The sequence below is a fragment of the Litorilituus sediminis genome, from assembly GCF_004295665.1.
GTDB lineage: Bacteria > Pseudomonadota > Gammaproteobacteria > Enterobacterales > Alteromonadaceae > Colwellia > Colwellia sediminis.
This window is the reverse complement of record NZ_CP034759.1, coordinates 2,595,216-2,652,886: the sequence shown is the minus strand read 5'-3', so window position 1 is coordinate 2,652,886 and position 57,671 is coordinate 2,595,216. Positions and strand designations below refer to the sequence as shown.

Annotated in this window: 44 protein-coding genes and 1 tRNA gene (2 of these 45 cut by a window edge); 17 read left to right on the top strand and 28 right to left on the bottom strand. The window is 39.0% G+C overall.

What is annotated here, in order from left to right; genetic code table 11:
* Window positions 1-856: the beginning of an EAL domain-containing protein gene (locus tag EMK97_RS11840; RefSeq protein WP_246028774.1), read on the bottom strand. 3,716 nt of this gene lie to the left of the window's left edge; 856 of the gene's 4,572 nt are visible here — the first part of the coding sequence; the start codon lies at window positions 854-856; its stop codon lies beyond the left edge, outside the window.
* A 254-nt stretch (window positions 857-1,110) separates the two neighbouring features.
* Between EMK97_RS11840 and prlC the strand changes: the two genes are divergently transcribed.
* From prlC to EMK97_RS11820, 4 genes are all read left to right on the top strand, one after another.
* Window positions 1,111-3,168: an oligopeptidase A gene (prlC, locus tag EMK97_RS11835; RefSeq protein WP_130602428.1), complete on the top strand. Its 2,058-nt coding sequence runs from the start codon at window positions 1,111-1,113 to the stop codon at window positions 3,166-3,168.
* Between the two features lie 11 nt (window positions 3,169-3,179).
* On the top strand, window positions 3,180-3,884 hold the full coding sequence (locus tag EMK97_RS11830) for a DNA-3-methyladenine glycosylase I (protein WP_130602426.1): 705 nt from the start codon (window positions 3,180-3,182) through the stop codon (window positions 3,882-3,884).
* A gap of 76 nt (window positions 3,885-3,960) precedes the next feature.
* On the top strand, window positions 3,961-5,523 hold the full coding sequence (locus EMK97_RS11825) for an MBOAT family O-acyltransferase (RefSeq protein ID WP_130602424.1): 1,563 nt from the start codon (window positions 3,961-3,963) through the stop codon (window positions 5,521-5,523).
* 8 nt (window positions 5,524-5,531) lie between these two features.
* Complete coding sequence (locus EMK97_RS11820) at window positions 5,532-6,746, top strand: hypothetical protein (RefSeq protein ID WP_130602422.1); 1,215 nt, start codon at window positions 5,532-5,534, stop codon at window positions 6,744-6,746.
* A 32-nt stretch (window positions 6,747-6,778) separates the two neighbouring features.
* On the opposite strand, the gene EMK97_RS11815 is transcribed toward EMK97_RS11820, so the two are convergent.
* Window positions 6,779-7,774 (bottom strand): acyltransferase family protein, encoded by a 996-nt coding sequence (locus EMK97_RS11815; RefSeq protein ID WP_170176754.1) that lies wholly within the window; start codon window positions 7,772-7,774, stop codon window positions 6,779-6,781.
* Between the two features lie 50 nt (window positions 7,775-7,824).
* On the bottom strand, window positions 7,825-9,240 hold the full coding sequence (locus EMK97_RS11810; RefSeq protein ID WP_130602418.1) for a mannose-1-phosphate guanylyltransferase/mannose-6-phosphate isomerase: 1,416 nt from the start codon (window positions 9,238-9,240) through the stop codon (window positions 7,825-7,827).
* A gap of 163 nt (window positions 9,241-9,403) precedes the next feature.
* Here EMK97_RS11810 and EMK97_RS11805 point away from each other — a divergent pair, with 163 nt between their 5' ends.
* The 7 genes from EMK97_RS11805 to EMK97_RS11775 all read left to right on the top strand — a co-directional run bounded on the left by EMK97_RS11805 (window position 9,404) and on the right by EMK97_RS11775 (window position 18,798).
* A complete protein-coding gene (locus EMK97_RS11805; protein WP_170176753.1) occupies window positions 9,404-10,429 on the top strand; it encodes a polysaccharide deacetylase family protein in 1,026 nt (341 codons plus the stop codon).
* A 100-nt stretch (window positions 10,430-10,529) separates the two neighbouring features.
* The gene (locus tag EMK97_RS11800; protein ID WP_170176752.1) at window positions 10,530-11,369 is read left to right on the top strand and encodes a GNAT family N-acetyltransferase; all 840 of its coding nucleotides are present in this window, start codon (window positions 10,530-10,532) and stop codon (window positions 11,367-11,369) included.
* A 70-nt stretch (window positions 11,370-11,439) separates the two neighbouring features.
* Window positions 11,440-12,507 carry an ATP-grasp domain-containing protein gene (locus tag EMK97_RS11795; RefSeq protein WP_130602412.1) on the top strand — a complete coding sequence of 356 codons (1,068 nt, stop codon included), beginning with the start codon at window positions 11,440-11,442 and terminating at the stop codon, window positions 12,505-12,507.
* A 55-nt stretch (window positions 12,508-12,562) separates the two neighbouring features.
* Window positions 12,563-13,621: a sugar-transfer associated ATP-grasp domain-containing protein gene (locus EMK97_RS11790; RefSeq protein ID WP_130602410.1), complete on the top strand. Its 1,059-nt coding sequence runs from the start codon at window positions 12,563-12,565 to the stop codon at window positions 13,619-13,621.
* Between the two features lie 8 nt (window positions 13,622-13,629).
* Window positions 13,630-14,154 (top strand): GNAT family N-acetyltransferase, encoded by a 525-nt coding sequence (locus EMK97_RS11785; RefSeq protein WP_130602408.1) that lies wholly within the window; start codon window positions 13,630-13,632, stop codon window positions 14,152-14,154.
* Between the two features lie 147 nt (window positions 14,155-14,301).
* A complete protein-coding gene (locus tag EMK97_RS11780) occupies window positions 14,302-17,508 on the top strand; it encodes an InlB B-repeat-containing protein (protein WP_130602406.1) in 3,207 nt (1,068 codons plus the stop codon).
* A 66-nt stretch (window positions 17,509-17,574) separates the two neighbouring features.
* Complete coding sequence (locus EMK97_RS11775) at window positions 17,575-18,798, top strand: polysaccharide lyase domain-containing protein (RefSeq protein WP_170176751.1); 1,224 nt, start codon at window positions 17,575-17,577, stop codon at window positions 18,796-18,798.
* A gap of 70 nt (window positions 18,799-18,868) precedes the next feature.
* Here EMK97_RS11775 and EMK97_RS11770 read toward each other — a convergent pair whose 3' ends face one another.
* The 15 genes from EMK97_RS11770 to EMK97_RS11700 all read right to left on the bottom strand — a co-directional run bounded on the left by EMK97_RS11770 (window position 18,869) and on the right by EMK97_RS11700 (window position 37,754).
* Window positions 18,869-20,302 carry a lipopolysaccharide biosynthesis protein gene (locus EMK97_RS11770; protein WP_130602402.1) on the bottom strand — a complete coding sequence of 478 codons (1,434 nt, stop codon included), beginning with the start codon at window positions 20,300-20,302 and terminating at the stop codon, window positions 18,869-18,871.
* A gap of 37 nt (window positions 20,303-20,339) precedes the next feature.
* Window positions 20,340-21,326, bottom strand: a complete 987-nt coding sequence (locus EMK97_RS11765; protein ID WP_130602400.1) for a hypothetical protein — start codon at window positions 21,324-21,326, stop codon at window positions 20,340-20,342.
* A 13-nt stretch (window positions 21,327-21,339) separates the two neighbouring features.
* Entirely contained in the window at window positions 21,340-22,572 is a 1,233-nt protein-coding gene (locus tag EMK97_RS11760; RefSeq protein ID WP_130602398.1) for a glycosyltransferase family protein, read from the bottom strand.
* Window positions 22,573-22,578: 6 nt separating this feature from the next.
* Window positions 22,579-23,538: a polysaccharide deacetylase family protein gene (locus tag EMK97_RS11755; RefSeq protein WP_170176750.1), complete on the bottom strand. Its 960-nt coding sequence runs from the start codon at window positions 23,536-23,538 to the stop codon at window positions 22,579-22,581.
* A gap of 11 nt (window positions 23,539-23,549) precedes the next feature.
* The gene (locus EMK97_RS11750) at window positions 23,550-24,893 is read right to left on the bottom strand and encodes a putative O-glycosylation ligase, exosortase A system-associated (RefSeq protein WP_130602394.1); all 1,344 of its coding nucleotides are present in this window, start codon (window positions 24,891-24,893) and stop codon (window positions 23,550-23,552) included.
* Between the two features lie 111 nt (window positions 24,894-25,004).
* A complete protein-coding gene (locus EMK97_RS11745; RefSeq protein ID WP_130602392.1) occupies window positions 25,005-26,357 on the bottom strand; it encodes a phenylacetate--CoA ligase family protein in 1,353 nt (450 codons plus the stop codon).
* Between the two features lie 9 nt (window positions 26,358-26,366).
* Entirely contained in the window at window positions 26,367-27,470 is a 1,104-nt protein-coding gene (locus EMK97_RS11740; RefSeq protein ID WP_130602390.1) for a glycosyltransferase, read from the bottom strand.
* 6 nt (window positions 27,471-27,476) lie between these two features.
* Window positions 27,477-28,682 carry a TIGR04063 family PEP-CTERM/XrtA system glycosyltransferase gene (locus tag EMK97_RS11735; protein WP_130602388.1) on the bottom strand — a complete coding sequence of 402 codons (1,206 nt, stop codon included), beginning with the start codon at window positions 28,680-28,682 and terminating at the stop codon, window positions 27,477-27,479.
* A 3-nt stretch (window positions 28,683-28,685) separates the two neighbouring features.
* A complete protein-coding gene (locus tag EMK97_RS11730) occupies window positions 28,686-30,587 on the bottom strand; it encodes an XrtA/PEP-CTERM system amidotransferase (RefSeq protein ID WP_130602386.1) in 1,902 nt (633 codons plus the stop codon).
* A 14-nt stretch (window positions 30,588-30,601) separates the two neighbouring features.
* The gene (locus tag EMK97_RS11725) at window positions 30,602-31,747 is read right to left on the bottom strand and encodes a TIGR03088 family PEP-CTERM/XrtA system glycosyltransferase (RefSeq protein WP_130602384.1); all 1,146 of its coding nucleotides are present in this window, start codon (window positions 31,745-31,747) and stop codon (window positions 30,602-30,604) included.
* Window positions 31,737-33,182 carry an exosortase A gene (gene xrtA, locus EMK97_RS11720; RefSeq protein WP_130602382.1) on the bottom strand — a complete coding sequence of 482 codons (1,446 nt, stop codon included), beginning with the start codon at window positions 33,180-33,182 and terminating at the stop codon, window positions 31,737-31,739. Before xrtA ends, EMK97_RS11725 begins: the two co-directional genes overlap by 11 nt.
* Window positions 33,166-34,407: a TIGR03087 family PEP-CTERM/XrtA system glycosyltransferase gene (locus tag EMK97_RS11715; protein ID WP_130602380.1), complete on the bottom strand. Its 1,242-nt coding sequence runs from the start codon at window positions 34,405-34,407 to the stop codon at window positions 33,166-33,168. The genes xrtA and EMK97_RS11715 overlap by 17 nt, the downstream gene beginning before the upstream one ends.
* Window positions 34,408-34,411: 4 nt before the next feature.
* Window positions 34,412-35,461: a FemAB family XrtA/PEP-CTERM system-associated protein gene (locus EMK97_RS11710; protein ID WP_130602378.1), complete on the bottom strand. Its 1,050-nt coding sequence runs from the start codon at window positions 35,459-35,461 to the stop codon at window positions 34,412-34,414.
* A 37-nt stretch (window positions 35,462-35,498) separates the two neighbouring features.
* Window positions 35,499-36,347, bottom strand: coding sequence for an XrtA system polysaccharide deacetylase (locus tag EMK97_RS11705; RefSeq protein WP_130602376.1), 849 nt, complete (start codon window positions 36,345-36,347; stop codon window positions 35,499-35,501).
* Window positions 36,348-36,350: 3 nt separating this feature from the next.
* Window positions 36,351-37,754, bottom strand: coding sequence for a TIGR03013 family XrtA/PEP-CTERM system glycosyltransferase (locus EMK97_RS11700; protein ID WP_130602374.1), 1,404 nt, complete (start codon window positions 37,752-37,754; stop codon window positions 36,351-36,353).
* A 214-nt stretch (window positions 37,755-37,968) separates the two neighbouring features.
* Here EMK97_RS11700 and EMK97_RS11695 point away from each other — a divergent pair, with 214 nt between their 5' ends.
* From EMK97_RS11695 to EMK97_RS11675, 5 genes are all read left to right on the top strand, one after another.
* Window positions 37,969-38,607 (top strand): XrtA/PEP-CTERM system exopolysaccharide export protein, encoded by a 639-nt coding sequence (locus tag EMK97_RS11695; RefSeq protein ID WP_130602372.1) that lies wholly within the window; start codon window positions 37,969-37,971, stop codon window positions 38,605-38,607.
* A gap of 73 nt (window positions 38,608-38,680) precedes the next feature.
* The gene (locus EMK97_RS11690; protein WP_130602370.1) at window positions 38,681-40,273 is read left to right on the top strand and encodes an XrtA system polysaccharide chain length determinant; all 1,593 of its coding nucleotides are present in this window, start codon (window positions 38,681-38,683) and stop codon (window positions 40,271-40,273) included.
* Window positions 40,274-40,276: 3 nt separating this feature from the next.
* Window positions 40,277-41,149: an XrtA-associated tyrosine autokinase gene (locus tag EMK97_RS11685; RefSeq protein ID WP_130602368.1), complete on the top strand. Its 873-nt coding sequence runs from the start codon at window positions 40,277-40,279 to the stop codon at window positions 41,147-41,149.
* Window positions 41,109-42,722, top strand: a complete 1,614-nt coding sequence (locus EMK97_RS11680; protein ID WP_130602366.1) for a TIGR03016 family PEP-CTERM system-associated outer membrane protein — start codon at window positions 41,109-41,111, stop codon at window positions 42,720-42,722. The genes EMK97_RS11685 and EMK97_RS11680 overlap by 41 nt, the downstream gene beginning before the upstream one ends.
* A 1-nt stretch (window position 42,723) precedes the next feature.
* A complete protein-coding gene (locus EMK97_RS11675) occupies window positions 42,724-43,761 on the top strand; it encodes an XrtA/PEP-CTERM system-associated ATPase (protein WP_130602364.1) in 1,038 nt (345 codons plus the stop codon).
* A 79-nt stretch (window positions 43,762-43,840) separates the two neighbouring features.
* On the opposite strand, the gene prsR is transcribed toward EMK97_RS11675, so the two are convergent.
* The 4 genes from prsR to EMK97_RS11655 form a co-directional block, all read right to left on the bottom strand.
* The gene (prsR, locus tag EMK97_RS11670) at window positions 43,841-45,190 is read right to left on the bottom strand and encodes a PEP-CTERM-box response regulator transcription factor (RefSeq protein ID WP_130602362.1); all 1,350 of its coding nucleotides are present in this window, start codon (window positions 45,188-45,190) and stop codon (window positions 43,841-43,843) included.
* 25 nt (window positions 45,191-45,215) lie between these two features.
* A complete protein-coding gene (gene prsK / locus EMK97_RS11665) occupies window positions 45,216-47,243 on the bottom strand; it encodes an XrtA/PEP-CTERM system histidine kinase PrsK (protein ID WP_130602360.1) in 2,028 nt (675 codons plus the stop codon).
* 90 nt (window positions 47,244-47,333) lie between these two features.
* The gene (locus EMK97_RS11660; protein WP_130602358.1) at window positions 47,334-50,393 is read right to left on the bottom strand and encodes an efflux RND transporter permease subunit; all 3,060 of its coding nucleotides are present in this window, start codon (window positions 50,391-50,393) and stop codon (window positions 47,334-47,336) included.
* A 5-nt stretch (window positions 50,394-50,398) separates the two neighbouring features.
* Window positions 50,399-51,436 (bottom strand): efflux RND transporter periplasmic adaptor subunit, encoded by a 1,038-nt coding sequence (locus EMK97_RS11655; protein ID WP_130602356.1) that lies wholly within the window; start codon window positions 51,434-51,436, stop codon window positions 50,399-50,401.
* A gap of 209 nt (window positions 51,437-51,645) precedes the next feature.
* On the opposite strand from EMK97_RS11655, the gene EMK97_RS11650 reads away from it, so the two are divergent.
* A tRNA-Arg gene (locus EMK97_RS11650) sits at window positions 51,646-51,722 on the top strand.
* A 4-nt stretch (window positions 51,723-51,726) separates the two neighbouring features.
* Here EMK97_RS11650 and EMK97_RS11645 read toward each other — a convergent pair.
* The 6 genes from EMK97_RS11645 to EMK97_RS11620 form a co-directional block, all read right to left on the bottom strand.
* Window positions 51,727-52,821: a GGDEF domain-containing protein gene (locus EMK97_RS11645; protein ID WP_246028773.1), complete on the bottom strand. Its 1,095-nt coding sequence runs from the start codon at window positions 52,819-52,821 to the stop codon at window positions 51,727-51,729.
* A gap of 48 nt (window positions 52,822-52,869) precedes the next feature.
* Window positions 52,870-53,613, bottom strand: a complete 744-nt coding sequence (locus EMK97_RS11640) for a substrate-binding periplasmic protein (RefSeq protein ID WP_211342239.1) — start codon at window positions 53,611-53,613, stop codon at window positions 52,870-52,872.
* Window positions 53,614-53,740: 127 nt separating this feature from the next.
* The gene (locus tag EMK97_RS11635; protein ID WP_130602352.1) at window positions 53,741-54,886 is read right to left on the bottom strand and encodes an ABC transporter permease; all 1,146 of its coding nucleotides are present in this window, start codon (window positions 54,884-54,886) and stop codon (window positions 53,741-53,743) included.
* Complete coding sequence (locus EMK97_RS11630; protein ID WP_130602350.1) at window positions 54,883-55,809, bottom strand: ABC transporter ATP-binding protein; 927 nt, start codon at window positions 55,807-55,809, stop codon at window positions 54,883-54,885. Before EMK97_RS11630 ends, EMK97_RS11635 begins: the two co-directional genes overlap by 4 nt.
* Window positions 55,806-56,750, bottom strand: a complete 945-nt coding sequence (locus EMK97_RS11625) for an HlyD family secretion protein (RefSeq protein WP_130602348.1) — start codon at window positions 56,748-56,750, stop codon at window positions 55,806-55,808. The genes EMK97_RS11630 and EMK97_RS11625 overlap by 4 nt, the downstream gene beginning before the upstream one ends.
* An 8-nt stretch (window positions 56,751-56,758) precedes the next feature.
* Window positions 56,759-57,671, bottom strand: the 3' portion of a protein-coding gene (locus tag EMK97_RS11620) for a hypothetical protein (protein WP_130602346.1). Its footprint extends 374 nt past the window's final position; only the last 913 of its 1,287 coding nucleotides appear in the window; the start codon falls outside the window, past its right edge — the gene reads right to left on this strand; it ends in the stop codon at window positions 56,759-56,761.

Below are 57,671 nucleotides of genomic sequence, written 5' to 3'. Positions count from 1 at the left end.
GATATTGAAACAGCTGCCAAACCGACAAGCTTTCAATTAATAGCTCGTACTCTGGTAAGATTATATCTTGCTGAAAATATTCATCTATATCTCTAATATCTAAACTAAATAAGCCATCGTTAGTGCCGAAATACAGTACATCTTGATAAGTAGTGATAACATAAGTTTTACTTGCATTGCTAAAGTCCACAGCTTGAGCAGAGGTTAATGCTTCAGATACCAATGGCAAAGCTTTCCATTGCTCTTTTTTAATATGATAAGCAAACAGGCCAACGCGCGTAGCAAAATAGATGACGCCCTTATATAAGTTTATTTTATAGATGCTGTCGAGGTTTGTTAACTTGCCACTTAAATCAACAACCCGTTGATAATCTTTAGTTTTTTTATTAAATAATATCAAGCTCTTGGAGGTAGCAATCCATGCTTGATTATTTTCCCCCTCCAAAACATCAACAATAAAATGCTCACTGTTAAAGGGGTCTTTGGCAAAAATCAATTCATACTGATTACTGGTAACATCAAGCGTATAAAGCCCTTTGCCTACCACATTGAGCCACATTAGTCCTTGGCTATCTTGCTTGATCATAACGCCAGCAAAAGCGCTAAAATCACCATCAGGTCCAGCTAAATGCTTGACCTTATAACCATCGTAAATATCAATACCATTTTCAGTACCTAACCAAATATAGCCTTGCTGATCTTGAAATATGGTATTAATAGTGCCTTGAGATAAGCCATCAGTAACAGATAGCTTGCCCAACATCACTTGCTCAACTTTACCATAGGCATCAAATATCATGCTGCTAAACACTAGCAACAAATACATGACAACTTTTGATAAAACTTGATACGGCATCAAACTAAGCGAACAACTCGGGTCTGTTTAGATAAATTTCATTGTGTGCCAATTTAGCAGCTAGTGCAAATTAATATGCAATAAATAGCCATAATTATCAAAAGGCTAGCTAAATAAAAAGCCCTCTCGATTAATAATAATTATCACTTCTATTTACCACTTTTTTACAGATAAACTGTGAATATGAAAAAAGCCTTGAAAAATCAATAAACGATATTACATCTAAGCTATCACTTAGCAAAAAGATCCCTGTTATGAACCCATTACTTCCTGAAAATGTTTGCCAAAACCAATTACCTGTTTTTTCACAAATTAAACCTGAACATGTTAAACCTGCTGTTGAGCAAGCAATAGCGAAGTGCAAAGCGGTTATTGCTCAAGTACTTGAAGAAAATGAAACCTTTACTTGGGATAACTTGGTTATGCCAGTTGATGAAGCTGACGATATCTTAAGCAAGTTATGGTCGCCGGTTTCACATATGAATTCAGTGGTAAGTAATGATGAATTAAGAGAGGCCTATGAGTCTTGCCTGCCTTTGCTTTCAGAGTACGGCACTTTTGTTGGCCAACACCAACGGCTTTATCAAGCCTATCAGAGCTTAAAAGACAGCGATGAGTTTGCCACCTTAGATACTGCTCAACAAAAAGTGATCACCAATGCCCTTAGGGATTTTAAATTATCAGGTATTGCCTTAAGTGATGAAGACAAACAGCGCTACGGCGAAATTGTAACTCGCCTTTCTGAGTTAAGCTCAAGCTTTAGCAATAATGTTCTCGATGCTACGCACGCTTTTAGCGTCACTATTACCGATGAAAATGAGCTAACAGGCTTACCTGAAAGTGCACTAGCCGCCGCGAAAGCGCTAGCCGAAGCTAAAGAACAATCTGGTTATTTATTTACTTTAGATTTTCCAAGCTATTTGCCTGTAATGATGTATTGCGATAATGAAGCCTTACGTGAAAAGCTTTATACCGCTTTTGTCACTCGCGCATCTGATCAAGGTCCTAACGCTAATGAGTTTGATAACAGCGACATTATGAATGAACTGTTAGCACTACGCCATGAATTAGCGCAGTTGTTAGACTTTGATAATTACGCTGAGCATTCATTGGCAACCAAAATGGCTAACTCAACCAGTGAAGTTATGGCGTTTTTAGAAAACTTAGCGGTAAAATCGCAAGCGCAAGGGCAACAAGACTATCAAGAGCTTATCGACTTTGCTGCAAGCGAGTATAACAAAACCGATCTACAAGCGTGGGATCTGGCCTATTATGGTGAAAAGCTTAAGCAAAGCCGTTATGCCATTTCAGATGAGCAGCTTCGCCCATACTTTCCAAAAGATAAAGTGGTTAGCGGTCTTTTCGAAGTAGTACACAGATTATTCGGCTTAACCATTAAAGAACGAGCTGATGTAGATACTTGGCATAAAGATGTACATTTTTATGATGTCTTTGCCCAAGATGGTAGTTTACGCGGTAGTTTCTATCTAGATTTATACGCCCGCGAGAAAAAACGCGGTGGCGCTTGGATGGATGATTGTGTCGGCAGACGACAGCTCTCTGATGGCTCAGTGCAATTACCTGTCGCTTACTTAACCTGTAATTTTAATGGCCCAGTGGGCGACAAACCGGCGTTATTTACTCATGATGAAGTGGTTACCTTATTCCATGAATTTGGTCATGGCATTCACCATATGCTTAGCCAAATTAATGCCAGTAGCGTTGCCGGCATTAATGGTGTGCCATGGGATGCGGTCGAATTACCAAGCCAATTTTTAGAAAACTGGTGCTGGCAACCAGAGGCACTGGCCTTTATTTCAGGCCACTTTGAAACTGGCGAACCACTACCACAAGCTATGCTAGATAAAATGTTAGCAGCAAAGAACTTTCAATCAGCCATGCAAATGCTACGTCAATTAGAGTTCAGCATTTTTGACTTTACTATGCACGCCAGCTACGACCCTAAAGCCGATAACCAGCAACATATTCAGCAAACCTTAGATAAAGTACGTGAGCAATATGCCGTGGTCAAAGCACCTAGTTTTAACCGCTTCCAGCATGGTTTTAGCCATATTTTTGGTGGAGGTTATGCCGCAGGTTACTACAGCTACAAATGGGCTGAAGTGCTTTCTGCTGATGCTTTTGGTTTATTTGAAGAAAAAGGGATTTTTGATAAAGCAACAGGTAATGCTTTCTTAGAAAATATTCTTGAAAAAGGCGGTAGTGAAGAGCCAAGCGAGCTATTTAAAGCATTCCGTGGTAGAGCACCAGAAATTGACGCTTTACTTCGCCATAGCGGCATTCAAGCATAGAGGGTAAGATAATGGCGCAAGAAAAGTTCACTGAGCTATACCAAAGAGCTGCCAAACGTAAAGGCGGCAAACAAGCATTAGAATTATTACTTGGTGATGCCGCGGATGATCAGCAAGTGGCGCAGCTCACTGATGACAGGATTCTTGCGGTTTTTTCTAAGCAAATCTTCAAATCAGGTTTTGTTTGGCGTGTTGTTGAAAACAAATGGCCTGATTTTGAACAAGTATTTTTCAATTTTGATATTGAAAAAGTATTAATGATGCCCGAAGAAATGTTGGAAAAGAAAGCCAGCGACCCACGTATTATTCGTAACTTTAACAAGGTAAAAACCATTAAAGCCAATGCGCAAATGATGTTCGATCAGCAAATTGATGGCAAAACCAGTTTTGCCCAGTTTATCGCGAATTGGCCAAGCGATGACATTGTCGGCTTATGGGCATGGCTTAAAAAGCATGGTCAACGCCTTGGCGGTAATACAGGCCCTTATTCATTACGTATGCTGGGTAAAGATACCTTTATTTTAAGCTCAGACGTTGAAGCTTACTTAAGAGCACAAAAAATTATAGATGGCGGCCTACACACCAAAGCTAGCCTAAAAGCCGCGCAAAACTACTTTAACCAGCTTAAACAAGAAACAGGTTATAGCCTAGCGCAACTAAGCCAATTAATTGCTTTTGCTGGCGGTGATAATTACGTACAGCTTGAGGAAGCATAAGCTAAAGTTAAAGACAAATTCTTCGATAGCGATTAATATATTGCAAAATTGTTAATCGCCATCACGGAAGAAGTAAGTGTTATTCAATTCAGCTGAATTTATTTTCCTATTTTTACCTATCAGCTTGCTGCTATTTTTTACTGCTGCAAAGCGTTGGGGAAATGAAGCAGCGATAACCAGCCTAGTTGCTTGTTCATTATTCTTTTATGGCTGGTGGAATCCAAGCTATCTACTACTTTTACTTGCATCTATGGCATTTAATTACCACGTAGGTAAGCGCTTAGGTAATAACAATAATAAAAACTTATTAATATTAGGCATTACAGTTAACTTGGCAGCAATTGCCTACTTTAAATATGCTGGCTTTATTGTTTTTAATATTAATGCCTTAACGGGTGCTGAGTGGGATTTAGGCAACATAATTTTACCACTGGCAATTTCCTTTTTTACCTTTCAACAAATCGCCTATTTAGTTGATTCGTACCGCGGCATCACCAAAGAGTACAGCTTTTTACACTACGCATTGTTTGTCGCTTTTTTCCCGCAACTTATTGCTGGCCCGATTGTGCACCACAAAGACATGTTGCCGCAATTTAGCCAAACCAAACGTTATCAACTGAATCATCACAATATCAAAATTGGTCTAACAATATTTGCCATTGGCCTGTTTAAAAAAACCGTACTGGCTGATGGCATAGCTGTTTATGCCAATCCAATATTTTCTGCCGCGGATGCTGGCCAATCCGTCGACTTCTTTAGTGCTTGGGGTGGCACGTTAGCTTATACCTTTCAACTGTATTTTGATTTTTCTGGCTATTCAGATATGGCCATAGGGATTGCCCGACTCTTTGGCATTATTTTGCCACTCAACTTTTACTCACCGTATAAAGCCGCCAATATCTCTGAGTTTTGGCGCCGCTGGCATATTACCCTGTCGCACTTTTTAAGAGACTACCTGTACATAGCATTAGGCGGTAACCGAAGTGGCAAGGTAAAACGATATACTAACTTAGCTATTACTATGTTATTGGGTGGTTTATGGCATGGTGCAGGCTGGAACTTTATTATTTGGGGCGCGCTACATGGTTCATACCTGATGCTTAACCTGGCTTGGCAGGCAATCAAGGCCCAGTATCATATCGCCTTAAATCCAGGCAAGATTTATGTTTTCTTTGCTTGGCTACTAACCTTCTTGGCTGTGATTGTTGGCTGGGTTTTCTTCAGAGCAGTAAGCTTAGACGGCGCCTTAACGATTTTGCAGGGCATGCTAGGGCTTAATGGTATAAGCGTTCCTAACGCCATTTTATCTCGCTTAGGGGAAGCAGGTAACTTATTACAAACTTGGGGTGTTACACCATCACATGGCGGCGCAGTCTTCGTTAAAACCTGGTTGTGGAACATCACTTTATTAGCTTTTGTCTTAACACTGCCGAATGTACAAGACTTATTTGCCAAAGAACAAGGTACATTAAGCAACTACAGCCAAGTTAACGACAATACTTTTTGGCCAACATGGTCTAAGTCAAAAACAATCACTTGGTCTAGCACGACTCGGTGGGCTGCTTTTTCTGGCGCTTGCCTGGCGCTTGGTATACTCACGCTTTCGCAAGTGAGTGAATTTCTTTATTTTCAATTTTAGGGCAAACAATGAACTATATTCGCAGCTACTTCATCAGTTTTATTGTCTTAATATCGAGTATTGGCACAGTTAATTGGTTTATCGATCCCTTCGGCATGTATTGGTCACCCGTTATGACTGGTGTAAATGAAATAAAGCCTGAAGCTGGCACACGCTCACGTATTAGCAAAGCTTATCAAGTAGATAAAGTTGCCCCGCAAATATTAATAGTTGGTAATTCACGTGTAGAGATGGGCTTAGATCCCAACAGTAAAATTTTTGCAGGTAAGCGGGTTTATAACCAAGGCATGCCGGGCGCACACTTAATTATGCAAGTTGACTACGCTATTGATGCTATCGAAAACAATCACAGCATAGAACACGTAATTATGGGGGTAGATTTTCTCGACTTCTTAGTTAACAGCCAACAATTAAATAGTGAGCACCAACAGCAAAATGAGACAATAAGAGCGCGTTATCAGTTTAGATTAAGCACTCTTGATGCAAGCGCTAGCGAATACAGCTACCAAGGGCTGAAAGAAAAACTAGCCATGATATTTTCTTTGGATGCCTTAACGGCAAGTATTCAAACCCTTAGCAAGCAAAATGCGACAACAAGCAGTATCAGCGCGCTTGGTTTTAATAGCGCCGACTCATACAAAACCATTATGCAAACTGAAGGCATCAAGCCACTGTTTAACCAGAAGCTCAATGAGATTTCCGCCAGATTAAATAGTGACTTGGTCATAAAAACACAAAAAGATTCACCTTACTCACCAAAATTCAGCCATTTAGGGCGACTAATATCAACGGCGAGTCAACATAATATAAAGCTAACTCTGTTTATCAATCCGTATCATTATAGCTATTTACATACACTTGCCGATAAAGGTCAGTGGCAAAACTTTATGTTATGGAAGCAGCTTGTTCAGCAGTATATTGCCAGTCAAAACTCAAGCATTGCCTTGTGGGATTTTAGCGGCTTTAATGAAGTTATTAATGAAGCCGTACCATTAGATAAACCCAAATCATATATGCAATGGTTTTGGGAACCAGCGCATTATAAACGTGAGCTCGGTGAAAGAATGCTCGCGACTCTATTGCTCGATAAAAACGATATCAAGTTCGGCCAGCGATTAACTGAAACGAGCTTAGCTGAAGCAACTAATCAAGAAGCGCGGGCATTAAACAATACCAGCAGTCAATGGCAAAAATTAAAAAACCAGCTGAGCTTAGCGCAATAGCTCAGCATATCGTTTTATCAGCTGAACTCGGCTTAACTACCAACAAGGTAGCGGCTTCTAGTACCGAGTAGTTTTTGCATAGCAACAATAATTGCCACACAAATAAGTAAAATGCTTAGGGTCAGAATAGGATAAAGTAACAAACTGCCTGCTACCTTAGCGCCAAATAACTTTTCACAGGCCATTTTACTGGCCGTTAGCACATAAGAATGAATGAAAAACACACCAAAGCTAGCATTTGCTATAGTATGAATTAACTTATAGTTAGTTTTTTCGCCCAATCGATACAACAAACCAACAAAGAAAGCCGACATGGCTATTTTTTGTATATAGTTCACATAAGTCATAGTGCCGGCCATCATATAAAACTCATAAAGCACGCAACCAAGAATAAACAAAGCCAAAGTAACAAGTACTTGCTTTTGACTTAATTTATCATTTAACTGCACTTTAAAATGACTACAGTACATACCAAGCATATAGACAGAGAAAAAATGGACAAAGCTCTGTAGCGGTAACCCGCGACTAACAAAGCAAGAAACTATAATGGCAATAGGTAATAACCAATAAAAATATCGCGTTTTATCTGCATAGACCAACAAAGGTGCGATCAGATAAAACAAAGATATCATGGGAATAAACCATAAAGGCGCAAGATGAAAACCAGTAAGGTAAAAATAAATGACTTGCTGCCAAGGAGCATTGTCATAAAATCCCGGCCACACTGTCTCTCTAGTCATAAAGAAAACAAAGACAACAATGGCAGGAATCGAGACTAATAAATAGGGAACAATGACGTTTTTAAGCTTATTGATAAAATATTTTTTATGCTGGTATTTCACCGCGAGATGTTGAAATAGATAACCAGCAATAAAAACAAATAACACAGAGCCATTGCTCATCACGATACGCAGTAGTCTTTCTATATCAGCCGAATCTTGAGGCCAAGTAAAAAAGTCTATTGCGTGCCCTGCAACAATAAATAATATCGCTAACGCTCTAAATGAGTGAATATAACCTAAGAACACAATGAATCCCTTCTACACAATTAATTTAGGTATTAAAAACTATTTAGGTTTTAAGCTCGGCCATACTTATCTTCAAAGCGAACAATGTCATCTTCGCCCAAATAACTACCTGATTGTACTTCTATCATTTCCAAAGGCAGTTTACCTGGGTTTTCTAAAGCGTGCACAGCACCAATAGGAATAAAGGTCGATTGATTTTCGCTTAACAATACCGTGTTATCGTCTATGGTCACTTTGGCTGTACCCGAGACAATAATCCAGTGCTCGGCTCTATGATGGTGCATTTGTACCGACAATTTAGCACCAGGCTTAACCGTTATACGCTTAACTTGAAAACGCTCACCCATATCTATGCTGTCGTACTTGCCCCATGGACGATACACTTCTCGATGCAGCGAAGATTCAGGACGATTATCAGCCTTAAGCTGCTCAACGATCTTTTTCACATCCTGCACTTTATCTTTATTTGCCACCAAGACCGCATCTGGCGTATCAATAACCACTAAGTTATCTACACCTACGGTTGCTATTAACTTGTTTTGACTGTGCAAATAGCTATTTGTTGTGCTGTGCGCAAGTATATCGCCTTTAACAACGTTCTTATTGTCATCTTGCTGACAAACATCCCATAGCGCTGAATAGGAGCCAACATCATTCCAGCCAGCATCAAGAGGAACCACTTCTGCGTCAGCAGTTTTCTCCATCACGGCATAATCGATGGATTCACTTGGGCATGCTAAGAATGCTGCTTTATTTGGACGTAAGAAATCTAAATCTTGGCTGACTTGTGTCATCGACTTTTGACACGCTTGCAAAATATCTGGGCGAAACTTCGCTAATTCTTCAAGGTAACGAGATGCTTTAAATAAAAACATACCGCTATTCCACAAATACTGGCCTGAATCTAAATACTCTTGTGCCAAGGTTTCATTTGGCTTTTCTACAAACTCAGCCACTTTATATGAGCCTAAAGCTTGTTCTTGGCCTTGTTTAATATAGCCATAACCTGTTTCAGCATGCGTTGGTACTATGCCAAATGTAACCAATTTTCCTTGTTCTGCCACCTTAGTTGCCGTGGTAATAGCCTGATGAAATGCTTGCTGATTTTCAATTACATGATCAGCTGCTAACACTAACAACAAGGCCTCATCATTTTGCTCTAAAGCATTAATGGCTGCTAAAGCAATAGCCGGAGCAGTATTGCGCCCTTCAGGCTCAAGCAAAATGGTTTGTGGCTCATCAGTGAGATTACGCACCTGCTCAGCTAATAGAAATCTATGCTCTTCATTACAAATGAATACTGAGCTTGCGCACCCCTTAGGTAAGCGTTGCATAGTATCTTGCAACATTGATGTCTCATTAACTAAAGGTAAAAACTGTTTTGGGAAAAGCGCACGAGAAAGTGGCCATAATCTAGTGCCACTACCACCACACATAATTGCAGGGAAGATTGTTGCAGAGCTCATATTTATTCCATTGATGAGTAGTAATTAATTGGTTTAGAGCGGCTATAATAAGTCATATCACGCCTTAGTAAAACCTATTTTCTTATAGTTATTTTTTGCTTTTTGACTAAATTCACCAATACTAAAATCAATAACACTCTTTGGTAATTTTGGGGCATTACCTTTGCTTAAAAACTCCGGTGATATTAATAACAATAAAAAAAAGGTGATTATTTCCTTTGACGCTGAGTTTAGCATCAATGGTGCTTTTGCAGACCCTGAGCACAAACAGCCTTGTGCTGATGCTATTTTCGCCCCAAATCCTGATGGCACAGAAGGGCTAACAGATATATTAACCATACTTTCTGCTCATCAAGTTAAAGCAACTTTTTTCGCTGAAGTACTTAATAGTTATTATTTTGGCAATAGTAAAATGCTAAAATACGTACAGCAAATGATTGAATGTAATCAAGATATTCAATTACACACCCATCCCTGCTGGTTAATCTTTAAAGAAAAAAACTGGCAAGATAAAGTCTCCTCTCGGCTCGTTTGTGATGATTTTGACGGCACCTGCAAAAAAGATATTGTTAAAGTGCTAAGTGAATGCCTTGATATTTTCAAACAATGGGATGTACCTAGACCGGTTGCCTACCGCGCCGGCAACTTACACCCTAAGTTAGCTCTGTACGATGCGTTAGATGAATTAGGCTTTACTGTTTCTAGTAGTGTTGACCTGCCCATATATATACCCAAAGAGCCACAACTTAGAACCTGCAATAAAGCTATAGATGTCCACAATATTACCGAATTTCCAGTTACTAGCTTTAAAAGTATGGGCATTAGAGAAAAGGCACTCACCATTACAGGCTGCTCATTTATGGAAATGAAAAAAGTGCTCACCGAATCACTAAAAAAAGATACCTCTCCTATCGTCATTTTGAGCCATGTCCACGAGTTTATAAAAAAACAGCCAATCAGTGGCAAAGTGGTGAAAAATAAAGTCAATCTGAATCGACTTAATCAACTTTGCCAGTTTATAAATCAAGACTCGCGTTTTCAATTTACCACCTTTGCACAGTTGGCATGCCAAGCCCATAAAAATAAAACACAGGAAAAAGCAGCCAAAAAATCAAATTGCACACTATCAACACCTGTTGTGCATGGCTTATGGACTCTGACACAAAACAAAGTAAACGATTACTTTTAGCTGACATAATAATGCTATGACTCACTATAAGCTCACATTTCAACTTGGCGACCTCATCCTTTTTAGTAAAACCATAAGGGTAAACACTGAGCATCCAGCAATGTCACTAGCAGAGCAGCCACTAAGCGATTTATCACAGTTGAATTTTACTCAAGAGGATAATCCGCAGTTCTTTCCAAGAGTATTCGTTCAGCAAGCTAGCCCATTTAACAAAATCAGCAAACATGCAAATCAAATAATATACGTTAGAGCAAGGCTTAATAATTACGCTATTAATCTAGAGCGCTTCAACTCGTTTGAGCAATACCTAGCAAAATTCTCTGCCAAATCAAGATCGACCTTAAAAAGAAAGGTGAAAAAAGCAGTTAACTCAGGTGTTATCATGCGTACCTTTTGCACACCTGATGATGTTGATATATTTCTGCGTGATGCGAGATTCATTGGCAATAAAACTTACCAAAAGAAGCTTTTTGATGCCGCCATTCCTGAAACCAGTCAGTTTAAAGAAGCGGTAATAAAGCAAGCACAACAAGGATGCTTATTAGCCGCTATTTTATATAAAGAAAATGAGCCAATAGCTTATCTTTATTGCCCACAAAAAAATCAAAGTTATATGTATACCTATTTAGGCTATTTACCTAAATATCAACAATATTCTCCCGGCACCGTGCTGCAATATTTACTGCTTGAACATATTTTCTCTCTAACAAATAAAGCAAAATATTTTGATTTCACCGAAGGTGATGGTGAACATAAAAAACTATTTTCTTCAGAGCTAGTCAGTTGCTGCAATTGTCTTGTCATTAACAACAACTCAAGTGACTATTTTTGGCTAAAACTGCAATGCTATTTTGATACTTTCTCTGCATTTATCGGCAAAATTCTCAGCAAATTAAGGGTAAAACAAACAGTTAAACGGTTAATTCGTCGTTCTACGTAATTGCCTGCTTAAAACTGTTATTCCTGACTATACTTAAAAACATAAACAGCTAATCAAAATAATAATCTTTATGGAAAAAAAGCTTAATATTCTCTTACTTGCTGGCTCTGGTGCGCTTAATTTAAAAGTGGTGTACTGTTTAAACGCTATAGATAATATCAAGGTGCATATCTGTTCCTCGACGCCAGATAATCTAGTCAAATTTAGTCGATATAAAGATCATTTATTTCACCTGCCATGGCTTGAAAAGCCAGAAAGCTGCAGCGAAGACATTAAGCAATATTGTATCGATAACAATATAAAGGTCATCATTCCTGGCGATGTCAACGCCACGGCATTTTTGTTTGAACATCAAAGTAACTTTCCTGCGGCTATTTTTCCTTGCTGCTCTAAAGATATGCTAGATCAACTCGATAACAAGTGGCGCTTTGCCGAAACGCTAGTGAATAACCATATCAGAACACCAAAAACCTTATTACTCAACAATAAGCAAGCAGTCAAAAGCATCACCGATAACATAAGCTTTCCAATCATGGTGAAACCTATCTATGGTGAATCCTGGCACGGTGTGCTGCTGATGGAAAGCCCTAGGGAGTTAATGCAACACCTTGAGAGTAATAGCCAATACGCTCAGTTACCTTTAATAGTGCAGGAATACATTCCGGGCATAGATATTGACCTAAGCTTTATCGCAAAAGAAGGTCAGATATTAATTTCCGACGTGCAGCGCTGGCTAAATGAAGATGAGCTGTCTTTTGAAGCAAATGCAGAGGTAAGTCAGTTAAGTAAAGATATCGTCTCTGCTTTTAACTATTCTGGTGTTGGCCATTTTGATATGAGGCTATCAACAACGGATAATCGCGTTTATGTTATTGAGTGCAATCCTAGGTTTTGGTTTTCTATTACCGCCGCTATGGCACAAGGCCTCAACTTTGTTGAACAAGGCATTAATTACACCCTAGGTAAACCGTTTTTAAGTTCTGGTGCCAAAGGCTGCTACCTACTACCGAAAAAACAACTTAAGAAGTTACTGTCAGGGCAAAGCAAGTTGAGCCAATTAAGCCATGCTCAAAGGCATAGCTTAACCGCAACCTTATTTGATCCTCTACCCCATCTTGTTGATTTATGGCGCAAATAAAGCTTATGGATTATATAGCTACTGCTGCCATCTGAGCCAGCTAAAGGACTTACAGATGAAGAAATTCAAACAACTAAAAGACATTCTAAAATACGCCTATTTTCTCGCCGGCTTAAATCCTTATAAATTTTATACGGCCCTTAAACGCTTTTACTTTTATTACCAACAGAGACAATTCTCCCCTGAAGAAATCTTACTCTACAATTTAGTGTCGACAACAGATTGCTGCCAATACAAAAAGAATATTTACAGCAATGAGGAATACCTTAGCATTCAAAAAAAGCTTAATCCCGCGCAATACCGTCACTTAACCGAATCTAAAATAGAGTTTGATAAGTTATGTCAAAGAGAGGGGATTCCAACAGCAAAAGTATTTTTCTACCTAGAGCGACAAGCTCAAAGCGCTAACAGCAATCTAGAGTCAAAATACCAATCGCTTTTTTCGACACTAGAAGACGGAAACTACCTAGCAAAACCGTCAAAAGGCACTCATGGTCAGGGCATTTGGACTTTCACAAAAAACCAAGAGCGATTCCAGGTAAATAGCACAGCCATGTCTTTACCTCAATTTTGCCAATATGCCGTGCAAATATGTAAAAACTCAGACTACCTCATTCAAGAACGCATACATCAGCATCAACAAATAGAAACTTTCGCACCATCCAAAGCACTACAAACATTACGTTTTAATACACTGATAGAAAAAGGCGAGTGCAAAATACTTTTTTGTGAGTTTAGACGCGCAGGCCAAGATAGGGTCACAGATAACTTTAATACAGGTAAGGGCGGCTCGACAATTTGGACAGTAAACCTTGCCGATGGCCAACTTATTAGGGGCTATAAAGTTCATCAAAGCGGTTATGGCAGCCAAATAATCACACCAAATAGCGAACTAAATACAGACAATGCCGTTATGCCGTGCTGGCAGGAAACATTAGCCTTAGTAGAAAAAGCAGCCTTGGCATTTTTACCACTTAAAACGATTGGCTGGGATGTCGCTATTACCAATTCAGGGCCCATTTTAATGGAAGCCAACAGCTTCTTTGACCCTATCAACTTTATGACTGACTATAATAAAGAAGATATCTATCAGCAACTTATCGCGCAAGTATAGAGGTAGATATGAGTCAACTAAAATCCATTATCAAACGCCTTGTACCTCAATATGAATTTTATCGAATTTTTAAGTGCGAACTACCAGCGAAACAAGTGCAATTAGCCAATCAATTTGACTTTTGTCTTATTGAAGAGCAAGCGCTTAAAAAACAAGCTTTATATGTCAGCACACAAGCATATCAAAATGAAAACAGCCTAGCCTTTGGTATTACTCATAACAACAATCTTATTGCTATTCAGTGGTACTGGTATGGTCATCAGGTGAATAAACTAGATTGGTGGTCAACACCTGAAAATTCGGCAATGTCTATGCATATTCAGGTGACGCCTGAATACCAAGGGCAAGGGGTGTCTACCCAACTCAAAAGCTTAGCCTTAGCTGAATTAAAAAAACAAGGTTTTCAATATGCTTTTAGCCGCGTATGGCATAACCATTGGGCCTCTATAGCCATGAACAGAAAGCTCAAAGCCAAACAAGTTGGCTGGCTAGTACGTTTATTTAATAAAAATTTTCATGCTAAATATTGTTAATACCAAGTTGATTAAGTATTTGCTCAGATTGGTATAAATATTCTCCACATAAAATCAATCAGCAATATTTACTCGTTGAGTTACTCGCTCAGCTGAAAAATTAAGTGTATTATTAACTATTACTCAAGGACTCGGTATCAGCTAGCAATGCAACTTATTCAGTCTCTCAAATTACTATTTTCATTAGTGCTGGCGCTATCATTACTTGCTTGTGGCTCAAATGGTGATGATGCCAAAATAGTCACAGACAAGCCCATTGATAACTATGCTATTGATGTTCAGATATTAAACGCTGAACAACTGGGTACAGTGACTATTCTTCCCGATAACATAATGTGTACCAGCAGCTGCACAACATCCGTGGTCGCCAATAGCGCAATAACACTTACTCATAAGTCAAATGATAACTCAAGCTTTCAAGGTTGGGGCGGCGCTTGTGCTGGTTTAAGCGACTGTAAAGTAACGGTAAACCAAGATATCACCATTCAAGCAAACTTTATTCAAACAACTAACCAAAAAACCTTAACAATACAAAATAACCATAATGGCCAATTGTATTTAAATGGCAATTTGATCGATTGCCCAAGCCAATGCAGTTATACATTTGCACAAGGCGAGCAAATTTCACTATCTACGTCCTCAAATGAAGCTTTCAACTTTGATGGTTGGTCGGGTGCCTGTAGTGGTACAGGTGATTGCATATTATTAATGAATCAAGACGCTAGTGTTGAAGCACTGTTTTCAGCATTAATTCCTCAGCACCTTTTAGCAATAACCACCTCAAATAACGGTCAAATATACCTAGATGATAACCCCATCACTTGTATTGAAGCTTGTTTGTACTCTTTTGAACAAGGAAGCCAAATAAGGCTATCAGCCATTGCTGATAAAGGGTTTTCGTTTGATGGCTGGCCTAGCCAATGCGATAGCACAAGCACAGGTGGCTGTATCTTACAGATGGATCAAGACATTGAGCTTGAATTAAGTTTTTCAAAAGATATTATTTTCAACTCGTTAACAATTACGACTAACAATCTAGGTCAAATACAGCTAAACGAGCAAATAATAGATTGCATCACCACCTGTAGCTACACTTATGAGCAAGGAAGTTCATTAACTTTAACCGCCATAGCCAATGAAGGTTATGTTTTTGATGGTTGGTCTGGTGCCTGCTCAGGACAAGCACAATGTAGTATCACCCTAAATGAAGATACCAGTGTTCAAGCGAGTTTCTCTGCTATTCCTGCCGTTGTTTATGATAAAAACTCTAGTGCCATGGTTATAACTGAGCCCTATGGCGAAACACATAGCAATTACCCTGTTCAAATTGGCCGTCCTTTTATTGAAGGAGAAATAAGCAACTTCCCGCAAGTGCTGATTAATGGTGAAACCATTACCAGCCAAGCCAATGTTATGCAAAGACACCCTGATGGCAGTGTCAAACATGCCATTATTAGCTTTATTATTCCCGAAGTATTGCCTAATAGTAGCAAGATTATCACCTTCGAAAATACCGAATCTTCGAATGAAACGCCACTAAGCAAAGCTGAAATGCTAAGTACGCAATTTGATGCGCAAATGGCATTAACTTTCACCGATGAGACAAGTATTTCAGCCAAAGATATGTTAACCAATGATCATTATCGCTATTGGCTAAAAGGTCCTATTGCTACATCAATAATCCTAGCCGATCATTCAGAAGAGCGCGTTTATGATGTCGGTAGTGATAGCCATAGATCAATCAGGCCACTATTTCACATTACCTTTTGGCCAACCATTGATAAATACCATGTGCGATATATTGGTGAATCAGCCAATACTGAGTCTTTACAAGATCAAACTTACCAGCTTGCCTTAAAAATTGACGGCAACACCTTCTATAATTCAACAGCAATACCACACCAAACCATGACACGCTGGACACGAACGCAATGGTCAGGCGAACAATTTAAACCATTATCAATCAATCATAATGTTCATTACTTAGTAAAAACGCATTCTTTACCAAACTTTGATGTGGAAAGGGTTATTCCTGAAAGTACCATAAGCAAAGACTGGCAGTTGTGGCAAAGCAAAGACACAGATCTTTATGATAAAGGCTGGTGGCAGTCAGCTATGGCTACAGGTGGTGGCAGACCCGATATAGGTATTTATCCAGCTTGGACGGTTAAATGGCTATTTACTGGTGACTGGCGATACCACACAATTGCCACTAAACAAGCGGATTTAGCCAGTGCTTGGCCTATTTTTCTTAGAGAAGGCGATAGTAGCAGACGGTTTGACTTTGCTGGCAACTATGATGGTATTGGCCGCATTTTATCTATGGCACCTCAAGCTAGACCGACACACTGGACAGCGAGACCTGATTGGCACGAAGTAGCAGAAAACGATAAAATTCATTATGTCGGTAGCCATGAAAAAACCCTATGGCGACCAGATAAAGCACACCATCCTGACTTAGCTAGCCCACAATATTTATTAACGGGTGATTATTATTATCTTGAGCAAATGCTCTTTTCAGCAGCTTATGTTAGCGGTGATAACAATGCCAAAGGCTTTAAATCAACCTTAGGTAGAGGCCCTACAGGCTCTGAAGGTGGCTTATATTCAGGCGAAGTCAGAGGGCAAGGTTGGGCGCTTAGAACAAGGCTACATGCTTACGATATATTACCCGATGACTTTCCTGAGAAAGCTTATTTTCATCAGCTAAATCAAAATGCTATTTCCATGTGGGAAGGCTTAATGGCTGTTACCTTAACGAATATAGCCGATCAAGAGCTCTATGATTTTGTCAAAAATAACGTTATACAGAATGAGTTTAAAAAAACACTTACGCCCTCTACCATTGGTCAGTGGGATGAAGGAGTAAGTAGTAGTAGCTATGTAAAACCAGAGCGGGTAAATACTGACAATGTAAATCAAGCACTCGCCCCTTGGATGCAAAACTTTGTCATTATTGCTTTAGGTCGAGCTAAAGAGCTAGGTTACGACACACAAAATTTATTAAACTTTTCAGGGCAACAGTTAACATCATTGTTTGCAGACGAAACCTTATCGCCAGCTATGATGAGCGCATATATCATACCCACCTTAGATAAAAACAATCAGTGGTTTACCTCATGGTCTACTATTTATCAACAATATACTGATGCATACACTACCGAGGTTCAGCAATACGTATTAAATAACCAAGACACAGAACATGGCTATCACAGTATTGCAATGGCGGCAGCGGCCTATTTAAATGGCTTAAGCCATCACGATAAACTATGGCAATATATACAGCAAAACATTGCCAGTAAAAGCATTTACGACAGCAATCCCAAATGGGCTATTGTGCCACGGACTGAATAATGCAACTTTGCCCTTAAGGAAGTAAACGCTATTAAAACCCTTAAATTTATCATTGCATCAATACTCGTGTGGTTAGTTATTTTTATAACCTTTACAGAAGAACTTATTGAGTTAAGAGTTAATATAGAAAAATACACGCAACGTAATATCCCTCAAAATACGGGTTTGCATAAGTACGCATTAATCGCTATTAAACTTGGCAGCAATATACTGCCAAGCGCTACTTATGTCGCCATCGAAAGAAAGTCGAACACTATCGGTGTTGGCAATTACTCGCCCATAACATCGTCCAGCCTAGCAAGTTATAAAAATATCTATGTTAATAGCGAAGAGCAAATAACCACAGCGCTAAAAAGCGCCTCTGCCGGCACTGTTATCAACATTGCTCCAGGGCATTATATCTTTAAGGGAAATTACCTTTATTTTGCCGCTAAGGGGGCAAAAAATGCGCCTATTATCTTACGTGCCGACAATATTGGTGACGTAACCTTTAATATGCAACTAAGAGAAGGGCTACTGATTCCTTCTCCATATATAATCATAGAAAACTTAGTCTTTTTAGGCGGTAAAACCAAATACGACACCATTGAGCATGCCTTACATATCGTCGGTGATGCCGATCATATTGAAATTAGACACAATGAATTTATTAACTTTAACGCCCACATCAAGGCAAATAGTGTTAAAAATACAGCCGGACAGCGTATTTATCCCGACCATGTAAAAATACTTAATAATAACTTCTACAACCACTGGAAGCGCAATACCTTATCACCGGCTAGCCCTATCGATGTGGTTGGTGGCAAAGGTTGGCTAGTGGCTAATAATTTTATTGCCGACTTTGCTAAATATGGACGAAAAGGCCGTGGTGTTACTTACGGAGTTTTTCTAAAGGGGGCAAGTGAAGACGGCATCATTGAAAACAACCTAGTCAATTGCCAATGGCAAGTAGAGCATACCTCTGCCAATGACATTCGCATAGGTATCTCTTTAGGTAATGGCGGCACAGGTAAAAAGTTTTGTATGGATGGCCAGTGCGCATACGAGCACAAAAATGGCATTATACGAAACAACACGATTCTTAACTGCCAAAATGACGTTGCCATTTATATCAATAAAGGTAAAGACACCCTAATTGAAAACAACTATATCGCAAATAGTTTAGGTATTGATGTTCGCCATGTAGAAAGTAATGCCATCATTTCGCAAAACTATTTAGACAGTCGAATTAAAGCAACTAAAGGCGCAACCATTACCACCGTCAACAATGCACCTTTAAGTAGCTATTAGCAGTTTTAACATTTTACCCAGGTTTGCATAAGAGATACCGCAAAAAAACAACAAAATCATCAAGTTGTAGTTACTTATGTAATAAGCTCTTCAACTTGACCACTGAGCTTTTATCAAACACTAGCACCACGCTAATAAAACTCACAGCACCGGCAAAAATTAAACAAAGCAATGTGGTAAAATTGTTTTCTTCACCAAGGTATTGATACAAAAGAAAGTTAACTAGCAGCATAAGACTACCTGCGCATAGCGGTACTAAAATACTGCGAATAAAATCAATTGGCTGCACAGATAAAAACTTTAATGATCGCCTAATCATCCAAACAAAAAACAGCAAGTAGCCTAATGACCATCCCAGTGCAGCGCCAACTAAATCCCACTGTAAACCGATATAAACACTGCTCGGAATGACCACACATAACACCATTAAATTACGGGTATTAAACTTAGGGTGACCAATACCGGCAATAGCTGAGTGCGTTGCTAGCTGATATATACGAAATGGCATAACTAACGCCAATAACTGAAATATAATACCTGCATTTAACCACTTATCGCCTAATAGCACGCTGATCAATGGCTCAGCTATTGAGGCCATGCCCCAAAAGATAGAAAAAGCCATTAGCGCTATTATTTTACTGCTTTGTAGATAGTAATAAGCGGTTGCTGCGCGATCTTCTTTTACCTTGGCATAGCCAACAAAGCTCACTTCATTAAGTGTTTGAGCCACTTTTTCCAGGGGTAAGTTAGCAAGCTGGCTACCAACAGAGTAATAGCCTAATGATTTAGTGCCTAACACTTTACCTATAATAAACGAATCTGCTTTTAAGAAAATAAAATGCAATAAGCGATTGATAATAGTAAACATACCAAAGTTAAAATGTGACCTAAACTCAGAAAAGTCAGTGGTTAACCTAAGGTGGGATGCACTGTAAATATTCAATAATATTACTGAGGTTACCATAGCTATTAAGCTACCAAAGGCGATAGCCCAGTACTCAAAGCCTAGTAAAGCTAAGGTTAATGTTGTCAGAGAGTTAACAAACGCCTGCACCATCTGAATTAACGACAAGCGCTTAAAATTCATCTCCCGCTTTAAGATACCCGCAGGAACAACAGAAAAAGACAGCAGTAAAATATTTAAACTTAGCAAGCGTATGACATCTGCTAATTGTGGCGAGTCATACCAGTTGGCAACAGCTCCAGCACTAGAGAAAATTAGCAAAAATAGTGCGCCATTAAAGCCAATAGCTAAGGTGAAAACCTGAGCGCACAGCTTGGTATCGTGTTGTTTTTTCTGAACTATCACATCAGAAAAACCACTTACACCTAACGCTATTCCTAAGGTAATTAATGCAGTTGACAGCTCAATAATACCGTAATCGTTAGGCGTTAATATTCGAATAACGATAAAGGTAACTACCCAAGAAAATAGCTGGGATACTAACTTGCCAAAAAGTGACCACTTAACACCCGAAACAACTTGGCCTTTTACATCAGACATAAACTTTACATCTCTTTTTCAGTTTTAACTGATGTCACTAACTTAACGGAAGAATCGAAAATATTGCATTCATATCATGATCTTCAATATTTACCGACCACTCAATGCGCTTATCTTTAAAGTTATACTTTACCACTCGACTTGGCAGCGCATTACCCTCACCTGCTCCTGTTTTCTCCTTGACCCAGCTTAGGTAATCAGAAAACTTACTTGTTCTAATGCGGCTAAAGCCAACTATAGCTTCATCTTTACTCGTCATTAACAAGCTACGACACCAGCCAAGGTTTCGCTTAGTATTCTCTTGATAGTCATTTAAATTCTCAAGTAATACTCTTTCTGCTGTTTCAATGTTAAAGCCAACAATAAAGCCATTGACGGTAGTGAAATAAACCTCATCACCTAAAACAAAACCATCATGAGGACCACCCACTTCGATATCAAAGCGCTTATCACCAGTCAGAGAGATAGCATCTTTTTGTTTAAAGCGAGTAACGAACTTTTCTCCCTGATAATCAAAGCAGAAGTTGGGGTGTGAAGCATGCGGCTTAGTGGTTAACACTTTACGGTAATCTGTCGATTGCTCAAACTTATCCCATATCTCAGTATCTGTAGTTGACCACTGCTCAACTATATCGCCGGCAACATTAATCTCAAACACGGCATCTAACCCTGTCGCGCATACTAATAAGTTACCGTTTGGCAAACGTTTTACGTGATGAACATCATTAAAGGCATGTAAAGAGTAGCTTTGTTTTAAGGTATAATTTGATAATTCATACACCAAGGCTTCTGTTTGCGTACAAACAACTAGTTCATTTCCTTGAATATCACCCGATTTAAACAAAACTGAACATTCAGGCTTAGCAGGACGATTTTCTTCTGGTGAAAAGTACTCGATAACTCGCTGGCATTCACCTGTTGCTTCATCTAACTCGAGGGCAATCGCTAATTGAAAGCCAGACCACTCATCTTGCTTTTGCGCTTTCTCTATACCGCCGGTTAATAATAATTTTTTGCTATTCATACTCTCTATTGCCTTAAAGGCCCTTACTTTCAAATTCATTTTGACAAATATTGTCTAATAACTGCGCAAGTTCGAATGCTCTGTACTTGCGCTCATATTTATCAACATCTCGCTTTATTCGCTCTGGGGTATTAACGAGTGATTTAATCTGTGCCACCACGTCTTCAACACTATTAACCTGATAAGCCCCATGTTCCTTGGTAACCAAATTTGCCGTTTCTGTACCTTGCTTGGTTAAAGCCATTATTGGCTTATTACTGGCAAGATATTCATATAACTTCCCCGGTATCTGGCTATAAAAAATATCACCCTGCACTACCAATAACGCGCTAACTTGCTGCATTTCTAACAAGCACTGTGCATGGCTAACTCTGGGTAAAAACTCAATCAGATCATCAATATCAAGTGCCTGCGCTTTTGGTTGATAAATACCTTGGTTATGCTCACCTCTAAGCCTAAGCACAAAGTTAGCTGATGAAATATCACCCTGCTTTTTTAATTGTGATAAAGCTAAAAACAATACTTGCGGGTCTCTACCTCTCGCGTATAAAGAGCCCGTATGTAATAAAACAAAACGCTGTTCTGTTTCAATTTCAGCCGCTTCAAGCGGTAATAAGTTGCTGGTATCAAAGCCATTGGCAATACAACAAAACTTATTTTTCTCTTGGCTTGGATGCAATTTCTGGTACAAGCTCATTGCTGTTTTTGTTACGAAAACAGCCTTAGTACAGTGTTTAATAACCAATCTATCAAGCCATCTGTGCACGCTAAACGAGTCATAAACCTCTTCATCGTAATAGCACTGCAACGGGTCTCTATAATCAGCCAGCCAAGGCGTCGCCGTTAATTTTGCAATGCCTCCGGCAACAAGGTGACTAGTTAGTAGAGGATAGGTAGAAAACACCGCACTAACTTGAAACTTTTTGACTAAGGCAACACCCTTAGGTATTGCGGTAAAGCACCAACCCCAATATCTATCCGGCTTTTTCATCCAGCCAAAATACTTTCCCTTGTAGGCAAGATGTTTACTTACATCTAAACAAAATGTTCTATACACAGGAAACGTATGTTCAAGTTCAAGCTCAGTTTCACTATGACTAAATGTCTCTTGATTGACAGTTAACACTATCGGCTGCCAACCACATTGTTGAATATACTTAGCAAACTTTAACGTGCGCTCAACCCCTGGGCTAGTTGCTGGCGGAAAATCAAATGCCACAAGCAAGACTGTTTTTTGCTTAGCCATAATGCGTTATTTGCGAAAAAAGTTACAAAGGCGAATAGCGAACTTAGTCACATCACTATCCCAGGGCGTAAATCTAGGTAACATCAACTTATTGGTTTTTGGGGTAACATGCCCCCAAGTCGTCATCACCGCACTGTTAAAGCCAATTTCTTCAAGCATATCTACATGGGCTTGGCTAAAATCTTGCCCCTCTTTACCATTGGGGTAAGCAAAAATATCCACTTTGTCATGCAAAATCGCTTCTAAATTATTTTTTGATTCGAGAATTTCAAAGTGCGAGTTAGCATCCTGCTCTAATGCCAAAATGGGGTGACGATGGGTATGCGCGCCAATAAGCATACCGTTTGCATGTAACTCTTTAATTTGCGCTTTTGTCAGAAAAATCTGTTTATTTACATCAACCTGCAGTATTTTTTGTAATGTTTCTATGGCCGCACTTCTTTGCTCTAGCGGCATAAATTTACACTTTTTCTGAACCGCAGCATGCGCTTTAGCTTTATCTTTTGCTATCGTTAAATCAAACTCTGCTAAATCTAAAAAGCCCGCTAATCGATTTACCTTAGTATTTTCAAATGCCCCGGTTATTTGATCATTCCATAAACAACCCGCTTGAAGACCTTCCGTGGCAATAAAGTAAGTCGCACTAAGCTCTAACTCTTTCAAAATAGGATAAATGACGTCGTAACCATCTTGATAGCCATCATCTATGGTTATCGCCACAGTTAGCGGCTCAATAGACTGGCTTTCTGCTCGTTCTATTAACTCTGATAAAGAAATAACATTGAAATGTTGCTTCAAGAAGCGCATTTTTTCTCTAAACTCAAGCGCAGACATACTGTCATCAAATTCAGTTTCACTTTGATGACTAACGCGATGAAAATTCAAGATAACCGCTTTATTTTCAGATGCTCTCAACGCTAAACGATGAAAAATTTTAAAAATAATTTTCTTTGTTTGGTTTTTCATAAAACTCATCGCTATCCCTGCATGGCACGCTTTCTGATAAAATTGTGCCTGCTTGTTTCTCTATTAGAGGAAACGGGCTCTACTAATATTCTTCTCTCTAGAACAAAGCTCATCGCAATTAACACATAAATCAAATCAAAATAAGCCAAACTTACATTCGCCCCAGTTATGGCAAAACCGACTAAAGAAATAGACATCATTCGAGCCAAGTGTTCACACCACTCAATGTTAAGCTGTTTCGCTTTTTTAACTAATCGGTTTAGCCGTCGGTAAAACAAATATAATACCCATAAATACAACACTAAACCTATATAGCCTATATCACCAAGAACTTGGAAATAAATACTGTGAGCAGCCTTAGCAAATTGTTCTTCCGGTATTGGTGGTGTTGCTATTGGGCCAAAATTATCAATTTCTTCTCGATATTGATGCCAAGCAATAGGATCTTGCGTTGCCAAAAAGCTATTCCCAAAAAAGTTATCATTGGCAATTTTAACCGATATCTTCCATGCCCATATCCGGCCAATAAAAGAGTTATCTTGGGTAGAGGCCGTGGACACTGTATTCATTCGTTCTGCCCACTGGCTAGGAACAAAAGCTGATGCAATGCCAAGGGTTATCAATATTGCAATCGACCAAACGAACTTGCGATTCGATTTTAAGAAGAAATAACCCGCTAAAATCACTAAGCCGACAAACCCTCCGCGAGAGTATGAACCTATAATTGCTAAGACATTTAAAGCGGCTAAAGCCATTAGCCCGCTACGCAACATTTTATGTTTAGTTTGCCCAACCAAATATAAAATTAACGGAATAGACATATTGATAGCTACGGCTAAATCATTTCTATCACCAATAATATGCCCCTGGAAACCTGCAACCCTGTGGCCACCAAAAGATAATAAAAACTTAACCGCTTCCATTGCAGCAAATGACGAAACAGAAAGCACTACTGACCAAATAATGGTATCTATATGAACTTTCTTACTGACAATGAGAATAATAGCCAGGTAAAACAACAACACCTTGGAAAAATCACTAAATTTCCCCCAAGCAAAGTCGATTAATAGCGATTGCGAGGTCATAGTGCTGATAAGGGCACACAGCCAAAGAATAACTAAAAGAAAACTAGTGGTATCTAGCCTAAATTTCGGCTTATTCTTCATAAATACATAACCAACAAAGGTTAAAATAGCTATGGAGAAATTCATTCTAAAATTAGTAGAGAAGCCCCAAGCCCAACCAGCAGGAAATGCAAGCGTGATCCACGCCCAAGCAGCGACACCGATAAAAGGTTTACGTAAGGTGTAATAGATTAGAAAGAAAAACAGTAAGGTTACGGCAATATCGCGCACTGTTTATTCCTCCGAATCCGAAGGATCTTCATCATCCTTTTTAACCGCCCATTGATAAAGAAACAATAAGCAACAAATATCGAGTAAGTAATAAAGTGAATCTATCATTATTTAATTTACTACCTTACTTATGACATAACGGAATTTACCTGACTTTTCCGCATCAATTTGATTCACTTGTTCCACTTCAACCTTAACCTCGTCACCTAAACGGGCTTTAAAACCTGAAACAACCGCATTTTTCAATTCATCACTCAGTTGATTACTTGGCACAATTTGCACACGAGTATGATTAAGGGTTTCTTGAATAATCTTAAACTCTTCAATACCCTGTAATTCTCTCAGCACATAAATAAGTGCTAAACCATGCATCATAGTACCATCAGCAGCGACAACAAAATCGGTCGTTCTTCCTTCAATATTTTTAAGTACGGGTAAGCCTCGACCACAACTACATGCTTCACTATCTAAAGCTGCGATATCTCCGGTTCGGTAACGAATAAAAGGGAAGTCTGAGGTAGCTAAATGAGTGACAACAATTTCTCCCTGCTCATTGGCTGGTAGATTATTACCCTCTTTATCGACAATCTCGACTATGATGTCTTCTGCAGAAATATGCATCTTGCCATGAGGACATTGATGAGCAATAAAACCAGCATCCCTACTGCCGTAACCATTAGCTACCGGCGCATTAAACACCTCTTCAATAAGATCTCTTTGATAGGGATATAATCGCTCAGAGGTAACAAAAACCACCTTGATTCCTAAATCAGTTAAATCAAGCTGCTGCTGCTGAGCTGTTTTTGCTATTAATGAAAATACAGATGGGTAGCCAAAAAGCATTGCCGGTTTAGTCGTCATTATTTGCTCGATAAAACCTAATATCTTGCCTTCATCCATATCAAATGCAGGGATCAAGGTTGAACGAAACAATTTATCTCGAATGATTCTAACTTTATCTTGTGCGCCTAATTCGATTGGTGAGCCCCAAGCGACAATTTCTTTATCACCAATATCGACATCCCACCACCTGGTAGCGCGCCACTTTTCTGCAACATCATGACTAACACGTTCATTACTTAATAAAAAAGTCAGTGGATTACCGCTTGAACCACCCGTAGTAAAGCTACTTACCGGGCCTGAGCAGCTTGATTGTAATTGCTCAAAGTTAGCCTTAATGGTTTGTTTATCTAAAAAAGGTAACTTACTGAGACTGTCAACGCTATCAATATCTGCTGGAGTTAGTTTTAGCTGTGCAAACAAAGCTTGGTAATATGGAACATTAACAACAGCCTTAGTGATAAAGCTGTTCAAGCGTTGCGCTTGCTCTGTCAATATTTGCTCTTGGCTATACCATTGGCTTTTATCTAACTTGTTATGAATCGCAACGGTATCATGCTTTTTAAGCCACTCATGTAAAGGAAATAGTAACTTTGCAACAATTTTAGTGTAAATCCCTGTCATAATGTCCTTCTACTGAGCTTTTTCTGCGGTTTTACTACGAATCAAAGCATCATGATAACAAGCTTTTAAGCTAAGCCAAACATTAGACCAATAAAACTTACTAATGGTGTTTAAACCATTATTCACCATGCTCTCTGCTAGCTTATCATCGTTAAGAATGGCGACAGCATGCTCAGCCATTAATTGCTTGTCACCAATAGCTACTAACATAGCATCATGTTGATGGCTAACTAACTTAGGAATGCCACCGGCATTAGTTGTTACCACAGGCGTACCACAAGCTAGCGACTCTATAATGGCATTGGGGGTATTATCTACTGTACTGGCATTAAGCATAATATCAGCGCTTTGATAAAGCTTAGCCATTTCACTCGGTGATAACCTGCCAGTAAAAGTGACAGCATCTTGTAAGTTCAACTGGGCAACTAGCTTAGTTAAATTCGATAATTCAGGACCAGTACCAGCTATCGATAACCTTGCTGAGGGTATTGTCGCTTTTATTAAAGCAAAAGCTTGAATCGCCGTGGCGACATCATAGATGGCCTCAAGGTTACGAGCCACTATGATATGAGGGTTAGATGATTCACTGGTAGACTTAACAGGAGAAAACAAGGCTTCATCAAGGACATTAGGTACTATCTCAGCCTTTACCTCAAAACCAGAAAACACCTCTTGCAAAAATGAGGATGGTACTATCACCTTATGTGATTTACTTAAGGTTAAATTCACCCATCGCCAGGACTTATCAAAAAATTCCTGCGCATAACCGCCCCGATAATTTACCACAATAGGCTTACTGTATAATCGACCAATGGCGATTGCTGGTGCGGCAAATAGGTGCCAAGACCAACCTGAATTAGCCATAATATGAATAACATCAGTATTTTTTAACTTGCTGAGCAAAGAAACAATATAGAAAAACAGCCTAAATACCGCCCTAACTACCGGGATCTTACCGATAAAACTAGGCCGATAATCGGCATTGGTACGAATTACCTGCACATCGATATGCTCTGAGCGCAAAAAGTCAGCTAATTTTTTTGTTTGATTAGCCATGCCGCCCGCAGGTGGCGCTAAAGGACCAACAATAGTGACTTTTTTAATTGACGCCATTTAAGTTCAGCCTTCCAACAGGGAACGATATAAAGGTAAGTAATTACTTACACTGTTTTTCCAACTACGTACATTTTCTACATAGTTACGACCATTTTTGATAACACTTTGTTTTAGTTGCTCATCACTTAGTAACTCTACCGTTCGTTGGGCAAGATGGTTGACATCATTTGCGCGAAACAAAAAGCCGTTCTCGCTATCTGAAATCAACTCATGATGACCGCCTACATCTGAAGCCAGTACAACTTTACCTTGTGCCATCGCTTCTAACGGTTTTAGCGGTGTTACTAACTCAGTTAAACGCATACTTTTGCGTGGATAGACCAATAAATCGACCAAGCTATAGTAATCATCGACCTCGCTATGTGGTACACGGCCAGTAAAGATAACTTTATCCTCTAAACCCAATAAGGTTACTTGGTGTTTTAAATTTTGTTCTTGTGGACCGCCGCCAACCAATAACAGCCTTACATTCGGATTATCAGCCAAAATATCTGGCATAGCAGCAATAATTAAATCTAAACCTTCATAGGCATAAAACGAACCTAAAAAGCCTAAAACCTGACAGCCTTCTAGTCTTAGTTTCGCTAATAGCTCAGCGTTTTTCGCCTCTATAATGTCAAACTGATCAATATTTACTGCATTGGCTATTACAGTAAATTTATCGAGTGGAAAGCCCCGATTTAACAAGTCACTTTTAAGACCTTCACAAATCGTCGTAACGGCATCTGCATGCTTAACCACGTGAGTTTCCATTTTGCGCGTCAGGCGATAACGTAAATCACCTTCTTTACAAGTACCGTGATCAACCGCGGCATCTTCCCAAAAAGCACGAATTTCATAAACCACAGGCAAACCAGCACGCCTACCTGCTTTCAGTGCTGCTAAGCCATTTAACGCCGGTGAATGAGCATGAATAATGTCTGGTTTCTCAATGTCAATCACCTCTAAAATACGTTTCACCATAGGGCCGATATTTGCCATTTGGTTTAACACAGGTAATTTAGCCATAACGCCTGAAATGGGCGCACTTCGATAAAAAGTTAAACCGTCTACTTCATCTACAGAAGCCGCTTCATTACCATGTTTAGGGCTAGTAACATGGCAAGTTTCTATGCCTAAATCATGCTGCTGCTTTAAAATAGAGCGACTGCGAAAAGTATAACCACTATGTAACGGGATTGAATGATCAAATACATGGAGCACTTTCATCTGTTATAGCCCTATCTTATTTTGACGCATAAATGATTCAAACATCATCAAGGTCCACAGTGGCGCACTATTGTCACGAATACCTTTGACATGTTGCTCAATAAGGTTTTTCAATTGCGTTTCATTAAAGTAACCGCAATTTCTCATTTGCTGTGATAATAAACCATCATAGAGTCGCTCTTTTAGTGGACCTCTAAACCAATCGGCTAATGGTACGGCAAAGCCCATTTTTTTCCGATAAAGCACATCATGCGGTAAATGTGGTTCCATCGCTTGTTTTAATGACTTCTTGCCTACCCCTTGAACTAAATTTTGCTCTGAAGGTACAGCAAAGCCCCACTCAACAAATTTATGATCTAAAAATGGCACCCTGACTTCTAAGCTATGCGCCATACTGGCACGGTCAACCTTAGTGAGAATATCCCCTACTAAATAGGTTTTTAAATCAAGGTACTGGGCTACCTTCATTGAATCTAGCTGAGTTGTTTTATCTTGATACTGTCTAAAGACCTCTAATGAGCTATAGCCATTAAGTCGCTGCTGATAGTCTTTAGAGAAAAGCTTGGCACGCTCATCTTTGCGCAAAATAGACATTGAGTTATGGTAAGCCTCAACTGTATCCATCGCCATAGATTGAAAGCTGGTTTTAGCGCGTAAAAAGCGCGGAGCCCAATCTAACTTAGGGTAATACTTGCCTAATGGTGTAAAAATAGCTTTCCTTAACGGCAGCGGTAAAATACTACGTACCTTTTCTTCATTGTTATGCCAACGGTAACGACCATAGCCAGCAAATAACTCGTCAGCACCATCACCAGAAAGGGCAACGGTGACATGCTTTCTAGCCAGTTCACATACGCGATAGGTAGGCATAGCTGAGCTATCAGCATAAGGTTCATCATAAAGTGAAGCTAACTTATCCACCAAATCAAAATCGTCTTTACTTACCGTTTCAACGCGGTGGTTGGTTTGATATCTATCTGCCACCATTTTGGCAAACTCAGTTTCGTTAAACTCTTTAACATCAAAACCGATTGAGCAGGTATTAACTGGGTCTGATTGCAGCTGCGACATTAAGGCAACCGTTGCGCTAGAATCTACCCCGCCAGATAAAAAGGCACCTAGCTCCACATCAGCAACTAGGCGAATATCAACAGCTTCTTTTAATCTCTCAACTAATTGCGCTTGTACTTCTTCTTCCGTCAATGAAGGTAAGTTTGTTGTTGGAATATCCCAATATTCTTGGGATTCTGGCACGGCCAAATCGCCGCGCTTAAGTAAAATACGATGACCGGGCGGTAATTTATAAGCATTTTGATAAATAGTGTGTGGCTCTGGGATATAACCAAAGGTAAAGTAATCCTCAATGGTTGTTTCACGTAAGCTCTTATCAAATAAAGGGTTTGCTGTAAGAACTTTTAACTCAGAGCCAAAAACAAAACTGCCATCACTTAACAGGCTGTAAAAGAATGGTTTAATACCTAGTCTATCTCTGGCAATAAAGAGGCTTTGATTTTGTCTATCCCAAACGGCAAAAGCGAACATACCTCTTAAGTGGTGAACACAATCCTCACCCCACTCTAAATAAGCATTTAAAATCGTTTCTGTATCGCCATTGGTATTAAACTGATAGCCCTTGGCTTTTAATTCATCACGTAAGCTTTTGAAATTATAAATTTCACCATTAAAGACAATAACCGCACGACTACAGGCGCTCATCATAGGTTGTGGGCTACCTTCAAGATCTATGATTGACAGCCTGCGATGAGCTAAAGCAACCCCGGGATCATAAAAATAATCACCGGCATCAGGACCACGATGATACTGGCTATTGTTCATTCCCTCGATTATTTCAGACGGAATAGCTTGCTCTGATGACAAATGAAAAAGTCCAGCAATACCACACATTTTCTTAATTTCCTTTATTTGTTTTCAAATTGATAAAGCTGGTGATAGTTTGCAACCATCCCTGCTAGACTAAAATTCTCTTCGCAATGCTTTCTTACTAACTCACTATCTTTTTTGATATTTTCAGGAGTCTTTATATAGGCAAGCATTGCGCTGTTAAGCTGTGCCTTATTATTCACCTCAACAATGTGGGTGTCTAAATGTTTAGGTAATATTAAATCGGCATTACCGCCAACCTGGGTAGCAATATAAGGTACGCCTGACGCCATGGCTTCTAACAAGGTATTAGAAATACCTTCAGCTAGCGACGGCAAAACAAACACATCAAGTTGTTGCATCAGTTGAGGTACATTATCTTTTCGACCGGCAAACCAAACACAAGCGTTAGCACCACACTCAGACACCATTTCCTGCAACTTTGGCAGCAAAATACCATCACCAATAATCACTAACCTTATTTTATCCCTTAATGCTGGATTTTGTTGCCAGATCTCTAAAAAAGACTCGACTAAAAAGGTTTGGTTTTTAACTTGTGCTAAGCGCCCTACTGTGCCAAAAATTACCGAGTCTTGCTTAGCAAAACCTTCAGGCAATAAAGTGCGATTATGATTAGGGACAAATTTGTCGATATCAACGCCATTGCATATTCTGCGAACTTTACTGGCTTTGGCCTTAATAACATGAGTTAAATAATCTTGTGCTTCTTTTGAAAGTGCCACATATTGGTGAATCAATGGCTTATAAAGTTTACGTAAAAACTGATATTTTTTATTAGTACCACCAATATCACTGACATCCCAGCCATGTTCACCATGAATTCGATAAGGTACGCCTGCCAAAAAAGCAGGTAACTGCGCTTCTATAGCACTCAAATTGCGCGTATGACAAATATCAGGCTTTAGTTCTCTAAACAGCTTCCAGCAGTGATACAACCATTTAGGGTTATTGCCTGAGGGTTTATTTAGATTAATAATTTGCGTGTTATCTTGCTTTATTCTGGCAAAAAATTCAGGGTCATGGTTGGTTACACAAACGATGGTATGACGATATTCATTCTCAGGTAGCGCATTAATAATATTAACGACACCGTTCTCTAAGCCGCCCGTTGCAAATGAATGTACCACATGAACTACATGCTTAACTTGAGCATTACTTTTCAAGGGAAGACTCCGCAGCAGATAACGACTCAAACCGTGCTTGAAGCTTTTTCGATACCTTAGATAAGTCAACAGATCCTGCTAAAGATATTGCCCTTACCTCACTAAAGTCAGATTGTCTTGTCAGGCTATTCCAGGCCTGCATTAACTTAGCCTTGCTCCGACTCACAGTATAAAAGTCACCTATTTTATATTGGTATATATAGCTACGAGGGTTACCGGCAATATCTCTTAAATGCACTAACATGACTGGCTGATTAGCAATCACTAGGGCTTCTCTAGCAACCTCAGTCCAGCGCTCATAATCATGAGTAACATTTTGCCAAGCAACTAACTCCCCTTGAGTTTGTCTATTAGCATACTGAGCAACAAACACCTCCAAGTCATCAGCCTCCGCTTGATAGCTTACTTTAATGGCATCAACAAATTGAATACCCCAAGTTGAGTGATACTGGGCGCTAGCCTTGGCATGATCTTCAGGTAGCTCAACCACAGGTACGGCTTTAATAACAAAGTAACTGACCAGTAATGCCAGCAAGGCTGTGCTAGGAATTATGTTATTTAACTTTTTACTCGCTTGAGCGCTAAGGCTTTCTGGCTTGTTTTCATCATCAGCTTTGTCAGCAAAAAAACCACCAAGCCAAAACATAATCATGATGACAAAGCCAAAGAATACCCAGCCGTAAACCAAATGATCTGCGCCTGTGGCATATTCCATATCAGAATAGTAAGCAATGGCTACTATGCCATAGGCGCGTATACCATTAGCAAGAATAGGCAATACAATAGCAAATAAAATAAATAAAACTTGTTTATAGGTCTTGCTATAGGTTAGGTACGCATACAAGGTTCCCACGGCAATTGAGGCAATTAAATAACGAATACCTGAACAAGCAACCGCAACCTCAAACATACCGGTAGGTACTTGAATGTATAAACCGTCTCTAAAAACAGGAATACCGTTTATTTTTAAAAATGCTACCGTAAACCACGCGGTAACATCTTGTAGCCAAGGAATTAAATTCTCTCCCATGGGGACAGCAAATATTAAGTAGGCTAATGGAAATTTATAACGCCATGCCAGTTGATTACCAAGCAATAGCCATATAAGACAAATCAATGAACAAATAGCCGACAACTGCCCTAAGACATTAATGTCAGCGGCATAGGCAATTAGCCAAACCAGTAATGAGCCCGCAAGAAATGGCACGGCAAGCCAAGTAAACTCAGGTTGAGCTTTCAATAAATAATCTTTATCACGCCACAATAACCATAAGCTAATAGGTAAAATAAAATAACCGTGGGCAAAGGTGTCAGAGCGCGACCAAATAGCTTCCATACCAAGCACAGCACTTTGATATACAAAAAACCATGCAAGCAAAAGTGCACTAGCAATAACGATAAAATGCGTATTTTGAATACTATTTTGTCGATTCATTGTCACTCTCGTGTTGTGAAAAGTACTGCAGCATAGGCACTAAGGTTTGCTGCCAAGTAAAATGCTCTTTTATCCATTGGCGGTTTTGAACATCATGACTTTTCTGTTCATCTAGAAAAGTAATACAAGCATTAGCATAATCAACCGCATCTTCTGTAATAACAATATCTACACTAGGTTTGGCATTAATTCCTTCCATTGCCATAGGTGTGACAACAACGGGTTTATTTAATGACATAGCCTCTAGCACTTTATTTTGAATACCTCGAGCAATTTGCAACGGCGCTACCACACATTTTGCCTGTAAAATATAGGGTCTAATATCGTGTACTCGGCCAGTAACCACAATACCCTGCTGCTTAGATAATGCCTTAACTTGCGCGCTCGGGTTACCACCAACAATAGCAAATTTTGCCTGCGGGTTATGCTGAATAATAGTAGGCCAAACATGCTCTGCAAACCAAAGCACAGAGTCGATATTCGCCCAATAGTCCATCGCACCAGTAAAGACAATATAAGGCTCGTTTGGTACTAAGCTTTCTTGAGTCATATCAGCGCTAGGGTCAAAAAAGTGAATATCTACGCCATTTAATACACCATGTACTTTTTGCGTATTCTCAGAAGATTGACGAGCTTTAAAAAGTGACGCTTCATCTGGGGATACAAACAGGCTATGATCAAATTGCTGACAAATTTTATCTTCATAAGCAGCAAGCAGCTGATACTCTCGCTGAAAAATCCATCGAGCTAGACCTGACTTTTTCTCAGCATATTGGCGCCACTTATCAGAATCAACATCAACAAAATCAATTACCCGAGTAAGCTCGCAGCCTTTTGGCAAGTATTCATCTTCAATGTATTGCGCCATTGAAGATGAGTAAACAAAGGCTTTTTTTATATCATGTTCAACAATAGTTCTTTTCACCCATAGTTGCATATCACGGGCAAAATAATAAGGTAAAGTAATAGGCTTTGCTGTTATCAGTGAGCTAAGCCCTTTTATTTTAGCGAGCAACTTGTGTTGATCTAAATAAAATAAGCTAACGCAATACTCTCTTAAACCATCAACATACTGCTTATCAAACGGATCATCGATAAAGCAGGCCAAATGGACGTCAAAATGTTCATTTAACTTTTTCAGAATATTAAACGAACGAATTTTATCGCCTTTATTGGGCGGATAAGGAATGCGATGGCATAGAAAAAGTAGCGGCTCTTTTTTCATAAAATTAACCTAGATACTTCGCTAGAAATGGACCAATAAACTGACTCAGTTTTAACGGTAACTTCTGCCACATGCGAATAAAATATTTATATTTGGGGTTGTTAGGGCTTAAATTTGGCAGAGCCTCAGCATTTACTAAGTGATAGTAATAATGTAATGACTCAGGCTCCATACCCCAGTTTTTCTTGTATTTAAATGGGCCGCTATCATTTTTACTGCGGCCAAAATCAAACCAACGACAGCCTTTTTCGCGTCCATGACACATCACTTGATAGTACATGTAATCGGCGCTTTTTAATTGCCGTGCAGCATCATTGCCACCACCGTAATATGGTAAAACCTGATCATTAAAATAAAAGTTCATCACCGCATTAGATGGCGCACCTTGATCATCATAAATTACGGCAATATCTAACTGCTCTGAGAACTCTTCAGTGAGATTTTCAAAATAATGCTGAGGAAAAATAGGTGTGCCTAAGTTACGGTAGCTAGTAGACAGTAACTGATAAAAATCAGTTAAATCACTGCTCCCCGTTTTAATTGAATGGGATAAGCCATTTTTCAATGAATGCCTTACTACAGCTCTTTGCTTTTTTCTTATATTAGCGAGTATTTCTGATTCTTCTTCTGGAATGATACAGCCAAAGGTACTATGTGCTTGTTTTAGCAATAAGGTAGAGCCATCTTGCTTATCTTTATACCTGAGCTCTAAGTAATCAACACTCAGCTTTTCCGCCAACTGGCAAGCATGGCTTTCTAATTGCCTAACAATTTCATCAGAGTCAGCAATTGCACCGCCATAAACACAAAAAGGAGTAGAAACTAAAGCGTGACCAAATAACTTACTCTTTACCTCAACCAAAGGTAACACGCCGCAAACTGTACCAGCATTTTTTGCCAGCAAGTAGTAGCAATTATGAGCAAAACTCTTGTGAATTACCTTACTCCAGCCACTCAAATGAAAAAAGCTACCTTGTGGGTGCGCTTTTACATAAGTATCCCACAGGGTATTTTCTGATGAGTTTAATTGTTCTATTTGACAGTTATTATTCAAGTTTCCATTCTCTGTATTTTAACTAAACTGAAGGTGGTTATTTTTTTAAGTAGACACTTTTCATGGTATCCCACTTATAGTCCTTTAATAAGCACACCACTTTATCTTCCATACGAGATAGATTTAAGTAGTGACGCAATTTGGACTTAAATGAAGCACCCACTACTCTAGGCTGCTTAGGGTCAATTTCCCATGGATGAAAGTAAAAACTATACGGCTGTGCTTCTGCCTGTAAAAAGTGCTCTATTCGCTTTTTTGATAGCCAATATGGGTACAAACGAAAATATCCGCCGCCACCAATGCCGGTATTTTTATCATTATGACGAATCGTTGGTATTGGAATCTCAACAATACCTTCATCTCTTTGGTGCATAAAGCGAGGCCATTGCGGCACACCATAAAGATCATGTTCTATCGGGTAAGTACTCGAGCTATATTCAAAGCCCAAGTCAACTAGCACTTGATAAACCCAAGTATTGCTATCGTTAAAAGAAAAACTAGGGGCTCTGTAGCCTATAATTGCCTGCCCAGCTGCATCTTCTAAAAGCTGTTTACTTTTAGCAACATCAGATTGAAATTGCTCTATAGTCATCTGACTTGCTCTTTGGTGAGCATAACCATGACTTGCAAGCTCATGACCTTGCTTAACAATATCGGCAATTAACTGCGGACAACGTTCAGCAACCCAACCTAAAGTAAAAAAGGTACATTTTGCATCATGCTGCTCAAATAACTCTAATAGGCGATAGGTATTACGCTCGACCCTAAGCTCTAGAGCTGACCATTGATTGCGAGAAATATTGTCTTCAAATGCAGAAACATGAAAATAATCTTCTACATCAACCGTCATTACTTGAGTATTTGGCTTATTAACTACTGGTGCCATCAATTAACGCCCTTTTCCGAATAAAACAATTTCTACTGTTCTAATCAAAATAAGCAAGTCCAATAAGAAGCCACGATGCTTAATATAATATAAGTCAAACTTTAACTTTTCTAACGAGTCAGCTTCCGTTGCCCCATAAGGATATTTTAATTGAGCCCAACCTGTTAAGCCTGGCTTAACATTGTGACGCTCATTATAGTAAGGCAAGTTTTTTACTAACTGTTGTACAAACTGCGGACGCTCAGGTCTAGGGCCAACAAAGCCCATATCACCACGCAATACATTGTAAATTTGCGGTAATTCATCAATACGATACTTTCTTAAATAATGGCCAACCTTGGTAATACGATTATCATTTTCACTGGCCATTTGCGCGCCGTGTTTCTCGGCATCAAGACGCATACTGCGAAATTTCACAATATTGAAGGACTCACCATCTAAACCAACACGCTCTTGTTTATAAAAAACTGGTGCATCTAATCCTTCAGTAAATTTAATACAGATAACGGCTATCAGCATAATTGGCCAAGTAAGAAGCAACAGGAACAAAGCCATGATCGCATTAAAAAACCAATCTAAGGTGTTACGTAAATGGTTGTTTGAAGCAAAACCATTAGAATAAATAACCCAACTAGGATAAATAAGATTAACCGCTATTTGCCCAGTTTCTCGCTCAATAAAATCTAATATTTCTGTAATTTCTATACCGCGAATTTTACAAGCAAACAGCTCATCAACTGGCAAGTTATTACGCCTTTCGTCATTAGCAACGACAATTTCATCAATATCATGAGCAAGCGCGTAGTCAACCAGTGAGGAGTCTAAATGAATACGGGTTTCTTCTTTAATACCATCAGGCGAATCCCCCGTCATAACAACAAAGCCATGAATTGAAAAGTCTTGTCTATCAACATCACGGCGCATTCTTCGTTCAATAATCGCCGCTCGTTCACCAGAGCCAATAACTAATACACGACTTTTGCTTAAACCAAAAAAGTCGACTTTAAAGGTAAAATAACGAAAGCTACTTACCAGCAAAACACTAAATAATGAAGCTATTGCTAGCACTTCAATGGGTAGAACGGATGAGCCAAAAAATGGATTAATAATCGTGGCGCTAAAAAAAGCTACCGAAACACTAAGTAATACACGGCGAAAAATGCCACGATAATTCTCTCTTAATTTCGAGTTATATAAACCTAACGCGAGAGAGCTCAATTGATTAATTAAGGCAAATATAACGGCATATAGTAGCAAAAAGCTATCTGCCATTGGCTGCAAGTCAATAATATTCAAAGTACTATTAACATAAACAGCTAGAAATAAAGCACCAGCAAATAAAATTTGCTCAATGATTATTAAAGACTTACTCCCTGCAGATAAATCTCGAAACTTTGAACTAGACATAACAGGCTAGATATCCTAAGTAAATAATCCATGAAATAGCCGCTAATGGCTAAATATCCACTAGCGGCTAAAAAAGCAGGCATAATTCTACCAAAAATGTAGCTAATGTTAACGATTAATTTACACATGGTTAATTTAAATTGTTAAAAACAGATAAAATGCAATACAATTAACAACTGAACAAAAATTAATTTATGTAATGAAGGTATTAACCATGGATATACGTTTTACCGAATCACTAAAAGTAGTGATTTTACTTGTTTCGGCTTACTTTGTTTCAGGATGCAGTTCAAGTAGCACTTTGCCCACAGCAACATTACACCCATCTAATACAGCCAATATAAATGCCTATAAATATCTTATTGGCGCTGGTGATGTCCTTAATATTTTTGTCTGGCGAAACCCAGAAGTATCAGGCTCATTTAAAGTAAGACCTGATGGTATGATCACAACATCATTAGTTGAAGATATTCCTGTAGCAGGAAAAACGCCAACAGAATTAGCTCGCTCTATTGAAGAAATATTAGCCACCTATTTACGTGACCCTGTAGTCACAGTAACTGTTGACAGCTTCGTTGGTCCATTTAGCGAACAAGTTCGCGTAATTGGCGAAGCGGCAGAGCCACAAGCAATCAATTATACACAACACATGACCTTACTTGATGTCATGATTCGGGTGGGCGGTCTAACCGAGTTTGCTGATGGCGATGACGCCGTACTTATTCGCATTGAAAATGGCCAGCAAAAACAATATGAAATCATGATTGATGAATTGCTAAAAGATGGCAATATCGCAGCGAATGTTGATATGTTGCCAGGTGACATCATCATCATTCCAGAAGCTTGGTTTTAACCACAGCCCCTCTGAAAAACTAAATTAACCCTATATTTTCACGATTAATACTTGAAGGAGCCTTAGGCTAGGAATGCAGGAAATACTTGAAGAGATAATTGATTATCTAAAAGGAATTTGGCTTAAACGTCGATATATCATTATATCTACTTGGCTTATATGCCCTATAGGCTGGTATTTTGTTGCAACTATGCCAGATGTATACGAATCAGAAGCACGAGTGTATGTAGATACGCAATCATTGCTTAGACCATTATTAAGAGGCTTAACGGTAGAAACCGATCCTAACACGCAAATACGATTAATGGTGAAAACCTTACTTAGTAGGCCAAACCTAGAGCGTATTTCTAGAATGACAGACCTTGATGTACAAGCGTCAACGGCTGAAGAATATGAAAAAATCATTGGGAAACTCAAAGAAGATATAGAAATCACCAGTGCAGGTAGAGAAAACATCTACACCTTAGCTATTGAAGATAAAGACCCTGAAATGGCAAAGAACATTGTGCAATCTGCCTTAACTGTTTTTATTGAAAATACCCTAGGTGAAACCCGTAGTGATTCTGATAGCGCGCAAAAATTCTTAAATGCGCAAATTAAAGATTACGAAAATCGCCTTACTGCAGCCGAAGCACGCCTAACAAACTTTAAACAAAAATATAGCGGAATTTTACCTGATCAATCAGGTGGTTATTACAATAAGTTAAACTCAAACAAAGAGTTACTTAAGTCAATCGAGCTTGAAATTCTTGAAAACAAAACCCGATTAGAATCAGCAAAGCAGCAATTAGCAGAGTCAATTTCTTCGACAGCAAAAGCGACTGGTGATAATAAAATTAAAACAGACAACACTATCCAGACCACTTACGATAGCCGTATTGCTGAGTTAGAGGCGCAACTGGATATGTTAAAACTTCGTTATACTGATAGACACCCTGATGTTGTCGAAGTAACCCGCAGTTTAGAGCACCTAAACAAGCAGCGTACCGCTGAAATAGAAAAGTTTTTAGCTCAAGGCAGTGATAACAGCAATAACTTAAATCAATTTAATGCCAACCCGGTATTACAAGAAGTGCAAATTCAAGTAAACCAGTTGGAAAACCTTATTGCTTCACTCAATGTTAGGGCAGACGATTATCGTCAACGCGTTATTGAACTAGAAAGTAAAATTCATACGTTACCAGAAATAGAAGCTGAGCTAGTCGCACTTAACAGGGGCTATGAAATAACCAAAAATAAGTACGAAGAATTACTATCAAGAAAAGAAACGGCTCAACTTGCACAACAAGCAGACGAAACTACAGATAAAATTCAATTTAGAGTGATAGATCCACCTAGAGCTGCCACTAAACCTTCAGGACCTGCGCGCTATGTATTATTTGCGCTAGTTACTGTAGTAGGTGCTGGTGTAGGTATTGCTTTATCATTACTAATGAGTCAATTAAGCCCTGTTGCTACTTCTACCAGTCAACTATCAAAAATTACAGGGGTACCAATATTTGGCGTTATCTCAGCCAATGAAAACTTAGGTCTACAAAAATGGCATAGAAAGAAAACCTTATTATTTATCGGCTCAAATATCTTATTACTGTGTGTATTAATGCTATTTGTTAGCTACTTCTTATTTCCTGATTTGATTCAAGCACCACTAAAAAGGATTTTCTAAGCCATGAGTACCATTGAGAAAGCCTTGGCGAAACAAAAGCAAGTTCAGCAAGAGCAGCCGAAAGAAACACAAGAAGCGAACTTAGTTCAGCCGCATAAACAAGCTATAGTCGCTGAAACTCAACCAAGTAAGCCAAAAGAGAAAATAACCCTTAATGGTGAAAGGTTGACTGAAAGGGGCTTTATTTATAGCCCAGATAGTACACACCATATTCAAGAAGAGTTCCGCCACATTAAGCGAAAACTACTTAACAATGCCTTTGGCTTAGCGGCTAAAACACTAAATCACGGCAACTTGATCATGGTAACCAGCTCAAGTCCTAACGAGGGCAAAACTTATATCGCGATAAATTTAGCGTTAAGTATTGCCTTAGAACAAGACAAAACCGTGTTATTAGTTGATGCTGACGTATTAAGACCAAGCTTACATCGTGAACTAGAGTTTGAAAGTAAAAAAGGGCTATTAGAGTACTTATTAGCTGAAGTACCGTCTATTTCCGATATTATCTACAGTACTAATATTGATAATTTAAAGCTCATTCCCGCTGGCAAACCGCATCATCTAACCAATGAGTTATTGGCAAGTGAGCGTATGGCACAACTGGCAAAAGAGCTGGCAGAGCGTTACCCAGATCGTATCGTTATATTTGACTGCCCACCAATTTTAGGTGTTACAGAAACACCGGTTTTATCAGATCTTGTCGGTCAAGCGATTGTTGTTGTGGAAGAGTCAAAAACTAAAACAGATGATGTAAAACGCGCAGTATCTCAATTAAATGAAGATATGGCTATTGGTCTGGTGATGAACAAGACAATTAGGTCGAAAAAGGATGTCTATGGCTACTATGGTTATGGCTACGGTAAGTCGCATCAATAAAAGCATAAAGATACCAACGCAATATGCATTGGTATCTCTACTCACGTTATCACCAGCGACCATAGCTGGAGAGTGGACTTTTGATCCCAATATTGGTTTAACCGAAACATACTCTAATAATGTTGAGTTGGTGAACACTGACAAGCAATCAAGTTTAGTCAGTCAGGCATTTATTGGCTTAGAAACCGAATACCTTTCTAAAAGGCTAAAAATGTCATTTACGGGCACTGAAACCTTCGCAGCTTATAGTCATGACAGCGATCTAAATGATGACTTTCAAGAAGCCAATTTAAATTTTTTATGGTCAATGTGGGACGGCGGCCCTGAATTTATTGCTCGCTCATCTATAACCAATATCAGTAAAGATGAAACCAGTAATAGTCTAGCTGATTTAGTTTCTGGTGATACCATCCAACAAAAAAAGCACTTTGCTGGCTTCCAATATAACCTTAACAACAACGCTCACCAATTAAATTCTTCGCTTGTCTATAACCTAATAGAAACCGAGGATAACATAGGTGAAAGTGAAGGCTACACGGCACTAATTGAAAGTAGCAATGGCCAAAGTGCACGCCATGTTTTTTGGCAAGTAGATGGTCAATACAGCTACAGGGAAAATAAAGATTTAGACGGTGAAAATTACACTATGGAGGTTAAGCTTGGTGCTATCACTTCATATCACGTTAACCCTTTTGTTCGCTATTACAATGAAGATATTAAAGGAAATTTAGCGGGTACTTCGCCTGGCACAACGCCATCCTGGGGTCCTGGGCTAAGATTTATTCCAACACGCCACTTTTCTTTCGATTTATCCTACAATTATGTCGATAAAGAAGACACCACAAGCGATGACTATGTCGCTGCGAGTTTAGACTGGAAACCTTCGCCAAGAACATCCCTGTACGCTAGTTATAGCAAGCGCTTTTTTGGTGACTCTTATGAATTTAATTTCAATCATAAAGCAAAGCGCTTAACCAATAACATTACTTACGATGAATCTATAGAAGTCTTTGACCGTAATACCTACATTGCAGAAGAGCTAGGCCTGTTTTGGTGTCCAATTCCACAGGGAAGTAGCAATATCAGCTTAACTGATTGCTTTGCCCAAAACCAACCACCTGCTGACACTAATTTCTCTTTAGTGCCTCTTTCAAGCTTAACGCCTGTAGAGAACAATGAGTTTACACTGAATAAACGCTTAGCCTGGTTGTCAGTGCTTTCATTATCACGCACCGATTTTACTCTTAATGTTTCTGCCAGAGAGCGAGAAGCATTGGCTACAGGCATTATTGACGAATACTTTGATATTAGCTTTGATATTACACGTAAACTAAGCCCTAAAAGTGATATTAGCTTAATTACCAGCTATTACGATAACACGTTTGATAAAGAGAACCCTCAAGGGCCAAGGCAAACAGATACCTACAAAGTCGTTGAAGCGGTTTATAACAAAAAATTAGCGCACTCTTTAACAACCTTTATCTCACTGAAATTTCTTGATCGCGAGTCTTCGCGCATAGACAGAACTTATACTGAAGCCAGAGCTTCAATCAATATTACAAAAGAATTTTAACATGTATGAAAGTTATTATGGCTTTACCGAACGCCCGTTTCAGCTAAGCCCAGATCCTAGGTTTTTCTTTGCAACGAGCCATCATCAACGAGCCTTATCTTACTTGCAATACGGCTTAGATCAAGGGGAGGGCTTTATTGTAATTACCGGCCCAATTGGTACAGGTAAAACCACTATTGCAAGAAATTTACTTGCCAATATCGCCGATGAAAATATCGTTGCCGCGCAACTTGTAACAACAAAACTTGCACCAGAAGAGCTACTAGAGCTAGTTGCCGCAGAGTTTAAAATTCCCGTTGAAGGCAACAATAAAGCCGATATTCTGCAAAGCATCGAAAACTTCTTAGTGACATTACATAACCAAGGCAAAAGGGCATTATTATTAGTTGATGAAGCACAAAACCTGCCTGCAGAAACCGTTGAAGAGCTACGTATGCTATCTAACTTTCAATTAGATAATAAGCCGCTTATACAAAGCTTTTTACTCGGACAAGAAGAGCTAAAAGACATCATATCAGCCCCTGATATGGAGCAGTTTCGCCAACGAATTATTGCCTCTGCACATTTAAAGCCCCTAAACCTTGAAGAAGTAAAAGATTATATAAATCATAGATTAAGCCAAGCAAATTGTAATAAAGAAACCTTGTTTTCTGATGATGCCTTCAAGCTGATTTTTGAAAAGACGCTTGGTGTTCCTCGTAAAATTAATATTTTTGTTGATCGCTTGCTGCTATTTGGCTTTCTTGAAGAGCTAGAAACAATAACCATTAATGCCATCAATGAAGTGGCGGAAGAAATGGCGGTAGAGTTAACCGGCTCATTAAATGGACAAAACCTAACCAATGAGCAAAAAGCTCAACCTTTAGTGGTTAACTCCAGTGAAAACGTTGAGAATATAAAAAATGTTTTACGTGAAGTAGAAGAAATTTTAGAAACCTCGATTCAACAAAAAGTCAAAATGACGCGATATATAGATAAGCTATTGAAGCAAAAAAATCGCGAATATGCTGAGTTGCAAAGTAAAGAAGCAGAAAATTAAAGGCTGAACATATTAAACAATAAAAAAGCGAGTGTGTTAATACACTCGCTTTTTTAGTTAGCGTTAGAGTAGGGCGTGACTACTCGTTTATGGCAATGTCATACTTCTCAATAAGCGAGTACAGGGTAGGGCGAGTAATGCCTAACAACTCAGCCGTTTTCGACATATTGCCTTCAGTTAACGCATACGCTTTTTGAATAGCGATTGTTTCTGCTTGTTCACGCACAGTTCTCAGATTCAGTGATAACTCATATTCAGCATTTTCCTGATCAAAAAAGCCTAAATCGAATGCCGTTACTTGTGTGCCTGTACTCATGATCACAGATGATTTAACTTTATTTTGTAATTCACGGATATTACCCGGCCACTGGTGCGTTCTTAATGCCTGCATAGCATCTGTAGCAAATGATTTAACATTACGTTTATACTCAGTAGCGTATTGCTTTAAAAAGAAATTCGCTAATATCAGTACATCTTCTTCTCTGTCGCGAAGAGGTGGTATGTTCAGTGTAATTTCTGTTATGCGATAAAACAGATCTTCTCGAAACTCTTTACTTGCCACCATATCTTGCAAGTTTTGATTCGTTGCACAAACAACGCGAACATCGACAGGAATTTCTTTGCGGCCACCTAATCGCTCAATGACTTTCTCTTGCAAAAAGCGTAATAGTTTCGCCTGCAAGTTATATGGCATATCACCAATTTCATCCAAAAACAGCGTACCACCTTGAGCACACTCAATTTTGCCTAACGTGGTTTTATGTGCGCCGGTAAATGCTCCTTTTTCAAAGCCAAATAACTCACTTTCAAGTAAATTTTCCGGAATAGAAGCACAGTTAATGGCAATAAATGGTTTTTCCTTGCGATTACTGACTTGGTGAATTGCTTTAGCGGTTACTTCTTTACCTGTACCGCTTTCACCTAGCAGCAGGGCGGTAATCTCTGTCGGCGCAATTCGCTGCACCATAACTCTAAGCCTATCTATCCCCTCACTACTACCAATAATACCCGTATCACAGCCTATTACGGCCTTCATACTGCGGTTATCACCTTCAATGGCAGCTAAACTAAAAGCTCTAGAAACAATAACATTAATGACATCGGCATCTACGGGCTTTTGATAAAAGTCATACGCGCCCATTTCTATCGCTTTTAGGGCATTACTTCTATCATCATTACCTGTAATTACAATAACTTTAGTGTGTGGGGCAATTTCTAAGATTTCTTTCAGCGCTAAAAGACCTTCACTGGCATTCGCAGCATCTGGTGGTAATCCCAAATCTAAGGTGACAACTTTTGGCTCATGACGTCTAACTGCAGCTATCGCACTTTCACGTGTGTCAGCCAAAATAACTTCATAATCAGCTAAGCTCCATTTCAGCTGTTTTTGTACACCTAAATCATCATCGACAATGAGTAATTTTTCCATTGATTATTATTTTCCTTTAACCTTTTTAGCCCTTAATAGGAATACTAATATTAAACAGGCTACCTTCATTTTCAAAACTAGTGACCTGCATAGTACCGCCTAAGCTTTCAACAAATTGCTTAGCTTCATAAACACCAATTCCCATACCGGCATTACCTTTTGTGGTATCGAATGGCTTAAACAATCTGTGCTGAATAAAATCTGCTGACATACCGCTGCCATTATCGACAATGGCTAAGTGTAAATTGTTTTTTATCAACTCCGCGGTTATTTTAACCCAGCCATCATCATTTGTCGCTTCTTGCGCATTCTGAAGCAAATGATTAATAACCGATGAAAAGGTTTCTGCATCTATTTCCATAGCAATTTCAGAGGCAATACTAACCGAAACTTGCGGTTGTTGAACATTACGCTGGGCAACGACTTGCTCAATAAGTTTATTTATACTCACAGCTTTTTTCTCTGATTCGGCAACTTGCTTATTACGCAATTGTGTTAACACCTTTTCTAAGCGCATGGTTGCCGAGTCTATGGTGTCAAAAACATCATCAACAAACTCTGGGTTATTGCGATGGCGCTTAGCATTGCTGCTAATCAGTGCCAATTGTGCTTGAATATTCTTTAAGTCATGGACTAAAAAAGCAGACATTCGGTGAAAGGCTTCAAATTGCTTCGATTCAGCTAAACTCTCATTAGCCTCATTAAGCGACAGGTAATTACTTAACTGCTTAGATAAAGCAAATAATAAATCTCTATCTTCCCAGTTTAACGAGCCTTGTTCAGCAGGCAATGCCAATAAAAAGAAGCCATAAAATACCTTCTCTTTAAATATAGGCACTAAAATATCAAACCCTTGTGCTCGGCAGTAATCAATATCTAACTCAAGCTCTGGATAGCTCTGTTCAACGCTAGCATATTCTCTAACATCAATAATCCAGTTATATTTTTGGCAAAACTCATCAGCTGGGGCTAAATGATACAGCTGCTCTGTTTCCAAGGCTAAGTTTTGCTGATACATGCAAGCATAGTGCTCTGCTGACATCTTTTTAACAAGCGCTGCTTTATCTATGTTTAATGTTGAGCAAATGATTTGAGTTGCAGTGTGGTAATAATCATCGCTAACCCCTTCTTCAAGTTGCTCAATAGATTTTAACCACTCAATGCGATAATCGTATTTATTGGCAAAAAAGTGTTTAGTTATAAAGACTTTTACTTCTCGACGCAGTTTTTCCGTAATTAACAACGCTGCTAATACGGTACCGCCCAAAATAACAAAAGCGATACTAATTACATCTCCCCAAGCACCACCAAAGTAGTTAATAACGTAGCCAGCCGTCGCCAATAACAATAAATACAGCCCGGAAATGAGTAACATTGAGCTGTAAAAAACAACCTCTCTGGAAACAAAAACATTAACAGACCAGTCTTTTATTCTGCGGGTACTAATTAATATAAGCGGCATAGCTACTGTGGCAACAAAGCCGCGAGCATACCAATAAGAAAAGTCTAGTTGATTTACCATGGCTGCTTGTGCGAACAAGACAAAATCAAATACGGTGATCATACCCAAGGCAATAATAAGCGACCATAACGCCCACTTAACCTTAACATCAGCATTGCGATACAGCTGTTCGAGTAACACCAAAAGCCATAAATTAAGTAATAAAAATAAAGAGAAAATATACTTAGCGCCTGACGAGCTTGTCATAGCTAACAGCCAGCAAAGCACAGATAAACCTAAGGTAATAGCTAAATACTTTTTAATTTTTTCGTGGCGAATTAATTCACTAAATGTATGTATATTGGCTTGTGTACATAAAATTAATACCGACCAAGTCAGTAATTTTACCGTTTCTAGCGCAAGTACAGGTAAGAGGGAAAAGCCTTGTTTCGGTTGAAACCCTGCGGCAACGGCTGAAACCAGCATTAAAGACGAAGCGAGTAATAATAACCGACCTGTTAGCATGCTATTGCGCGCAGCTAACAACAATAAAATAAAGATGAGATATGCAAAGGCTGCTATAAAGTAACCCGTTGAGCCTATGACTTCCATTGTTATTTACCCTTTGCTTTTTTAGCCATTATATAACGAAATAACAGCGTATTGCCAAAGCCAAAACTAGCTTTATACCAAATGAAATAATTATTTATGACGAGTAAATAGCTCAGTTAAAATAGGTACCAGTAAAAAGCTCGACAGCGCTGAAACACACAAGCCCGAAATTAATACCACACCTAAAGGTTGCCACAACGAGCCGCCAAATAAGGTTAATGGAATTAAACCACCTATGGTTGTTAACGTTGTTAGCAATATTGGCGTAAAGCGAGTACTGCTTGCTGCCAATATTGCCTGACGTTTTGCCATACCAGCCTTAATATTACGATTACTGGTATCAATTAAGATAATGGCATTATTTACCACAATACCAAACAAGCTAATTAAACCGACAAATGCCATCATAGAAAAAGACAAGCCAGTTAAATACAAGCCAATAATAGAACCAGCCATAGCAAACGGAATAGAAGTAAATATAATTGCTGGCTGTAAAATAGAGTTAAATTGCAGTACCAGCACGGCAAAAATTCCTATAGCTGTTATCAACATTATTTTAGTTAAGCCAGCAAAAGAGTTTTGCCGAGACTCTTCTTCACCGCCTAAGGTAAAATACATGCCTTGAGGTAATTGATAGTCATTAATATAATCAACTAAATGCTGCGTTACTTCACCAACCGAGTGACCAATATCAACATCTGCTGACACTTTAGCCATACGCAACTTTTGATAATGAAAGAAATCCGTATCACCTTGGCTTAAGGTTAATTTAGCTACCTGTGATAATGGAATTGAATCACCTAACTTATTGGTTATTTCTATATTGGCAAAGCGCTCAAGCTCTGGCGAATCTCTGCGAACCAGAATAGGGTAGTCTTCACCATTGTCATGATTAAAATTGCCAACACTCGTGCCGGATAAAATAGTCTTTACCGTATTATCTAGCTGATTTATATCAATATAATTTAGCGCTGCTTTATCATAATCTATGGTTAAACTTAACTCGGTATTAGCCATACCAATAGGGTTATCAATATTAATTACCCCTGTTGTTGAGCGCATTTTTTTCGCTAAGTCATTAGCGACCTTAGCTAAATCAGGTAACGACTCACTAATTAATCGAATAGCAATGGGTTGGTCCGTTACTGGGCCTTGGGTAAATTCTTTGACGGTTATTTTGGCTTGCTGCCACTGACTAAAATCTTGGCGTAATTGCGAGACAAGCGCTTTAATTTTAGCTTCATCATATTCAGACAAAATAACTAATGCTTGCCCTAAACGTATCATGCCCCGCTTAGGGATCTCATTATAATAAATTCTTGGGTTAGAATTACCAACATTCAACGCGACTTCACTGATAAGTGAAAACTGTTTCAAGTGCTGGCTGACTTCCTGCATAACAGAGTCTGTATAAGCAAGAGAAGAGTTTGCTGGTGTGGTTACATCAAGCAAAATCATTGGCTTTTCCGCTTTAGGAAATAAGCTAACGCCCACTTGTTCAAATAAGGATAGCGTGGCAAGCAAACAAGCAAGTGCAATGGCAATAACGACAACACGTATTGTCATCAGTTTTTTCACCAATGCGAGATAAAATCGCTCAGCAAAAGCATTTAAGTAATGCTGCAAAGATTTTAACTTAGCTGTTTTATCATCGTCAGAGAGATTAAATAATTTACTTGCCAACAAAGGTGTTAGCGTTAAAGCAACAAACAGTGATGCCAATAGCACCAAAACCACAGTAATAGGCATAGAGCGAATAAAGTCACCAGTACTACTGTTAAGCATTAGCATAGGTAAAAATGCCAACATGGTTGTGATTGTACCACTAGAAATTGCCCAAGCGACTTTACTGGTACCGACTGTAGCGGCTTGCGCTATAGTACTTGCCTGTGCTTTTTCTCTATGAATGCTTTCGGTTACTACAATGGCATTATCAACCAATAAACCTAACGCTATGATTAAGCCAACAATCGACATTTGCTGTAAGCCAAAACCGGTGAAATCTAACCAACCAATTGCCACTAAAAAAGAAATTGGAATAGCGGTAATAACAACAATAGATTCCCTAAACCCTAAAAATAATAACGCCATCAGCCCGACAATAACTAAGCCTTGCATCAAGTTATTAAAGAAACCATTGACTCTGACTTCAACGCTATCACTTTGCTGAAATAACTTAGCAACCTTAAGATCTACCGCTAAATTTTGCTCAAATTCAGCTATTTCCTTATTAATGCTCTTTGTAAGATCAAATATATTGCTACCTTTTCGCTGTTGCACGGTAAGAAAAATCACTGGCTTTTCTTGGTAATAAGCTAAATAGCTAGGGTGTGCATCGGCAAAACTGACCTTAGCAATATCTTTTACCCGTAACACGGCATAATTTTGCTGTTCGTCATCAGCAGAGGTTTTAATCACGGTATTTTCAATGTCGGCGATTTTGGTAAAGTTGCCACTGGCTTTAACATTAAAACGTCTTATATTGGCATCAACAAACCCTGGCGTGATATTTAATGCTCGCCCTTGTAGCACTTGCGTCAGTTCAGTTAATGCTATGCCATAGTGCTTCAATTTAGCTAAATCAACATCAACGGCAACCACTTGTCTTGGGTAACCCCAAATATCTGCTTGGCGGACACTAGCAATGGTTTCAATACGCTTAGCCAGAAGCTTTGCATGCAGCTCCATGGTTTTATAATCAGTTGGCTCTGTCCATAATGCTAACTGCATAATAGCAACACTCGTAGGCGTTGCTTTAAGTACCAATAGCTGTTCTATACCCGCAGGAAGGTTAGGTTTTACTGTAGATACCGCTTGTTTAACCTTATTAAAAGCAGCTTCAGCATCAGCATCAGTACCATAAAGAAACTCTATAGTGATCCTTACCGAGCCATTATGTATTTCTGACTCTATTTTTTTAATACTTTCAATATCGGTTATTTCTTGCTCAAGCGGGTCAACCACTAAAGTTTCCATATCACTAGGAGAGGCGCCAGGATAAACCACTTCAATTAAAGTAATAGGCAAGTCAAATTGAGGATCTTCAGAGCGCGGCATATGAAAATATGACACAACACCAATTAACACCATAAGTAGGGCAATGGTTAAGGTAAATTGGCTATTATTAATCGCAAGCCTTGGCAATTTCATAATAATTACTCGTTATTTTGTGGTTGCGACTTATAGGTTAAATGTTGCCATCCTTGAGTAACCACATTAAGTGCAGGGGAGGCTGCTTGAGCAGATAAATAAATCACATCATTTGATAAATATTCCACAGTATAACTTTGTAATGCAAACTCCCCTTGTTGCTGAACAACAATCTGAGCATTACCTCTATCATCCATACTGGTTAAAGCTGCAATAGGTAGAGGATAAACATATTCATTCGCAGTTAAAGCTAAATTAACTTCGACAAGTTGCCCGATAACAATAGGTTTTCGCTGCTCAAGTGCAGGCAGTAATACTTCAACCCAAAATAAATTACTTTGCTGATCGGCACTAGCTGGCACTTTACTTACCCAGCCTGTTATTACGCCAACGCCGGAAATATTGACTCTAGCCGCTTGCTTTAAATTCACTAATGCCATTTCTTCCGCAGTAAGCGCTAAATTGACAATAAGGTTATTTTCTAATGCTGCAACTTGTAATATTGGCTGACCAGGAGATTGTAATTCGTTAAGGTCTGAATAGCGCTTAACCACAACACCATCAAATGGCGCAACAACTTGTGATTTTTCCAAATTATAATAAGCAACTTTATACGCTGCACGCGTTGTCTCAACTTCCGTTTTAGCTAAATCTAACTCTTTTTCAGAGCTTAAGTTTTTAGATAGCAATGCAGTAACACGATTTACTTCGCGTTTAGCTTGCAGCAGTCGAGCATAAGTTGCGTTCTTTTCTTCTCGCAACTCTGTAATATCTAATGATGCCAGCACTTGCTCTTGTTTAAAAACTTGCCCCTCATCAATATTAAGGCGTGTTAAATAGCCAGAAGTTTTAAAAGATAAATTTTGCGTGCGCCTAAAGGCTACTTTTCCTGTACGTGAGACATTTTTAACATATAGCTGCGGAGTAACTTGCTCAACTTTCGCTTGTTGAGCATCAGCAGAAAAGGAAGACAATAACAACAAGGTCGACATCGACAGCATCAACGCTTGTGTTATAGAAATACCGAGCAAAGCTTTCATCATGATAAGCTATTATTATAAAAGAAATATGTATTGCTAACTTTAGGCAGTTTTACCAATAAAGTACACTTTTATCAGTGAACTAGCCTTTTTTATCGTGAGTATTTGCTTTTATTCGCTAGACAAATTTAACCATTAACTATAGTATTTGCCGCGCCTGCCTTCAGCGTAAGTGCTCTTAGCAAAAAGAGCCTAAAAACAAGGCTTATTAACCACCCTTAGCTCAGCTGGATAGAGCGTCGCCCTCCGGAGGCGAAGGCCGCAGGTTCGACTCCTGCAGGGTGGGCCATAACTTAAGTCACCTTATTACTATGCCAAGTTTGATTCCTACCAGCATACTTTGCTTTATAAAGGTTACTATCAGCCTCACTTATAGCTGATTTAATATCAGTATCATTATCAAGCATTGCCACACCTAAACTGACCGTTAAGTTAATTTCGTGTTCTTGATAGGTGATAACCTTTTTAGCTAAGCTTTGGTGAATACTCTCGGCAAAATGTAACGCTCCCTCTAGCTGTGTTGCCGGTAGCATAAACAAGAATTCTTCGCCGCCCCATCTGGCTACTAGATCTTGATTTCTACCTAAATTTTCAAACATTTTAGATAATTCTATCAAGACTTTATCGCCAGCATCGTGGCCAAGGCTATCATTTATTCGCTTAAAAAAGTCGATATCACATAATATAATAGCCAGCTGTTGCTTGTCTCTTGCCATCCGCATCTGCTCATAGTTTAGTGCCGCTAAAGCATCTCGACGGTTTGATAGCCCAGTTAGCGGATCAATACGCGCTAAACGTTTGTAGCGCTTAGAGAGTTGCTGTAAATGATCATAAGATTGCTGCCTTGAATATTCATAATATGCAGATAGGAAAGAGGTAGTTGCGAAAGAATATATCAAGCGTAATTTAAAATCTGTTGAATACTCAGTACTAAGCAGTTGACCATCTTGATAAAAGAGCAGTATCAAGATAACAAAAATAAAGCAAAGTAAGCTAACTAAGCCATATTTTAAGCCCTTAATAAAAAAGGTTACCGGGGCAACAATAAAAATCCACAAAGGCCCGGTATTATTAACTCCTCCTGACTGCACAAGGTAAAACATTAATATATATAAAGAAAATAAAATAACAGCAGAAGATAAATAGCTACTGTAATTAGCCAGCTGTAAAAATCGACCTAGATAAAAAGAAACACTAGACACAATCAATACACTTGATAGCAAGTAGTTACTATCAAGAAGAGCCACCAGAGCAAGCGCACCAGTAATAGAAGAGCCAACGAAGCTAAATAAATTCACCATAAAAATGGTTCTATTTCGCTCACTGTCTAAATATCTGCTAGTTCCAACTTGTAAGTATTTTATAAATTTATCTTTAAGTAAGAGCACTATTTTTCCCTAAATAATCTTACTGTTATTGCTTGGTTAGATTTAGCACTATTTCTTATACAAACCTAAGGTTGAATAAGTATTTGCCAAGCGCTTATATTTATTAATTATCTTATCGTACTCTTCACTTTGTTTAAGCTCAACCAAAGCGTTATTGAGTTTTTTTACAACATCATCAGGAACATTCTTATTCAAGGCTAAATAATTGCCTTGCGTATCAGGTATCTTTACCACGGCTTTCACCGCATCAATATTGCTACCACCCGCTGCTAGCATATAAGGTAAGACAATATCTGATCCCAATATCAAGTCAACCTTGCCCGCTAAAAACGGCTTAATATATTCGGCATTGTAACTAAATAACATCAGATTTTTGTTAACCTGAAAGTTTAGTTTTTCAAAAATATCTTGATAAACATCACCACGCACAACAGCCACTAAATAATTTTGCGCTTCTTGTAACGAATTGATTTTTATATCGGTGCGAGATCTTAATTGATACAAATAGCCCTCACCAGAGGCTAACGGACCAACCCATTTAAATTGTGATTCTCGCTCAATAGTTCTCGCGGTCGACATTAACCCCGCATTGCCTTGCTTTAAGGTAAGTTGATATGAACGCACCCAAGGGTAAATATTAATATCTGCACTAATATTGGTACGTTCCAGTAAAGCTTTAACAATTTCAATATTAATACCTATAACTTTGTCGTTATTGTCATAAAAGTTATAAGGCACCATAATTTCGCTATTAATATGTAAATGATAATCACTACCTTCAGCTAATGCCATTCGCTGACACGCCAAGAGCGCGAATGCCAAAAGCACTGTAAAGTGAAGTATTTTATTTATCATACTGCCGAAGTTGCTAATTTATTAACTGATAATGAAAGATATGTTGGTTAATTATAGTCGAAAATTAATCTAAATGTTTTTTAAAGCGCAGTGAAGCAACAAGCAAGCCTATTAGTGTAAAAGCCATCAACCAATAAACATCAAAGCTCATATCAAACATATCAACGCCGCGTAATACCACTCCTCTAATCAAGCGCATAAAATGGGTAGCGGGCAAGGCTTCAGCAATATACTGAGCTATAGCTGGCATGCCCTCATAGGGGAACATAAACCCGGACAGCAAAATTGATGGTAACAATATAAACACTGTCATCTGCATCGCCTGTAATTGGTTTTTCGCTATGGTTGAAATCACTAAACCAAGCACTAAACTCGCGGCAATAAATAGCAGCGTAATACCTAGCAGTGCTAACATATCCCCGTTAATTGGCACAGAAAAGACCCAGTAACCTAAACCTAAGATAATAGTGACTTGCACTAAGCCTATAAATATATAGGGAATGATCTTACCTAGCATCAGCTCATATGACTTAACAGGCGTAGTAATTAACATTTCTAAGTTACCACGCTCTCTTTCTCTAACAATGGCGGCTGAAGTAAACATTATCATGGTCATAGTTAAAATAACGCCAACTAAACCAGGTACAATATTTACCACAGTTCTTTGTTCTGGGTTATAGAACAAGGCCACTTCAAAAGTGGGTATTTGCCTGTTTGCTGGTTTATCTAACAATTCACTCAATGGCATAGCTCGTAAGCTTTTAATTGCGCCAGCAATCATAGTATCAGCACCATCGACTAACCACTGAGCTATAGGTCGGCTAGTTTCTTCATCTGTCGCTGCTGGTGATGCCAAGCCAACAGTATGATGGCGAACCAAACGCTGACTTATATCTTGAGGAATAATAAGAATCGCACGAACATTACCACTCGCTAAGGCCTGTTCCGCAGCCGCTTGGCTAGTATAATGCTCAACAAAACTAACCACTTGCGTTGCAGAAATTGTTTGTATCAGTACCCGGCTTAAACCAGACTGACTATGATCTATAACACCAACAGGGATATGGCGAATATTGGTATTGATAGCAAAACCAAATAATAACAATTGAATCAAGGGGATCATTATCACCATGCCAAAGGTCATTCTGTCGCGCTTTAACTGGGTAAGCTCTTTTGAAAAAATCGCTTGTACTCGTTGCCAAGAAATCATTGTCGTCCCTGTCCAGTACAGGTAACAAAAACATCTTCCAAGCTTGGCCTAACAATAGCCAATTCATCTGTCGCTTTCACACTTGGCTGCGCTAACATAAACTGCTTCACATCCTTTACTTGTTTACTCACTAGCACTCGCAACCTTGCCCCTAATTGAGCCGCAGAAATAACCTCAGGCAAATGCATAAGTTCCTGCTTTAACGTTCTTAAATCATCGGCCATCACTTCAACAATATGCGCATTCATATCTTCCATAAGCTGTTGAGGCTTACCATCCGCTCGTTTGATACCTGCTTCTAATATTGCCAGTTTATGGCATCGTTCAGCTTCATCCATATAGTGGCTTGATACCAAAATAGTGGTGCCTTGATCCGAGAGTTCAAACAGCTTTTCCCAAAAATTACGGCGATTTTCAGGATCTACCGCCGAGGTAGGCTCATCTAAAAACAATAATTTAGGCTGATGAATTGTTGCGCCAGCAAGTGCGAGTCTTTGCCTTTGTCCGCCACTCATACTGCCAGCCATTTGGTTAGCTTTGGTATCTAACTCATATAGAGATAACAAGGCTTGAATACGCTTATTTTGCTGTTTAGCTGGAATGGCAAATATTTTACTTAAAAATAACAAGTTCTCTTTTACAGTAAGATCATCATATAAAGAAAACTTTTGCGTCATATAACCAATTTCCATACGCAATTTATTTGCTGATTTAGGCAATTGCTGTCCTAATACTTCAACACTGCCAGAACTTGGCCTTAACAAACCGGTAAGTAAACGAATGGCGGTGGTTTTACCACAACCATTTGGCCCTAAAAAGCCATAAATACAGCCCTTTTCAACAGCTAAGTCTAATGATTGGATCGCTTTTAACGAGCCAAAATTACGACTTAGTTGTCTTGCGTTAATGGCTAATTCGCTCATGGCAATTCTACTTGTGCTGGTAAACCATTAGGCAAATCAAAGGCTGTATCAGGTAATTGCACTTCTGCTAAGTACATTAACCTAGCACGCTCTTGCTGGTTTAACGCATAATAAGGCGAAAAAGCAGGATCATGCGCTATCCAGCGCACTTTTCCTGTGAACTTTTCTGTTAAACCATCAACGCGCACCTTTAAAGTATCTCCCACCTTAATAGCAACACGATATGGCTCAGGTATATAAACACGGGCATAAGGTGCTTTACCAGCCAAAACAATGGCTAATGGACTGCCTTGAGTGGCTCTTTCACCTAAATTCCAAGGTAGATTATCAAGTATGCCATCACGTGTTGCTCTAATAGTTAAATCAGACAACTTCTTTTGCTCGCTGATAACAACACTTTTGGCGGCCTGTAAATTAGCTTCAGCCATATTGAGATCTTCAATCCGTGTACCGCTTGTTAATTGGCGAAGCGCTTCTTCGTATGCATGCAAGGCCGCTAGCTTTTTGTCGCGCGACGCTAATGCTCGGCTTAGGTTAGCTTCACTGGTTAAATTATTCTCGGCTAGATTTTTTACACGTTTATAGTTAGCTTCACTTTCAATGAGAGCTGCTTTTGCGCCAGCAACATTAGCACTGGCTTGAGCCACTTCTTCTTCGCGCGCGCCACGTCGCAATTTTTCTAGATGTGCCTGACTTTGTCCTAGCTCAGCCTGAGCCTTGGCTAACGCTGCCTCTTGTAAACGCGTATCTAGCACCACTAAAATATCACCTTGCTTCACCTGAGAGCCAGGCTGTACAGGCAGCTGCACAATAACTTCATTAACGGTCGCCGTATGAGCAATACGATCACGCTCTAAGGTTCCCAACGCCAATTTATTATCCGTTGCCTTATCACATGCTGTTAGCAGAATAACCATTAAACAAATAAGCACTTTATTCATAACAATCCCTAAAAGTAATAACGTACGCTGGCAAAAATACTCAATGGATAAGCACCAAATTCTGAGGCAAAGCGATAATTATCCATGGCTAAATTTGACTGATATTGCATATTTTCACCATGAGTTAAAAATACACCAAAATCAGAATATAGGTTATCCGTCCAACTGGTTTCACTACTAATATTGATAAATATAGAGTGATCATCAAGGTTATAAAAGGCACTAGCGCTTACAGAAATCAATGGTGAGGCTAACCAAGTAACAGCAGGAATCAAATAGTGTTGTCCCAATAAAAACACGCCAGCTTTTTGATAAGGTGCTTGCTGTGGCAGTTGATGGTAGTTATGCGCATTAGCGCTTCCTGCACCATTATAATGATATTCAAACATAGCGATAATATCTTCATTTATCGCGTAATCACTGCCGATAGAAGCACGCCAATAATTATTAGTATACGCCTGTACCGTTTCTGAGGGCTTGGTTGGCAGTTGCGCATCTTGATGCCAGCTCATATAAGCACTTTCAAACCAAAAGCCAAAATCAGCAATAGCTCGCTCTATACCACCACCAACAAGCCAAGCATCATCAAGAGCTACCATCATCAACTCAATATCATTGCCAGCGATAGAATTTTTACCACGTAAAAATGCGGCGCTATTGGCTTTGTTAGCATCTTTGCCAATAATAACGCCGGCATCAATCATAGCGAAATCACCAACATCGGCCTTAAATCGAATAGCATCAATACCTACTCGATATTCTTGATTTAAGGTTTGAATAGCAAAAGGTAAAAAGATATCGGTTGGGTTAATAAAACGCGCAGAGCCAAAGGAAACTACCTGTCGGCCAATAGTTAAATCGCCATACTTATGACTGTATTGATAATTCGCTCTATCTAGGTTTTGCAAAATTACGCCATGA

What these genes read in the sequence shown, in the direction of transcription:
- EMK97_RS11680 (WP_130602366.1), top strand. Translation starts at nt 41,109, where the DNA reads ATGGCTACTATGGTTATGGCTACGGTAAGTCGCATCAATAAAAGCATA.
- prsK (WP_130602360.1), bottom strand. Translation starts at nt 47,243, where the DNA reads ATGGAAGTCATAGGCTCAACGGGTTACTTTATAGCAGCCTTTGCATAT.
- EMK97_RS11685 (WP_130602368.1), top strand. Translation starts at nt 40,277, where the DNA reads ATGAGTACCATTGAGAAAGCCTTGGCGAAACAAAAGCAAGTTCAGCAA.
- EMK97_RS11635 (WP_130602352.1), bottom strand. Translation starts at nt 54,886, where the DNA reads ATGATTTCTTGGCAACGAGTACAAGCGATTTTTTCAAAAGAGCTTACC.
- EMK97_RS11810 (WP_130602418.1), bottom strand. Translation starts at nt 9,240, where the DNA reads ATGAGCTCTGCAACAATCTTCCCTGCAATTATGTGTGGTGGTAGTGGC.
- EMK97_RS11735 (WP_130602388.1), bottom strand. Translation starts at nt 28,682, where the DNA reads ATGAAAGTGCTCCATGTATTTGATCATTCAATCCCGTTACATAGTGGT.
- EMK97_RS11695 (WP_130602372.1), top strand. Translation starts at nt 37,969, where the DNA reads ATGGATATACGTTTTACCGAATCACTAAAAGTAGTGATTTTACTTGTT.
- EMK97_RS11640 (WP_211342239.1), bottom strand. Translation starts at nt 53,613, where the DNA reads ATGGCATTAGCTGAAGGTAGTGATTATCATTTACATATTAATAGCGAA.
- EMK97_RS11690 (WP_130602370.1), top strand. Translation starts at nt 38,681, where the DNA reads ATGCAGGAAATACTTGAAGAGATAATTGATTATCTAAAAGGAATTTGG.
- xrtA (WP_130602382.1), bottom strand. Translation starts at nt 33,182, where the DNA reads ATGAATCGACAAAATAGTATTCAAAATACGCATTTTATCGTTATTGCT.
- EMK97_RS11795 (WP_130602412.1), top strand. Translation starts at nt 11,440, where the DNA reads ATGGAAAAAAAGCTTAATATTCTCTTACTTGCTGGCTCTGGTGCGCTT.
- EMK97_RS11765 (WP_130602400.1), bottom strand. Translation starts at nt 21,326, where the DNA reads ATGAATAGCAAAAAATTATTATTAACCGGCGGTATAGAGAAAGCGCAA.
- EMK97_RS11675 (WP_130602364.1), top strand. Translation starts at nt 42,724, where the DNA reads ATGTATGAAAGTTATTATGGCTTTACCGAACGCCCGTTTCAGCTAAGC.
- EMK97_RS11730 (WP_130602386.1), bottom strand. Translation starts at nt 30,587, where the DNA reads ATGTGTGGTATTGCTGGACTTTTTCATTTGTCATCAGAGCAAGCTATT.
- EMK97_RS11770 (WP_130602402.1), bottom strand. Translation starts at nt 20,302, where the DNA reads ATGTCTGATGTAAAAGGCCAAGTTGTTTCGGGTGTTAAGTGGTCACTT.
- EMK97_RS11625 (WP_130602348.1), bottom strand. Translation starts at nt 56,750, where the DNA reads ATGAATAAAGTGCTTATTTGTTTAATGGTTATTCTGCTAACAGCATGT.
- EMK97_RS11780 (WP_130602406.1), top strand. Translation starts at nt 14,302, where the DNA reads ATGCAACTTATTCAGTCTCTCAAATTACTATTTTCATTAGTGCTGGCG.
- EMK97_RS11700 (WP_130602374.1), bottom strand. Translation starts at nt 37,754, where the DNA reads ATGTCTAGTTCAAAGTTTCGAGATTTATCTGCAGGGAGTAAGTCTTTA.
- EMK97_RS11745 (WP_130602392.1), bottom strand. Translation starts at nt 26,357, where the DNA reads ATGACAGGGATTTACACTAAAATTGTTGCAAAGTTACTATTTCCTTTA.
- EMK97_RS11820 (WP_130602422.1), top strand. Translation starts at nt 5,532, where the DNA reads ATGAACTATATTCGCAGCTACTTCATCAGTTTTATTGTCTTAATATCG.
- prsR (WP_130602362.1), bottom strand. Translation starts at nt 45,190, where the DNA reads ATGGAAAAATTACTCATTGTCGATGATGATTTAGGTGTACAAAAACAG.
- EMK97_RS11785 (WP_130602408.1), top strand. Translation starts at nt 13,630, where the DNA reads ATGAGTCAACTAAAATCCATTATCAAACGCCTTGTACCTCAATATGAA.
- EMK97_RS11755 (WP_170176750.1), bottom strand. Translation starts at nt 23,538, where the DNA reads ATGAAAAACCAAACAAAGAAAATTATTTTTAAAATTTTTCATCGTTTA.
- EMK97_RS11630 (WP_130602350.1), bottom strand. Translation starts at nt 55,809, where the DNA reads ATGAGCGAATTAGCCATTAACGCAAGACAACTAAGTCGTAATTTTGGC.
- prlC (WP_130602428.1), top strand. Translation starts at nt 1,111, where the DNA reads ATGAACCCATTACTTCCTGAAAATGTTTGCCAAAACCAATTACCTGTT.
- EMK97_RS11790 (WP_130602410.1), top strand. Translation starts at nt 12,563, where the DNA reads ATGAAGAAATTCAAACAACTAAAAGACATTCTAAAATACGCCTATTTT.
- EMK97_RS11655 (WP_130602356.1), bottom strand. Translation starts at nt 51,436, where the DNA reads ATGATGAAAGCTTTGCTCGGTATTTCTATAACACAAGCGTTGATGCTG.
- EMK97_RS11740 (WP_130602390.1), bottom strand. Translation starts at nt 27,470, where the DNA reads ATGGCGTCAATTAAAAAAGTCACTATTGTTGGTCCTTTAGCGCCACCT.
- EMK97_RS11715 (WP_130602380.1), bottom strand. Translation starts at nt 34,407, where the DNA reads ATGAAAAAAGAGCCGCTACTTTTTCTATGCCATCGCATTCCTTATCCG.
- EMK97_RS11800 (WP_170176752.1), top strand. Translation starts at nt 10,530, where the DNA reads ATGTCACTAGCAGAGCAGCCACTAAGCGATTTATCACAGTTGAATTTT.
- EMK97_RS11830 (WP_130602426.1), top strand. Translation starts at nt 3,180, where the DNA reads ATGGCGCAAGAAAAGTTCACTGAGCTATACCAAAGAGCTGCCAAACGT.
- EMK97_RS11705 (WP_130602376.1), bottom strand. Translation starts at nt 36,347, where the DNA reads ATGGCACCAGTAGTTAATAAGCCAAATACTCAAGTAATGACGGTTGAT.
- EMK97_RS11760 (WP_130602398.1), bottom strand. Translation starts at nt 22,572, where the DNA reads ATGGCTAAGCAAAAAACAGTCTTGCTTGTGGCATTTGATTTTCCGCCA.
- EMK97_RS11660 (WP_130602358.1), bottom strand. Translation starts at nt 50,393, where the DNA reads ATGAAATTGCCAAGGCTTGCGATTAATAATAGCCAATTTACCTTAACC.